We start from the raw sequence: 57,671 nt of genomic DNA, 5'->3' as shown, positions 1-57,671 counted from the left end.
CCCAGCCTGTAATCGTCAGTGCTACAATGATTGTTGTTAGACTCGGGCCCATCACAACCATTAACAAAATGACTACGAGTAAATGAGGGAGTCCGTAAAGAATTTCAATAATCCGCATCATAATGGAATCCGTGCGGCCACCCTTATATCCACTAACACCTCCGTAAATAATGCCAATGAAAAAGTCAATGAGTGCAGCCATCACACCTACGAATAACGAAATTCGAGCACCATACCACGTTCTTGTGAAGACATCTCTCCCCATTTCATCAGTTCCAAACCAATGGGCCGCACTCGGAGCCATGTTTTGGTTTCGTAAATCCGTTGCAGTTACTTCATACGGAGAAAATACTGGACCAAATATTGCAAGTAGCGTGAGGATAACTAAGAACACTAATCCACCCATTGCTAGCTTATTCTTTCGTAATCGTCTCCAAGCATCTTTCCAATAAGAGAGCGAAGGACGAACGACAGCTTCTGCCTGCTTGCGGTCTTCTCCTTTTTTCCGGAACCAATCATCTGGAATTGAGACTCTCGGGTCTTTGGTAACCATTACACTTCACCTTCCTTTTTGTGAAGCTTAATGCGAGGATCCAAGAATCCGTATACGATATCTACTAAAAACAGCATGAATACTAGGAATGCACTGTAGAATACAGTAGATCCCATAATGACGGGATAGTCGCGATTGTTAATGCTCTCGACAAAGTACTTCCCCATACCAGGGATTGCGAAGATTTTTTCAATAACAAATGTCCCTGTCAAAATCCCTGCAAGCATTGTCCCCATGATAGTAACAACCGGCATGAGCGCATTTCGTAGCGCGTGCCTCGCTACAATCCGGAAAGGGCTTAAGCCTTTTGCACGTGCCATTTTAATGTAGTCTTGCGTCAACACTTCCAACATACTGGCACGAGTAAGACGTGCAATTATGGCAGTCGGTCCGGTAGCTAGTGCAATAACCGGTAAAATCATATGCTTCGGACTGCTCCATGTAGCTGGTGGTAGTAAATGCCAGTTCACCGCAACTTGCTGAATCAGAAGTGTCGCTAGAACAAAGTTTGGGATTGATATCCCCACAACTGCGAAGGTCATGGCCATATAATCAATAATTCCATTATGACGAAGTGCAGCAAACGTACCTAGAATAATCCCTGAGATAACCGCGACGATAATTGTCGCCATTCCCAGTTCAAAGGAGATTGGGAACCCTCGTGCTAGTAGCGTATTCACGGATTCATTCGGTTTTTTTATAGACGGACCATAATCGAACGTTACAATAGATTTCAAGTAATTCAAGTATTGAATTGGCATTGGTTGATCCAACTTATAAAACTTCTCCAAGTTCGCTTGGATGGTCGGATTGGACGTGCGCTCTTCGTCAAACGGTGAACCTGGGATCGCCCGCATGAGTACAAATGTAAGCGTGGCAATAATTAGAACGGTGATAATCATCATGATGAAACGCTTCAATATGTATAGCGGCACTCTGTTTCCTCCTTAACAAAACTTCGTTTGCATCGCGAGCTCTGTCATAACGAGCATCGCACGATAGGCTTCAACAATATCTTTTGCTTCATAGCGAACAATTGTAGTTCCTTCTTCTATCACACATCCTGGCATCATTGCAGCCCACTCCGCTTCTCCATAATTCGTAAATTCGATACGCATGACGGGGTTATCAGGCGCTTTCAGCGGTTTAATTTCACCACGTTTTTCAAGCGCTTCTGCCATTTTCTCTTTCAGCAACACTTGTGCTTTTTTGGGATGTAACGTCCTTACAGATGAACGGGAAATGGACTGTTTCACTGCAGCTGTTACGACACCTGGAATGAGTTCTTCTGCCTCCTTGCATGCTCCATCATCACCGGCTACCATTAGGACTGGAACGCCGAAATGACCTGCAACATAAGCATTAAACCCGAGTTCTCCAACTACAACGTCATTGATAAAAATATTTCGAACACCAAAAATCATCGTATGGCTCATGACTCCAGGTTGTCCTGCCCGGGCATGATAACCTGCGAACACAACACCTGTATAAGTTTCATCCAACGACTGAACCATTGAAAGCGGTTTCACTTCACCGGTTATTAACTCCACATCCGGATGCATCTCTTCAACTAGCAAGTTATTCATCTTTGAATGACTATCATTCACAAGCACTTCTTGTACACCTTTTTCAAATGCTGATGACGCAATCGCATTCGCTTCTTCTGTCATAATACGTCTAGCACGTTCATAATTATGACGATGTGAATCTACAAACGTCTCATCCGGTAACCCAGTTATGCCTTCCATATCCACGGAAACAAATAATTTCATACGGTCCTCCAAACATCCAACAGAAAATAGAATCTGTCTGATTTTATTGTCAATTAACAATAACAAAATATTTTCAAAATAACAAGATAATTTAGTATAATGAAATTATGTTTACTCATTTTTTATGTTTTAGCAATACTATTGTGCCAAAAGTGAGAAGTCTAAAATCTAATAGTATACTAGATAAACTTTACGAAGGAGTTGGTATTACGTGAACAAATGGTTGTTAGTCGGGAGCACACTCGCACTTACAATTTCACTTCTATTCGCTGCTTATTTCCGGCTGGATGAAGGACAACCTACATGGGTTTATCAACTTCAAGATGCCTCCATTGAGAAAATTCCCCTGCTTCCTGTTAAATACGCAGTGATTGACGCTACAAAAGATGGGAGCGAGAGATATAGCAAGAAGGACATTGCGACTCTTCGCGAAAAGGGAATACGCCCCATTTCATATTTGAGTATCGGTGAGGCAAGCAGTTACCTCCCTTATTGGAAACCAGAGTGGGGTTCCCAACAAAAAGGAGTGTTGACCATCACCGATTCAGCTCCCAAATGGGTGGGGAACGTCGCTAATCCTGATTGGCCGGAAAGCGTAAAAGTTCGTTATTGGGATTCAGAATGGCAACAATATATGTTTGAGGAACTGAAAAAGATTCAAAACGCAGGATTTAAAGGGGTGTACTTAGACATTATTGATGCATACCTTTATTGGGGAGATTCAAATACGTATAAAGAAAATGGTGAGCAATCCTTTCCCTCCGATCCCGCGTCCAAACAAGACGCAGCTGAACGAATGATTTCTTTCGTCCGAACCCTGTCTGCCGTTGCAAAAGAAAGGGATCCCGATTTTTTTATCATCCCTCAAAATGGTGAGGAATTATTGCAGTTTGACAATGGCTCCTATCTAAAATCAGTAGACGGAATAGGGGTAGAAGACATTTGGTTCAATGGGAGTAAAAAGAACAATTCAGATGAAATCGAGGAACGTCTTAAGTGGCTTTCACAGTTTTCCAAGGCAAATAAGCCTGTATTTTCAGTAGACTATGTTAAAGGCCGCTATACAATCAATCGCTATTACCGGCTATGCAGGAACGAAAAATTTTACTGCTTGGCTGCTGATCCGGATCGGTCACTTTCTTCCATAAAATCATTTGACTAGATATGAAGAGCTATGTAACAACCTTTTTAATGTCAAACAATTGTACAATCAAATCAGAAGGTTTAATCTTAAATAATTACTATTGACACATAACTGTCGATTAAGTATGCTCGATTGGTAATTGATTTTCTCTAAGGACTCTGCTAGCGTTTATCCACACAACCGCTCTTCATAGAAACCTCCTTCGTACAGGTGGTTCTTTTAAATCGAAGAGATTCTATAGATCTTCATAAATCGTCATAACAGAGACCCTCCAGATATTGATTGCAAAAAATATAACAAGAAAAGAAGTGTGGAATAATGGCTAAGTCCAAGAAGAAAATCCACTACGCTTGGTGGACACTCGTAGCACTTTGTATTATTGTCGGTGTCGGAAAAGGTGCACTCAATAACTCTGCAGGCCTATTTATCCCAGAAGCTACATCAGATTTAGGTATTTCTACAGGTAACTTGACGATTTACTTTAGTATCGCTTCAATTGTGACAATGATTTTCCTCCCAATCGGTGGTAAAATCCTAGCAAAATATGATACTCGTGCTGTACTAATTGCTGCTATGATCTTACAAGCTGGCGCATTTGTTGCTTTCGGCTTCAGTAACTCGGTATGGGGTTGGTATATCTTCTCTATTCCATTGGCAGTTGGTGGTGTTTTCAATACAGTTATCGCAGGACCTGTTATTGTAAACCAGTGGTTTAAAAAGAAAAACGGTATGGCCCTCGGACTAATTGGAGCTTCTCAAGGACTTCTTGGAGCACTCGCACAACCACTTGTTGGTCGTACAATTGCAGAATCCGGATGGCGTACAGGTTATATTTCATTAGGTTTGGCAGCAATCATTATAGTCGTACCTACCATTCTATTCCTTATCCGTAAGTCTCCACAAGCTGTTGGAGTTATGCCTTACGGAGCTGATGAAGAACCGGAATCGGGAGCTGCAGTTGTAGACGCGGAAGCTGATAAAGGTATAACATTCGCGGTTGCTAGAAAGTCCGCTGCATTCTATTCATTATTCTTATTCTTCCTATTGATTGTATCGATTGCAAGTTTTGCTATCCACATCCCATCTTACATTGTCTCTCTCCCAGCTGGTTATGACTCTATTTTCGCTGGAAATGCAATGGCAGGATACTTAATTGGTGTGTTACTTGGGGCATTAGTACTTGGGTTCCTGGTTGATAAAATAGGTTCTCGTAACACAATCTATCTGGCATTGATCTTGGCAATTGTTTCTGTCTTCGGTCTATTGTATGGAACGAACAGTTCATTACTCATCATTCTTTCCACTACATTGTTTGGATTCACTGTATCGAACTCGGTGGGTACACTAGCTCCAGCACTGACAAGCAGTCTGTTCGGTAGCCGTGAATATAGCCAAATTTATTCAACTGCTTCTTTAGGACTTGCAATTGCAGGAATTGTTGCTTTACCTGCTTACGGATACATCTTTGATATTACAAAGAGTTATAACATTGCTCTTTATATCTTGATTGTACTGCTTTTGATAAGCATTGTTCTTGTTGCGTATGCGTTCATTGGTAAAAAGAAACTTTTACAAGAAGGTCATTGGAAGTAATTCCTTAACATAATAAAAGCTGATACAATACTAGTTTTTCTAGTGTTGTATCAGCTTTTTTGTTTTCCACAAAGTCCAATTGTCGAATAATGTCACAAATTGTTTCACATGGAACAGTTAAGAAAACGGTGCTGGGTGTACAGTTAAACCATTTCGCCCTGTCGTTTCAACCGCTTGAGACAACGAATTCAAAATCGCTTCTTCCGTTACTTCCGCAGCAGCTTGAAATAGTTGGTTCATGATAGGATGACTATCGCGAAGTAATTGTACGTTCTCTATAGCATCTGGCCTGTCATGCAGAAATTTGTGTGCAGTAGAAAATGCAATCACTATATCTCCACTGCCGTTACTGTAATGACTTCCAGTTCGAGCAAGTCCAATCCCAGAACGTTTTGCGATTCGTTTTAACTGCCGGCTATCGATTGGAGCATCCGTTGCAAGGACAATCATAATCGATCCGTCTGCAGGTTTTGGTGCATCTGGTTGTATAATGGGTTCAATTTTCATATATCGGTCGCTCGCAAACTCTTCCCGCTTCCCAAAATTACTTAAAACGAGACACCCTATTGTAAATGATTCGGTAGACATTTCAGAGTGAACAACACGCGATGATGTGCCGATTCCTCCTTTATACCCGAAGCAAACCATTCCTTTCCCAGCACCTACCGCCCCCTCGTCAGATGGTTCAGTGGTTGCTATTTCAATTGCTCGCCCGGCATGAGTAGGCGTTATCGACAGCGCTCTAATTGAGTTAAGGCGACTGTCATTGCACTCCCCTGTCACAATGTTAACAGTTCCTGTCGTGTCTCCGATTTCCGGTGTCTGGTCGAGCAACCATCGAAGGGCTCCTTCTGTTGCTGCCGGAACACCGAATGTATTCGTCAACATAATTGGTGACTCGAGAACACCTAGTTCATCTAACTGAATGAGTCCTGTCGTCTTCCCAAATCCGTTAATGACATAACTTGCCGCCGCAACCTTTTCCCTGAATGGATTGCCTAGATGAGGCAAGATTGCAGTCACACCTGTCGCTAGATGCTCCTCATTCTCTAACGGTTCATCGAGCGTTACGTGTCCGACTCGTACATTTGCAACGTCTGTAATACAGTTGTTTTTCCCGGTTAAAAGTGTGCCAATCTGAATACCTCGCGCTCTGATTTTCATTGGTTGTTGTTTTGGCATTTACATGGCTCCAGTCTATGTATAGTCTTTCACAAATGTTTCCACACTACGTTGTAAAAGGAGTGGTCTTTATGCTGACGGAATTTCCAACGATTCATACAAATATATGGGATGCCTTTTGGGCGGTCCCCGTCACATTCGTAGTCGTTCTCATTGCGAAATGGGTATTTCGAGTTCGCCCCACATGGCTTTCTACAGTTTCAACAGTCGTCGCACTCATCTTGTCCATTTTCATTAGCCATCCGCATAATCTTTCAGCGGGTATCTTCATGGGGTTTTTCTATAGTGGTGCCGCCATGGGAGTGCTCTATTCAATGAAGCAATCCTATCTAGCATTTCGGACAAAATGAAAGTCCTGTTACTCTTTCAATGGACAAAATCCACATTGCATTAATCCTGGGACGTCTTTCGAAAGACAGCATGTTTTCCTTACCGTTGTATTCAGCAAATCTGTCGGCTCACATCCGTTTAAATAGGATGAAAACCGAGAATGTGAAGAGTTTCCTTCCCAGACAGAATCGTCTTTAAGATGATTGAAAACGATTCTTGCTTCGTCTGTACAAGTTGGATCATTCAACATAACATGAAACTGCCAAAGCCAGAAACCAAATACGTTTTCCCACAAAACCTTGGAAGAGACAGAAGCCACGGATCTTAGCGCATTGATCACTGTTTGGATTTGGATAAGAAGTTTTCGAACGACATCAGCAGAATCTTCGATAGGCACTTCTATCCAACCATCGACCTTTGGATATGTACTGACAGTCATATTGCCATACTCGTGAACGGCTCCAAACTGTAATTCATCTGGTTCCCCTTGCCAAAGTTCCTCATATTGAATGAATTGAACAAGTTGCATTGCCGTAAACATTCCGTAACGCCTCATGAAAAAAGAAGCCGCGACAGTCATATTAGGGCTTTGACTCACGGTTTGAAGAACGGTTAATAGATCTTTTCCATCTGTTGGCGAAGATAAGGTTTCTAACGTAAAAAGCGGATGCTCAGGTGGGGTTGTATAGACACCATTGCTATGAAGTTGTTGGATTTGGTTCGCTGTAAGTGTTGTCATGCATTCAGTATAGCAAAGATTCCGTCTTCTTTCATGACCCACCATATCTTTAGGGAGGTTAAGGAGTCCGGTGAATAAAGTCCCCTGCTTTCGTGACAGAAACTCCTTTTAAGGAAAGATCTGTGAACATTCTTTTAGCGAATGATAGCGCACGTTCATGATCCCCATGAATGCATATCGTATCTGCTTGTATTGACGTTTCTTGATGAATACCAGTACGTACGACTCCATCAGTCACCATGCCCAATACTTGCATAATCACTAAATCATAGTCTTGGATGACTGCATTTGGATGTGTTCTCGGTGTTAGAGAAAGATCCGGTTCATACGTGCGGTCTGCGAACACTTCATTGGCCGTCAACAACCCTTGCGCTTTGCCTGCTTGAACCAGTTCGCTTCCCGACAATCCATACAGTATGGCTTCAGGTGATACTGCTGCGACTGCCCTTGCAATTGCTTCAGCGATTTTCTTGTCTTTGGCAGCCATATTATAAAGGGCTCCATGAGGCTTAACATGGTGTAGCGTCGCCCCCTCAGCTTTTATAAACCCTTGAAGCGCTCCGATTTGATAGACCATCAAATCATATACCTCCCGTTGCGTCAGTTGCATTTCCCGTCTACCGAAACCATTTAAGTCTGGCAAACCTGGGTGCGCACCAATTGCAACATTGTGCCGACAAGCGAGATCGATTGTCGTATGCATCGTCCTTGGATCCCCTGCATGAAATCCGCAAGCGATATTCGCAGAGGTGATATGCTTCATGACCTCCTCGTCGTTTCCAAGCTTGTAAGCACCAAAACTTTCGCCTAAGTCACAGTTGATATCTATATGTACAGTCATTGAATGCCTCCTTCGTATAGTTTAAGTCCAATGCCTATTCGCAGTTCACGTATGCTTCTTTCGATTTGCCTGAGTAGCTGTTGTGCAGTATATAAGGAGACTTCTTCGAACCTTAGTGAATCACCAGGTTTCGCTTGGGCTAACACCGGGAGGTCAGCCGAGATCACTTGAGCAATTTTTGGATAGCCACCTGTCGTTTGACGATCCGCCATTAATACAATTGGTTGTCCGTTTGAAGGGACTTGCACAGTACCGAATGTGACAGCTTCAGAAAGAAGTTCGTTCGGTTCAGATAGTTGAAGTTGTGGACCATGTAGTCTGTAGCCCATGCGATCTGATTGTGAACCCATTGTAAAAGAGGAGGACAAAAAATTCCTTTTGCTTTGCTCGGTGAATAGGTTCTTTTGTCTGCCAGGTAAAACTCGAATTGTATAAGACTCCCTTACAAACGGTCGTAGTTGTTTCGCAACAGACCATCTAGTCGTCCAGTAAGAGGTAGTTTTGCAATCCATAAGCTGCTTGTACATCATTTTAGACTTTTCATTAGGTTTATTAACTGAAAGTAGATCTCCTTTCAGCAGGCTTCTTCCATTGAACCCGCCAAACCCCGCTTTTAAGTACGTGGAATAACTGCCAAGCACTCGAGGTAAGTCAAACCCTCCTGCAACTGCCATCACGAGACGGCTTCCTCGTGTTGCAGTGCCAATCGTCAATAAGGAGTTTTCTTTTACTACGATAGGCTTCCACATCGGAACTGGTACCCCATCGATTTCAGGTGTAAATTCCCCACCACATAAAGCAAGGAGCATCTCTTCTTCGAATAATAACTTAGGTCCAATTAGCGTCGTTTCCAGAATGGCCGCTCCTTCTTCATTTCCCACGAGGAGGTTGGCAATTCGTCTAGATATCGAATCCATTGTTCCACTTTGAATCACTCCGAATTGTTGGTAGCCAATCCTACTGCTGTCCTGAACCGTGTCTGACAAACCAGACTTTACTACTCGAATCATACGTCCCCCTCCCTATAGGCATCATACTGTTCTTTTGTAATGGGAAAAAATTCGAGCTGATCGCCCGCACGTAACAAACTTGGAGGCGTTTCGTTCGGTAAAAACAATTCAATCGGTGTCTGCCCAATCAGCTGCCATCCACCTGGTGTTTCAATCGGATAAATACCGGTCTGTCCGCCAGCTATCCCAACAGATCGTGGCGGTATTCGAATTCTTGGATCACTTCGACGCGGTGCCGAAATCCGAGGCGACATTCCCACTAAAAATGGAAACCCGGGTGCGAATCCTATCATTTGCACGGTATAGACACCACAAGTATGTATACCGATTACTTCGTCTAATGTCAGTCCGTTTAGTTCCGCAACTTCTTGCAAATCAGGTCCTTGTTCTCCACCATAAAGTACTGGAATTCTAACCGTACGTCTTTCGCTTATCACAATCGGTTCAAGATGATCAAATAACTTCTCTACTTCCAAACGTACTGCTTCATATGGAAACTCTTCTTTCGCAAAGCAGTGGACATCATAAAAAATGGTAACCGACGTATAGGACGGGATGTATTCGACGAGCCAGACCGGTCGCTTATCATCCAATACAGTAGTGACAGTTCTAATCTTTCCCTCTGTTTCTTCATGAAAAGGTCCACCAAATTCGAGGTGAACCGCCTGATCTCCTAAAGGAGAAATGATGAATTCCATCCCACTCCTCCTCCACACGTTTTGTTTAGTATAAGGTAAGAAACACTGTTCAGACAATTCTTGACTCAATGATGTACTTACTCTCGTTAGAAACAATATTGTCGCATAACCTCACTATCGAAAGAACAGAATCTAAAAAACAGGCTGCCCCCGCTAAGAGGACAGCCTGTCTAGTTCACTTATTCAGTTACTGCTTTCGTGTCTGTTAATTTGGGTTTGTTATCTTCCTTAATCAACGATGCGGCAATTGTACCGATGACAAGTAGGAAACCTGCAAAGTAGAAGCCCATATCCAGATTACCAGTTTTATCAGCCAAGAAACCTGTGATGTATGGTGCAAGGATGGAACCACACATTCCGATGAAGTTGTAAATACCGAATGATGTACCATATGCGTTTTTAGGAGCGTTGTCTGCAACAACAGCCACCAACACAGGATTTGTACTGATTTTACCAAAGATACCGTAACCAATCAGTGCTGCATAAAGAACGTACATGTTGTCAAATGCAACGATGGAGATGAGTGATATCAATGAAAGTGGGAGCATAACGAGTAGCACTGGACGACGTTTTCCCATACGGTCAGCGACCCAGCTGAAGAAAATCGAACCTGGAATAGCTGCCCACGGTACTAGTGAAGAAACGGTCGCAACTGCACTACCTTCAATTCCACGTGCGTGCTGCAAGTAATAAGGCATCCATGTTACGACTACGAAGAATCCGTAAATCGCACAGAAGATTACAATGTAAGACATAAGCAAGTTACGATTTTTGAACAGCACGCTGATCTTGAATGGTTCTTCATTCTCAACTTCAGCTTTAGTTTTCTTGCCATATGGGTTTTCTTTAACAAGCCACCACATTAGCAAACCAATGAGGACAACTGGGATTGCAACGATATAGAATGGTGCTCTCCATGACATACCAGCTTCAATTGTCCAACTTGATAAGAAATAACCAGCAGATAGACCGAACGCCATACCACTGTTGATAATCGCTGAACCGACTGTAATGTGTTTCTTAGGGATCGCTTCAGAAGACAATCCGTACTGTGGTCCATAATAGAATCCTTGGAACACACCAACCATTAACCACATAAGTATAAATAAGAAGAATGTTGGCATCGAGCCTGCAATTGCTGCAAAGATACCGAACAAAATAATTCCTGGTACAAGTACTTTCTTTTTACCGATTTTATCTCCAAGTATACCGGACGGAATGTTTAGTCCTGCATAACCGATGAAGAAAATACTACTGATCATACCGAGTTGAGCGCCAGACAAGCTAAATTCGTTTTGAATATCGTCCATGACAGGGTTCAAGATTGCACGTGTTCCGTAAATTGCAACCCAACCCAAGAAAAATACGATAACGGCTTTGATCCAATAAGGAATGAGTTCTTTTTTCTGGCCATTATCTTGTATTTGTTTCGCCATCGTTTGTTCCTCCTCAATTTTTTATAATTTACTATTCAAGTAAATGATCATTTACCTTTCACTAGTATAATACTTTATACAGCATTGCAGACGAATAAAATCAAATCAGGTAACCTTGCCAAAACATTAAATTTCCTAGCAAAATGACTACAAGAGAACTGGTCATGGCATTTCTGTTGAATACACTGCATTGCGTTGCTTGTATTTCCCTACTTTTTTATCACTAGTTATTCATTTACACATTTTCAAAGAATTCTTTTTTTGCCTAGTCATTCTAAAGTGTAACGCTCTTCAGCATATAGCCAAGTCCAGGGTATGTAATGATGTATTCTTCAGGCTCTTTCAATCGTTCTTTAATTTTTCGACGAATTCTTGCGATACCGACACGTAAATATTCAACATCATCACGATATTGGGGTCCCCACACTTCTGACAACAACGTTTCGTGTTGGACTACCTTATCTAAATTCAGTGCTAAAATTTCGAGCAAGGAAAACTCTGTTTGCGTAAGTTTTAACTCCTCGTTATCAATCCAGATCCGCTTGCTTCCGACATCCACTTGCAATAATCCTGTCTCAATAACAGATGTGGACCCTGCTGCAGAATCCGTGAGATGTGGTTGACTTCTACGCAGTACCGCATTGACCCGAGCGAACAACTCATCTAACGAAAAAGGCTTTGTTAAGTAGTCGTCAGCTCCAAGATTCAATCCATTTACTTTGTCTTTTGGATTACTTCTTGCTGTCAGCATAATAATCGGTGTATGGGAAAACTTACGCAATTCTTCAAGTACATAAAATCCATCTTTTCCTGGCATCATAATATCTAGTAATATTAAGTCCGGAGAAATAAGATCATACTTTTCCAGCAGTTCCTCTCCTGAATCAGCGGTCACTACTTCATATCCAACCGATCGCAAATTCGCAGAGATGAAACGTAAAATCTTCGCTTCATCATCTACGACACATATCTTTTGTTTCATCCCTTAAGACCCCTCTCGTATCGGAAAGTAAAGAGTAAACATACTGCCTTCCCCTGGTTTGCTATCCACTTCGATTCTGCCTTCATGTGCTTCCATTATTCCTTCGCAAATGGATAACCCTAATCCAGTTCCACCCGAGCGACGCGTAGCTGTAACATCGACTTGGTAAAAACGATTAAAGATTTTCTGCAAATGCTCTTTCGAAATACCGATTCCATTATCCGATACCGCTATGGTTAAATAATCATCCTTTTTTTCAAGCGTGATATCAATCTGTTTTTGTGGATTATCGTTATAACGCAGAGCATTCGTAAAGAGATTGACTAGCACTTGCTGGACTCGTGTTTTGTCAGCATAGAAGAATAAGTAATCTTCCGCTTTGTTATGAAAAGTGAGCGTTGCCCCTTCTCTTAAAGAAAGTGGCACCAGTTCGATTGACTTCTCAATGACATGATCTGCACGAACCATATTGCGTTCGATATACATCGAGCCAGATTCAATCTTTGAAATATCCATCCAGTCATCCACCAGATGTTGAATACGCTCTATGTCCTCATGGACTCCTTCTAACAATTCATACTGAAAATCAGGCTCCCATTCCACATCCTCTCTTAATAACGTTTCCACGCTGCCTCGAATGTTTGTAATGGGTGTCTTAAATTCATGAGACGTCAGCGAAATCAGGTTGTTTTTCAAGGTATCAATTTCTTCCTCTTTTGTTATATCACGAATGAGCAGCCCTTCCCCGATTTTTTTCTCATCCGATATGACGGAGAATTTATGAAGCATATAAAAATCAGCATTGCCCGATTTTGTTTTGTACTCTAACTTTAGTTCACTTGCTTCATTTTCAAAAAATGAAGCGATATCTTCTGTAGAAGTCTCAAACAGGATATTAATGCGTTCGATAACGTCGGATAAGTGCACAAGCGGTCCATTCGTGCCATCTCCATCAGTCACATTCAAGAAGAATTCGTTCACATAATCGACCTGTTGATCATTATTAAGGAGCATAATCCCTTCTGACATACTTTCAAGAACGGCATCCAGTTCAGCATGCTTATTACGATACCGCTCAAATAACAACTTGTTTTGTAACATAACTGCAAGGGAACGTGAGAACGTTTGAAGAAATTCCTGTCCTCTTGGCTCAATTGTCTGCCCGTCCAGCAAATCGACAATGAGATAGCCATTTGGCAACCCATCTAGTACAATCGGTTCCATGTGTTGATTAGTGCCCTGCACATTTTTCTCTAAATAGCTCTGTAAACTTTTGTCGACGTAAATCGCTTGGCTTGTTACGGCCAACTCACGAAACCAAATGTGCACATTGAAAGGTACGGATTTTTCGATATTTTGAAGGCATAGTTGGATGAAATGCGGCAAATCCATTTTTGAAGACACCGGTGTAATCAGTTTGTTTACTGCCTGTAATTCAGCATTGCGCTGTTCCAAATTTGCAGTTCGTTCCTGAACACGACCTTCAAGTTGTGTATTCAAATCAATGAGTTCATTTCGATTTTCTTCAATTTCAGATATCATATCATTGAAGTGAGCCAGCAAATCCGTCATCTCTTGAGGGCCTTGAATTCGTTCCGATAGTTGAACAGGTTGGTTCGTCTTATAACTTACAGAATAACGCTTAATGGTATCGAGGAGATTGCGAATCGTTCGTTCAAGTCGATTCGTTAAAAATAGACTTGCTAACACAACAAATAACGCCGTAATGGGTATGAACCACAGAATTGTGTTCGCTGCACTTCTAAGTGGCTTTGTGATTAATGTGGATGGATTTGCAATCCATACCGTCCAATCAAGATTCCTAATTTTCGCATAGGTGATGAATTCTTTTTCACTGCCCTCTTCTTTGACAGTCAAGCTATTCAAAGATTGATCAGATTGATTATTGATGGTCTGAACAATTTTAGAATTCGTGAGATTCACCATGTCTGTCCTAGTATCAACATCGGGGTGCACAATTACATTATTATCTTGGTCAAGTAACACCGCATAACTTGCTTCGCCTGATATCCTTGTAGATACGTATTTCTCCAAAGCGTTTAAATCGATAGCCCCTAAAATATACCCTTGCATCTTCCCCTTACTGTCAAATATCGGTGAGACGATCGCAACCAAAAGGACATCTGTTCCCCCTCTACCATAAAAAACAGGAGACACCACTTGTTTGTTTTTATCGAGAAGATCTTTGTAATAAGACCGATCGCTATAATTCAAGTGTTCCCGTCTCACTCCATCCGTGTATACAGAAGGGTAAAATACAAGAGATTCACCATTTTTATCCCCTACGTACAAGTTTACAAATCCCGGATAGTTAATTTTAATATCACGTAGCTTTTCTTCTATCTTAGATGTTCGTCCTTCCTCTAAAAGAGGAGCAATATTAGAGGCCATGGTTTCAATGATTCTACCATGTTGGTCCATATAACTTTCAATATTATCTTCTAAAAACCCAGTTACTTTCTTTTGGCTATCCTGATTGCCTTCGATTAGCGAGGAGAGCTGGAAGAATTGAAAAATCCCGAGGACAATAATCGCAGTCAGTCCTATTGTAAGAAACGAGTATATGAGTTCCTTTTTAAAAGAACGGGATCGCCTATTTTTCATCCACACTCTCTCCTTCCTTTTGATGTCGACCAATTATGTAAACTTCTAAAACCTATGTAAATACCAAAAGGGTATTGGCAAGTGTCAAAATGACCATAGCCAATACCATTGATATACTTATTTTTTAATCTGTGTACCAGCCTTACCTTCTACTGCAAGGTCTGCTTGTCCAAGTGAACAGATTATCGCACGTCCACCGAGTTCAGCGAACTTCATGGCTGCTTCCATCTTAGGACCCATACTGCCTGCAGAAAATTGTCCTTCGTCCGCATAGCCTTGTGCTTCTTCAAGCGTAATCGTACCAAGTGCTTTTTGATCAGGCTTGCCATAGTTTACAAATACGTTGTCAACGTCAGTCAAAATCATAAGAACGTCTGCTTTTGCTTCTTCTGCAAGACGGAATGCACTACGATCTTTGTCAATAACTGCTTCAATACCTGTCAAGCTACCATCTTCTTCACGGACAACGGGAATTCCGCCGCCACCTGAAGCGATGACAATAATATCATTATCTGTAAGCATTTTTATAGTTTGAGAGCTGAGGATTGACTTCGGATTTGGAGATGCAACAACACGTCTCCATCCGCGGCCAGCGTCTTCTTTAACGTCCCAGCCTTTTTCTTTTGCTAATTGCTTTGCTTCTTCTTCTGAATAGAAGACACCGATTGGCTTGGATGGATCTTCAAATGCCGGATCGTTGCGATCTACTTCTGTTTGCGTCAGCATGCTAACTACTTGGTTGTTGAGATCCAGCTTATTGAGCTCATTCTTCAATGTTTGTTCCATCATGTACCCGATGAACCCTTGTGATTCTGCGCTACAAACGTCAAGTGGAAGTGCAGGAACAACATCTTTAGCTTCTTCGTTCTGACGAAGGATGTTGCCTACTTGTGGGCCGTTACCATGTGTAACAATGACTTCATGACCGTTTTTGACAATTTTCGCGATGATTTCAGTACTAATCCGTACGTTTTCACGCTGATTCTCATAAGTCGCTTCCTGCTTAGGTTGAAGGATTGCGTTACCCCCAAGTGCAATTACTACTTTTTCTGTCATTCTAGTTTCCTCCTTAGCGCTAGTAAGCCGAGTAACATACCAAAAACCGTATCGATTCCAGAACTATGCCCCATATCGAGCAATTCGGAAAGCAATGGTTTTAGCATATAAATATCTGTCTTCTCTGTCAATGCTGAAGCCGTTTCAGCTACAGTCGAGCTAAACTTCCCTTCCAATGCATACAACAAATACTCACGTCCAATATCTGTCGTCAGTGCCTCGTTCAGAACAAGCCCTTTTGCGGTTTCAACAAAAGGGGTAGATAATATTCCTGCCGCTGCATGGATAGCGAGTAAGCCGACCAAATGGTCATCACCTGAAGGGGTTAAGCCTTGCCCCCGTCCGATGAAAAAGCGAAGTTCTGTTTCTATTTTCTCCCGGTCAGATGATTCCAACACGGTAAGTAGTTCATAGATATGCTGCTCATTCATTCCACTTGCAGGGGAACCCTCTAAATAAGCAGTTAAAAATGATTCAATTTCTGTTTTTAATCCAGTTATACGTGGTTCAATGAGCAATATGGAGATAAGCATGGCTAGATTGTCCATCAGCTCATCATCTGTTATTGTTTTGCGAGAAATCTGCCAGTCAAACGGCACTGCGCCCGCGAGGCAAACAGCAGGTACTCCCTTTCCAAACTCCAACTCCCGCTGTGCGGAATGCCAAGACACAGAGCAATCGTCGTTGATGGTTCCTAGCAATTCTTGTAAATGCTGGTGGGTGAGGTGAATGCCAAATGGCAACTGCCCGTTTTTCGTCGTTCCGATGAAAAACAAATGCTCACCCATTTGGACATTAATACCATTCTGAAAAATGCTGTGTACTTTGCCCTCTGGGTGCTCAGAAAGCAACAGAGGAATGCGTTGTTCGTATTCCTCTGCATACAAAACTGAAACCTTAGCTGACAGCCTCTCCATTAGATCAAGCCTAGCTTCACAGCATATGCTTCTAATGCCTTTTCAAAACATTCCTTAGGAGCACGAACTGTTCCTGCACCAACTTGACCCATTCCTGCTTTTTTGTGTGCAATTCCTGTGTTGATGACTGGCTCAATACCGGTCTCGACTACTTTACGTGCATCGATTCCAAGGCAAGCACCTTGGAAGTCCCAAGTAGGAATTGTGAAGTTACTATTTTGAGAGACACAGATTTCTGTCATTTCATTGCTTGTTGCAAGTGCGTCGTCAAAGCCGCCCGCGCCAACAAAACGTGTTACGCCAGGTGCTGCAATCATTGCCATACCGCCGACACCGAATGTTTCAGTGATCGCGCTGTCCCCGATATCCGGGTTGGCATCATCTTGTGAATACCCAGTAAAGAATAGTCCTTGAGGCGTGTTTACTGGTGCTGTGAACCACTCGTCTCCCATTCCGCTAATGCGGATTCCGAAGTCTTTACCATTACGGCACATTGCTGTAACGACAGTTCCGTCTTGAATAGTGCGAGCTCCGTCCATTACGGCTTTAGCTGTTGCCATCATGATATTCAAGAAGAATTGGTCTGTATCCGCCAAGAATTGAATAACGTCCTTACGATCGCTTTCGTTCATATCCAACTGTACGATGTACGGGCTGATTTCTTTCAAGAAGATTAAGGACGCAGCAATATTACGCTGGTGGAACTCATCGCCCATTGTAATTGCTTTTGCGATGATGACGTTCAAGTTCAAGCCATCTTCAGTGAGCGCAAGAGCTTTTGCAATCGTTGGTCCAAGAATATCTTGCATCCACTTCAAACGATCGATGACTTCTTGTGAATTGGCACCAAAACGAAGCACTTTTCCGATTCCTTCGTTCATGATGCAGTAAGCTTCGTTGCCGTCTGTACGGTTTTCTACAACAAAAACAGGCATATTAGCAGATGTGATACCACCCATTGGGCCAACTGCATTCACATGGTGACATGGGATGAATTTCACTTCACCGCCTGCTAGTTGCTTTTCCGCTTCTTCTTCGTTCGATGCCCAACCTTCATAGATAGAAGCACCGATACAAGATCCTTGCATTGGACCTGTCATGTCGTTCCACTCAATAGGTGGACCTGCATGTAGCAACACTTTTCCGTCATTTAATTCTTTAATTTTTTCTTTAGCAGGAACAACATCCTCTAAAAATGGAGCAGATCCGGTAATTTTATCGATAACCGCTTTGTTTGCTTCATCCATTGACTTGTAGTTCATAACGTACACACCTCATTCGTCATATTTACAGATGTCTCCATCTGCATGAGGAAGGTCCAGTCCAGAGCGGATCTGGACCTTCTATCTTCATCAATCTGAAATTATTTCAGCAAGCTTAAGATTTTAGCCATACGTGCATTGCCGCCAGCAACGGGACGCCAGTCGTATTGGACGAACTGTGTACCTGTGTCTGAAAGTGCACCTGTAAAGCCTTTCAAACCGACGTTAATGACGCGCGGACGTTCTGAAACAAGTGACGCGATGTCTTCTGAAACAGAGAGGTCGAATTTCTTATCCGACTTAGTTCCCTCTACATGTTTCTTCTGGTTATCTTCAACTTGAAGTCCAACAATGCTAAGCGCAGTACGGACTGCTTCGTTGTTTGTTTCTTTTACGATGACGCCAGCTTCTTTCAACTGCTTTACGTGACCGTCATAGCTTTGCGGATCGTTTTTCGTACCACAAACAGTTGCGACGACGTGCAATGTACGGCCGCCTTCTTTTGCTTTTGCTACCGCTTTTTTGATAGACGGAAGTAACGCGCTTGCCATGTCGTCATGCGAACCATAGCCAAGAACGAAGTCTAGCAAAATAACAGCTGTTGTTTCATCATCCCCAGCTTGCTCGATGAACTTCGAACGAGTTTCCGGATCGATCATTGGGTGTGGCTTCCCTTGTGTATACTTATCGTCCCCAAGGTCAACGATTTCCTGACCTTCGTGTTTCAAGACGTAGCCTTCTTCGTTTTTAATGTGCGTTCCAAGACCAAGTGCGTCTGAAATGAGCACTGCTGCTTCAGAAGCGAGAGTACCACCTGAGTACAACCCTTTTAGAGTCTTCTGACCATCTTTCAAACTTGCATTCTCTACAGAGAAATCGCCTGAGTTGTAGTCTGGTTTCACTTCGTTCCCGCGTGCTAAGTCCACTGCAATATGTGCAGTTTCTGCTAGTGTGTAAGCTTGGTAGACATTACCTTCGTATTGCTCTGGCTTTTCACCAAGGAATACAGCAACGACTGGCTTCGTCAAACTTTGAAGAAGTTCCATTACTTCGTTACGAACGTGTTCTGCAGGTGGCTTAGAAATGATTGTGATGATTTCTGTCGCGCTGTGGTTTTCTAGAGCACGAATTCCATCCATCATAGTGATCGCACCAATTGGATCTTTTAGGTCACGTCCACCCGTACCGATTGCGTGGCTGACGCCTTCTCCTAAACGGTCGATAATTGTAGAAACTTCCTGGATTCCTGTTCCTGATGCACCGACAAGTCCGATACGGCCTTTGTTCACGACGTTTGCGAATGCCAAAGGTACACCGTCAAGAATTCCTGTACCGCAGTCTGGCCCCATGACAAGTAATCCTTTTTCGTGAGCTTTTTGCTTTAGTCGCAATTCGTCTTCTACAGACACATTATCACTAAACATGAACACGTGAAGACCACGGTCCAATGCTTTGTCCGCTTCATCTGCTGCATATTCACCAGGTACTGAAATCATGGCAACGTTTGCATTTGGAAGTGCATCCACTGCTTTGTCCCATGTCCGTACTGTTTCAAATCCTTGCTTTTTGTTGCTGATGGATTGGTCATTTAAGTATTGTTCTACTTTTTCAAGAACTGTGTCTATCATGTCTGCATTGTCTGTGTCGACAACAATCGCCATGTCATTCGATTCTGCTGCTTCGAGTTCTGATGTATGCAACCCTGCATCTTTAAAGATGTCTTTGTTAGCTGGTGTTGCCATCATGATTTGTACTTTGTTGAGACCTTCCATTGTTGCGATTGAGTTCGTGAGCAACATGAGGTTAATGGAGTCTTGGTACGAGTTCTTCTTGATAATCGTATGAAGCACAAAAATCACCCCTGTAAGTATTTTTTAAAATCAGCGCGCCTACCATTGCATGTGTTTCCCTAAGTGTTAAGCACAAAACAATGGTGAAGCTGTTTTTGTTTATCCAAGTTAATTGTAACGCAATTTGCATTGCAGACGAATAAAATACTGGAGCGTAACATTGCAAAAACATAAAATTGTTAATCGAAAGCTGTTTTCTTGGTGTTTCGTGTCGTAAGATAGTAGGTGAAATAGTTTTCCCGTGAGTTAATCAGTCTATTAAGAGAGTACCTGTATTGTATATAAAACTAACCATTACGTTCGTTATTTAATTAAGAAAGATAGAGAGTTAGAAAAGAGGGTGCGATTATGGCAGATGCATTTGTTTATAAACGTGTGGATGGTTGCGAGATTGGAGGGGTACTACATCCGGCATCTGTAACTCTTGCCCCTTTGATTGTCTACATACATGGAGGCGGACTGATCTGGGGGACCCGAGACGACATGAATCGGGAACAAATCCGTCTATATAATGAGTCTGGATTCAACGTGTTTTCTGTGGAATATCGGCTTGCTCCTGAAACCAAACTTCCTGAAATACGGGATGATATTAAGGATTTACTAGTTTGGATAAAGACGGAAGCACCTGCTCATTTCGATTTCGATCGAGAACAAGTGGCTGTGATTGGTAGTTCAGCAGGAGGTTATCTAGCGCTGTTATCAGGGACATTTAAAGTGAAGCCGGATGCCATTGTGTCGTTTTATGGATACGGACAGGTTACTGGTGAATGGTATCGGAATCCGAGTCCGCACTTTACATCGATGACGACTGTGCCCGAAATGTTAGCGAAGCAACTCGTTCAGCCAAATGCGATTTTCTCAGCTCCGATCGAACGACGGTATGCGATTTACTTGTATTGCCGTCAGCAAGGCACGTGGCTCGATTGGGTGGCCGGTTCGGATGCCGTGGATAAAAGTAAGCTGGCGAATTATGCACCTATTGAGTTAGCAGATACAAAATATCCGGCAACCCTTCTTATTCATGGTGACCAAGATGAGGATGTGCCATATGCAGAGTCTGTTGCGATGAAAAAAAAGCTCGATTCATTAAGTATTCCAAATGAGCTCATGACGATTTCCCAAGGGAAACATAATTTTGACTCGAACATGAAAGACCCTGATTCTGTACGTACTGTCCAGCATACGATTACTTTTTTACAACAACGATTTCATATGAAGACGAACTTATAAGTGGCTATAGCCAAAAGGAGTGTTGGAGATGAATATATCGATTGAAGAATTGAAAGAGCTGATGGCAAACAAACTCACACAAGCGGGGCTGCAACGGGATGATGCTGAGATAGTTGCAGACGTACTTGCACACGCAGACGCTCGCGGTATTTTTTCTCACGGAGCGATGCGGACTGAATACTACGCCGAACGAATTGCTAAAGGCGGCATTACCGTAAATCCGGACAAACAATTTAAGCAAACAGGCCCGGGTACTGCTGTGCTGGATGCCGATAACGGCGTCGGGCACGTGGCTGCGAAAGTTGCAATGACTCGAGCAATTGACATGGCCCGGGAAAACGGAACAGCCATTGTCGGCATTCGTCGTATGAGCCATAGCGGTGCCATGTCGTACTTTGTCCAACAAGCAGCAGAAGCTGGAATGATTGGAATCTCCATGTGCCAGTCCGATCCAATGGTCGTTCCTTTTGGCGGAGCTGAACCATATTTCGGGACAAACCCGATCGCGTTCGCGGCTCCTGGTGTAGGTGATGATAAGATCATCTTCGATATGGCAACAAGCATTCAAGCATGGGGGAAAATTTTGCACGCTCGGTCAAAAGGTGAATCCATTCCGGATACATGGGCGGTAGACAAAGACGGTGTACCGACGACAGATCCATTTAAGGTCACAGGATTGCTTCCGATTGCTGGACCAAAAGGCTATGGTCTTATGATGATGGTAGATATCTTGTCAGGTGTGTTGCTTGGACTTCCGTTCGGAAAGCACGTGTCTTCGATGTATCATGATTTGACGGCGGGACGTGAACTCGGACAACTCCATATCGTTATTGACCCAGGTGCGTTCACAAGTTCTGATCTGTTCCGTGCCAATATTTCCGGTATGATGAAGGAATTGAATGAGGTGAAGCCAGCTCCAGGGTTCGATCAAGTGCTGTATCCTGGTCAGAACACAACACTTCAAGAACAAGAGTCCTTGAAGAATGGTGTGGAGATTGTAGATGAAATCCTTGAGTACTTGCGTAGTGACGTTGTGCACAATAACCAATATGATCATAAGGATCCTTTTGCAAAATAAACTAGATGGCCCACTTTGTGTGGCCATCTTTTTTTGATGATTTTTCTCATTGTCGATTAGTTCAAGGAGGTTGTCATTCATCTGTGGAGATTTCTCCATCACTCGTGTGCGTTTCTCCGACACTTGGAGTGATTTCTCCGACACTTGCGAAAGTTTCTCGATAACGGGACACAATTCAAGTATGTTAAGGGACTTAATTGGTACCTCTTTCCTTATCTTTCGATGGGCTAACTAATCGTTGAAACTATTTTAGAGGAAATTGGCAACATCACCGTTTTCAAAGATTATCCCACAAAAAAACAGCACAGCGAGACAACTGCTGTCCCGCCACACTGCTCGGATAATCACACAATTTTGGCCTGTCTTAACATGAATGCCCGTAGCACTTCTGCACCCTCCAACAATTCTTCCATGGATGTGTACTCTGCTGGGTTATGGCTAAGCCCATCTTTGGACGGGACGAAGATCATGCCAGTCGGACAGAACGCCGCCATATTCATAGCATCGTGCCCTGCACCACTTGGCATTTCTAGCCACTTCACTCCTCGTTCTTCACAAACCGCTTTGAACCCATTCACAATGTCAACATCCATTTGAACCGGTTCTTCACTGGAGATTGCGTCCATCCAAATGTCTAAACCACGTGCTTCTGCTACTTCTTTGACCGCTATTGCAAGTGCATCCACGACACGTTGCCGCGATTCTGTGTTCGTTCCTCGGATATCGACGTCCATTTCCGTTGCACTTGGTACGACATTCATCGCTCCGGGTTTTATTGAAAAAACGCCTACCGTACCAACAGTACCATGCGCAAACTCTTCAATAGCTGCCCGTTCCACAGCTAGTGCAATTTCAGCTCCACCAAGCAGTGCATCGTGTCGATAATCCATAGGGGTCGTCCCCGAGTGATCGGCCGTTCCTCCGACGTGTACGTGGAATCGGACAGGCGCGGCAATGGCAGAGACGACCCCAATAGACGCTTGTTGCTTCTCTAGCACAGGTCCTTGCTCTATATGAAGCTCCACAAATGCTTTGAACTCATCTTGGAAACGCATGGCTAAATGGACTTCTTCCAGATCGAGTCCATTCTCTTCAAACGCTTGCATAAGAGTAATGCCATTTCTGTCTGTCAATGACCGGGTATATGCCGGATCCAATCGTCCTGACATCGCTTTACTACCTAGTGTGGAGGCTCCGAAACGCGAAGATTCCTCGCACGCGAAGATAATGACTTCCATTGGATGCTCGGTTTCAATATTGTCATCAGCAAGCGAGCGCATCACTTCAAGTGCAACGAGCACACCAGCGGTTCCGTCAAATTCTCCAGCTGCATAAACCGAGTCGATGTGTGAACCCGTTGCTACTACAGGCAATTCAGCTGCTGCGCCTTCACGTCGTGCAATGACATTTCCCGCGTAATCTGTGCGTACAGTGAGACCAGCCTCTTCGAACTGATGGATCATATACTCTCTCGCATTGCGCTCTGTTTCGGTATAAGCAAGCCGGTTGATGCCTTCTCCCTCGTCTGTAAACTTCGCAAGCTCTTCAAATGACTGACGCAATCGCTCCAGCTTCATATCAATTCCCCTTTTCATATAGGTACGTGATGCAAATGAATTTACAAAAAATTCGTTCACTCCTACTGTAAAGTATCGCAAGTTCATAGAAAAAAATCAAACCGACTTTCCCATTTAACTCTAGGGAAAGCCGGTTTTCAGTTCATGTGTTAAAACAATAAAGTTTATTAATTTCACTTTCGGACTAAGTCTATGTTTTTTTAAGTACATTTGTAAAAAAACTTATACATGATTTGATTTGCAACACAAATATTAAAATATTATTATTCATGAATTCCGTACAATCATCCTAACTCAATTCGTCGTAGTCTGAAAAAAATATTTCATTAAGGATTACTTTAGCTTTCTTTAAGTTCCTGGAATCAAGTTTATCGAGCATTTCCATAATCTCATTCATTTCTTCAGCAACAGGGTAAGAACGGCTGGCCTTGCCGGTGTCCAGCTCTTCCTTTTCATTTATCTGAGCTATCCTTGGACTATGTGTAATTTTATCCTCGTTTGTCGTAGGATTTAACCAAGACGTATGCAACGCATCGTGTAGTACATTGAGGATAGTTCCCAATTCGTCTTCGGTATATCGGTGTAAGAAACGATTGATTTCACTATCAATTTGATGATGTAATTCTTGATGTAACAGTCGTATCTCTTTGCCCAACGGAGTGGTACGGAACAGAATTTCTTTTTTGTTATCTGGAAGATATTCCACGAAGATAATTTCTTTTTCTACAAGTTTTCTCGTAATTTTGGAGACACTTCCCCTCGATATCCCGAATTGCTTCGAAATAGTTATTCCGTTTACAGGCTCAAGCCTTCCAATCGCCTCCAGAACATGAAACATCAAAACAGTCATTTCTTTCATTGACTCTGTAACAACGATATTTTGGCTATTCTGCATCAACCACTGTTTTTCTTCGTCATCCTCAGTTTGAAGTTTATGCTGCATATCTTTAGCGGTTTCCCATACTTCTATGATTAAACGATCTTTATATTGGTTTTTACTTTTATTGTCCATTGATGTTTTTCCTCCAAAGGCTAACTTGATACCATTATACCAATTGAAAATAAACAAGCAACAATAATTGTTTCTAGGAAACATTATTGACAAAGAGTAGGATATCAACTACTATTGTTCCCTGTAAACATTATGTTTCCAATCAACAATAATAAGAGAGCAAGACATGTTTCATGCAGTATGATGTTCGATTAGATAGTGCATCACTAAGCTGAAACGTCTTGTTCGCATTCAACAAGATTTTTGGAAAAATCCAGTGAGGATGCGTAGAAATTACAACCATTTTTTATACATCTCACACCAAAAATATAGGAGGTCAATTCATTTGACAGGAAAATACGACATCGATGTCCTCATAGCCGGCGCTGGACCGACCGGTTCTACACTCGCGGCAGATTTACTTCGACGCGGCCTTAGTGTCAGACTGGTAGACAAGGCACCTCATTCATTCAAGGGCTCTCGTGCAAAGGGAGTCCAACCGAGAACCCAGGAGGTACTTGAGGACCTAGGCGTCCTGAAAGAAGCTCACTCTGAAGGAGGAGCCTATCCTCTTATAGGGATTCATTTAGGACCGATTACTGTACCATTACGGATGCAGAAACGAAAAAAGGTTACTCCTGATGTGCCGTACCCGAATGTATTATTACTGCCTCAACACCGCACCGACGCTATCTTGCACCGCCTACTTGACAGTCTAGGGCTGAGTATTGAGTTTGACACTGCGATTATTGATTTTGAGCAGGATGACAACGGGGTGACTACAACACTCTCTTCTGGAGAGAAGATTCGAAGCAGGTATCTTGTAGGAACTGACGGTGGTTCTAGTACAGTCCGCAAGGCTGCTGGTATTCGTTTCATGGGAGAGACCAACGAAGCTGACCGTATGCTTATCATCGATGGGACAATAAACGGACTGTCACGCAACCGATGGCACGTATGGCCGCGAACCCATGGGAAGCAGGTCGCAGCATGCCCACTCCCTCACTCTGATCAGTTTCAAGTAATGATTCGTCTGACACCGGAGGAATCGGCTGATTTGGACGAAACTGCATTAGCCGTCAAGTTCCAATCGCTCACAGGTTTACAGCTCCAGGATATCACCTGGACCTCAGTGTTCAGACCTAATGTTCGACTTGCCGAGCAGTACCGATCTGGCAAGGTCTTTCTGGCTGGCGACGCCGCTCACGTACACACACCCGCTGGCGCTCAGGGTCTAAACACCGGTATCCAGGACGCTTACAACCTCGGCTGGAAACTTGGTCAGGTTATAAAGGGTGCACCAGAGAGCCTCCTAGAAAGCTATGAAGCCGAACGACAGCCGATTGCCGCACGCGTTCTTAAAAAATCTAATGAACTTTACTCTGAGATTGAGAAGCTGCATCTTTCCGGGCTTAAACGTGGAGATGAGGAACGACAGCTTGGAATCTCTTACTACGGCGGACCACTCGCCCCTACCAATAGCTCGGCCACTAAAACCCTACACGTTGGAGACAGAGCACCAGACGCTCCTTGCACAGGACCAAAAGGTTTAAGTCGCTTATTCGAGCTATATCAGGGGCCGCACTTCACCCTGCTAGCCTTTGGAAGTAACCCGATCAAAGGATTCTCTGAGTTTGAGTCGAACTGGCCAATTGGTGTTGGAGAATTACGTTGCTATGCCGTTGGTAACGGTCTCGAGGTTGACAACAATCGTCTCGACGACACAACCGGCAAGCTGAACAGTATTTATGGCATCACTGGTGAAACATTAGTGCTAATCCGACCAGACGGTTACATTGGAAGCATTATCACTAACGACTGGCTAGCCAACTTCAAAAATATTGTCAGCAAGTTTGCCACACATTCCAATACGATTAACTCGAACTGAGGACCACTAAGAAAATTGGTGAGTTACACAGGATGTATCGGCATTGTCCACCATTCAGCGAACAAAAATCCTTCTTTCGCTAATTTTCAAATCTAGCGAAAGAAGGATTTTTAAATGACCTTAATTTAAAATAAACAACTTTAGTATCCTTGCTCAGTTCATCCATTCCATAATCACGAGAAAAATGCCGGTTGCAAATAGCGCAACGTGTCCGATACAAAACTTAGGAAATAGCTTCCGCGTCATTTCCTTTTCCACATCTGTTTCAATAGAACACGTCATACAGCGAAACTTGTCAACAATACGCTTCACTGAGCTTCTCCACGAAGAGCATTTTGAACACCATCAGGGTCAAAACCTAGAATCCAAACGTCATTCAATTTTGTCTGGGGAACACCCATCTGTCCAGTTGTTTTTACGAGACGTTTTCCTGCTTCTTGATCCAATGAAACGTTTACAGTCTCATATGTGATTTTCTGTTCGTCCAAATAATTCGTCATCATCGTGCAATAAGGGCACGTAGAAGATACGTAAACGGTTGCTTGTGGTGTCATAACAAACACTCCTTTTGATTTAATTGCCTTCATCATATACCCCTTAAGGTATTATTTCAACCTATCTGCTCTCTTCAGAAACAATTGTCCTCCTTCTAAAAAAGATAATTCACTGCAATAGGGTGTCTAGCAGTGTTAATTGTTTCGATTGAGGATTCTTAACAATTTTCTTCCATATATCGCAAGAACTTAAGACTACCAAAAGTCCCTATTTATTCATACACGTTCTTCAGCAATCCTCCCTCAAAAAAAGCCAGCTCACAGAGAATCACATCACATCTCTGAGAGCTAGCTTTTAGAAAATCACTTTTTAAGAATGTACAGGGGTTTCTTCTCCTTCTTTTATATCCTCTTTATGTTTTTCCGTACGACTAATGAGCGTCGTACCTACGAGGTCACCCGTAACATTCAGTGCCGTCGCTCCCATTCCAATCAATGCATCAATGGACGTAAGTAAAGCCACCGCTTCAATCGGTAAACCTAGCTGTACAAAAACCGTTGCAATCATTACTATTCCTGCACCAGGGACACCTGCAGTTCCAATAGAGGCAAGCGTTCCGATCAAGACTACCATTAACATATCCGTCAACGACAGCGGGTTACCTGAAATGTTTGCAGCAAAGACGGCAGAAACAGCAATTCGAATCGCTGCGCCATCCATATTGACCGTGGCACCTAACGGCAAACTAAATCCATACAAACTGCGTGGTAATCCTAAATCATGAGCAGCAGTTAACGATAATGGCAACGCGCCCGCACTACTTTGCGTCACAAAAGCTGTTGTAATCGGAGTTCGAGCGTGCTTGAAAAACGTTAGCGGGTTCACTTTAAACAGCAGCATCGCGACAATATACAATACGATCTGCGCAAGCAATGCTGCATATAGCACGCCAATCATGCCTCCAAGCGAAAGAAGTGTGTCGGCCCCTTGGCTCCCGACCGTCTTCGCCATAATTGCAAATACACCAATCGGAACGTATTGCAAAATCCCTTTGAGGATGAATAATGAGGCTTCGTTCAGCGCACTAATCGTTCTCAACAAATGATTGCCGAGTTCATTGAATCCTTCTGAACTGCGCATAGCAGAAATTGCAATACCGAAAACGAGTGCTGTAAAAATGATTCCTAGTAAATTCATTTCTGTGAACGCAGTGACGATATTTGACGGAACAATATTCAGTAACACATTGACGATGCCGGGATTATCAGGTACATCAAACGACTCACTTCCGTCCAACTTCATGCCAGATCCAGGTTGGAACAATGTTGCAACCGCAAGTCCTACCACAATTGCAACCGCAGAACTGAGCGTGTAATAGATGAACACTTTTCCACCCATTCGACCGAGATTCGTAATTGTCGTCTGATTCACACCGACGATGAGCGTAAAAAGGATAAGAGGAATAATTAAGAATGTCAGAAGACGGATCAGTAAATCACCAAGTGGCGCAAATATACTCGCTTGCTCACCCATCAGCAATCCAACCACAATTCCGAGGATTAAAGCTATCGTTATTTTAAGAATTAAAGATGCATTCGCATATCGGTTCCAGAGTGCTTTCATGTATGTCGGCATCTCCTTTTCTCTATATTTCTGATTAATTCCTATCTGCTTACTAGGGAATATAATAGTCTACAATAATGCACAGAAAAAAGGTTGTCAATGTCTCTGCTCAATACGGCAGGGTGTATTCATTACTTCCCTATCTAATGCACATGTAACCCCACGACATGGTACAATAATCAGCAAACATTTTGATAACTAGAGGTGAACGAAATGAAAACAAAGCGATACGACATGAAAGGGAGCTCGATTTCAGGAATTACTATGAAAGACTCCAGTGCTCCTGAAGAGAATAACTTGGCGTTACACGCTTGTCTGGATCCAGCAGCTGTTCTCAAAAACCGCGAAACGCTCGCATCTTCACTCGGACATTCAACAAGTGATTTTGTCTACGCAAACCAGACGCATAGTGCCAATTTCCACAAAGTCACTCGTGCAGATCGTGGGCGTGGTGCAACTGAGCAAACTACCGCAATTCCTGATACGGATGCTCTGTATACAAATGAGCATGGCATCGTTCTCGCTGGATTCATGGCGGATTGCGTTCCCGTGCTTCTTTCAAATGAACGCGCTGGTATCGTTGGCGTTATTCACTCGGGCTGGCAAGGCACTGTCAAAGAAATCACACCAAAATTGCTCCAACATCTTATTGAACATGAAGGATGTCGTCCAGAAGACTTCGAGATACTGATTGGACCTGCACTTAGCCAAGACAAGTTCGAAGTAGACGGTGATGTCTATGAGAAATTTCATGCACTCGGCTATGCGAAACCCTGGATTTCGTTCAACGAAACAACCGGCAAATACCATATCGATAACCAGCAGACTGTAAAAACTCAATGTGAACTCGCAGGCATCCCAAGTGCTAATATTACAATCGATCCGATATGTACGTTTCAAAGCGACGATGGTTTTTCATATCGTCAAGACAAAAAGGCGGGAAGACATCTCGCATTCATCGGATTAAAGTAGCCGGGCGGAAAACGCTCGGTTTTTAGGTTTGTGCCCCTTCCTTTAGCAACAACGCATAAAACAATTGAACCGCTGAACTAAATCGGGTGGGATCCAATCCTGTTATATCTGAAATACGTTTAAGGCGGTACGCGAGAGTATGACGGTGAATCCTAAGCACATTGGACGTATTTTGGGCATGAAGTTCATGTTCCAAATACGCTTGAAGTGTTGCTATCAAATTCTCATCAAGATTGCCTAATACCCTTTCAACGTATTGCGTATGCAAGGGTTTTTGATATGCCCCCATCAAGGCACGAATTTCAATTGTTTCAAAATCACTGATGACTTCATTCACCACACCAAATTGAATTGTGTGACGGGCAGATTCGTAGGCCAATACGATGTCCTCTTCTGCAAACACCGTTTTACCAATCCCAATCTTGAGGATCGAAACACCTTTCTGTTTACAAACATGCTCCACTCTTTTTTTCACTAGTTCCCGGTCCACCCCCCATATTAGAAACGGCATGGCATGTCCATAATCTGCTCCTGACAACACAGAACGAATCCCCATAGTTTCTGCTAGCCAATCCGCAAGATGATTTGGCGTACGGGTCGCCTCGTTTTGTTGAACGATCAGTACCGTAAACGGACCTTCCAGAGAAATGGCTAGCATCTTCATCCGATCCAATGTAACTCCTGAAATAGGAAGTCCGCTTATTAGTTCTTTAAATACCAATTCCCCCGCAGTTCTCTTCCACTCCGATTCAGAAGTCAATAACGATTGATGAACCATCATTTCCGTTGTTAACTGGACAAGGGGCGCAACATCTCGTAACTCCTCTACGGATCCCGTTATCCCAATAACACCAACTAATCGAGATTTATAGTGAATCGGTAAATTCACCCCAGGTTTTGAACCTGGCCATTCCTCTAGATTATCATTGTCTATCCACAATGACTTTCCCGTTTCCGCAACATGGGCTGCTCCCTCATGAATTCTATCCACCCGTTCCCTTTCCCCAGAAGCTAAAATCATTCCATTCGTATCCATCACATTCAAATTGCGGGTCAATCTAAGCATCGTCTGTTCCACAATTTCCTCAGCAAGTCGCTTGGTCAGCATCTTTTCACCTCTACGTATAAAAAAAGTCTTTTAATTTATGCAATACATATACACCTAGTCTAATGTAATTAGATTATTCTGTACATATAATGATAGACATCAACTACTATTCGATGGGAATGATGCATGTATGAAAATACTCGTTGCACCAGACTCCTTCAAAGGAAGTTTGTCTGCACTACACGCAGCGGAAGCGATGGCTGAAGGAATCCGAGAAGCTGACCCTACTAGTATGCCCGTCTTACTACCTGCAGCTGATGGTGGTGAAGGGACGATGCAAAGCTTAGTCGACGCAACAAATGGGAGATTCGTATCTCTTCACGTTGAAGGACCACTTGGCCATCTCATTCCAGCAAAATACGGAATACTTGGGGATTGTTCGACTTGCGTAATCGAATTAGCAGAAGCTTCCGGTCTCATGCATCTTACAGATCAGGATCGAAATCCTCTCATTACGTCATCATTCGGGACAGGACAGTTACTCGTCCACGCGCTCAATGCAGGTTACCGCGATTTCATAATCGGACTCGGGGGAAGTGCTACAAATGATGGAGGTGCTGGTATCTTACAGGCACTTGGAATGAAGCTACTCGACTCAAATGGAAAGGAAATCCCTAAAGGTGGAGCTGCACTGCAGCAGTTGTACACCATTGATCCATTCTTTTTTGACCCACGAATCGCTGAAAGTACGTTTCTGATTGCAGCAGATGTCACCAATCCATTTATCGGGCCAAATGGGGCTTCAGCAGTTTTTGGACCTCAAAAAGGGGCATCTAACGTGGATGTTGAACTTCTCGATAGAAGTCTTTCCAATTTCGCAGACATTATAGAGCAACAGACAGGAGTTTCTTTACACCAGACACCAGGAGCAGGTGCCGCTGGCGGTGCGGGTGGTGTGTTTCAAGTGTTTTTCCCAAGCAACTTCCAATCCGGTATAAATATCGTGCTGGAAACACTCCATTTTGATGAACATTTGAAAACTGCAGATCTTGTCATCACAGGTGAAGGGCGTTCTGATAGTCAAACCTTTTCAGGGAAAACTCCCTATGGAATCGCACAGGCAGCACGTCAAAAAAATGTCCCTGTAATACTTGTATCAGGAACAATTACACCAGATTGTCGGTTTGCACTTACTAATTTGTTCGCAGGAGTGCACGCAATCACTTCTGATAGCGTCACGGTAGCTGATGCGATGTTGAATCCGTTTAGATTGCTGAAAGAAACTACGAAACAAGCAATTCTGCACTTTAAAAATAAGGAGGAATGTTAAATGTTGTTTGCTATGATCATTTTAAGTGTTGTTCTCATTATCTTTTTAACAGCCGTCTTGAAGGTACATCCGTTCTTATCATTACTTGCAGGGGCATTTTTCATCGGAATCACATCTGGAATGCCTCTACTAACCGTCGTAGACACTGTTAATGAAGGTTTCGGCGGATTAATGAAAGGCATTGGGATTGTCATTGTTTCCGGTACCATTATCGGCGTCATCCTTGAAAAATCCGGGGCCGCTTACCGCATGGCAGAAGTTGTCTTACGCGTAATTGGTGAAAAACGACCTCAACTCGCGATGTCACTCATCGGATACATTGTTTCCATCCCCGTATTTTGTGACTCAGGATTCGTTATTTTAACCAGTTTAAAGAAAGCGCTTGCAAAGCGGGCTGGCGTTACGATCGCATCCATGTCTGTCGCATTGGCAACTGGATTGTTCGCGACACACACACTGGTGCCGCCTACGCCTGGACCTATTGCAGCTGCAGGAAATATCGGAGCTGAAGGTTATTTAGGTGTGATTATCATAATCGGACTGATCGTCGCAATTCCAGCAACTGTGGTCGGATACTTATGGGCTGTAAAAGTCGGCTCCAAAATAACTGTTCCTGAGGATGAGGAATCCATTACATTCGACTATGATGAAATCGTCAAATCTTTTGGAGAGATGCCTTCTGCGTTTAAAGCATTCCTACCTATTGTCTTACCAATTATTTTAATCGGGGCTGGTTCAGTTGCTAAGCTAACAATGGGAGAAAGTGGATTCAGCTCATTGCTACAGTTCATCGGTTCGCCTACCGTTGCTCTACTTTTCGGAGTCCTCGCAGCGTTTTTATTACTTCCTAAATGGAACGAAGAGACACTTACAGGTTGGATTGGTGATGGCCTCAAAGAAGCGGCTCCTATTTTACTGATTACTGGAGCTGGGGGTGCATTTGGTAAAGTGATTTCTACTTCTGGTGTCGCGGAATTGATCGGGGAAATGAATTTCACTGCACTTGCAGGTGGTGCACTATTCCTACTAGTTCCGTTCCTCATATCCGCTGCTTTGAAAACCGCACAAGGGTCTTCTACTGCAGCGTTGGTCATTGCATCTACATTAGTGGCTCCGTTACTTCCTGCAATGGGAATTGAAGGAGCGATTCCACTTGCACTTGTCGTTATGGCGGTTGGAGCTGGCGCAATGACAGTGAGTCATGTGAACGACAGTTTCTTCTGGGTCGTGACAGAGTTCAGTGGCATGAAAGTTACAGATGCATATAAAGCACAAACAATGGCGACTTTATTGATGGGTCTCACTACAATTGTATTCACGATGATACTGTGGGTAATACTCGTTTAAAGTTGTTCGCCAATCCGAACAGTGATTAGAACATGATAAGAGGGTTGCTGAAGAATTCCTCGTTATCAAATCACGTATTTTCGATCTTAAAAAAAATGTGAATCGTGCGCACTGAAAAAGCAGATCCCCCTGGGAGTTACTCCTGGGGGATCTGCTTTTTTCATTATATATCCGCTTCCGCAAGTGCTGTTGCAATAGCATCTTCAATTTGGGTTACGGGTCCCGTAATGTAATTGTTTATCATAATAGAAAAAGCAAGGGGTGTTCCTTTTTTCGTCGTCACATACCCTGACAATGTGGATACACCTGTGATCGAACCTGTTTTCGCTGCTACATTCCCTTTTGTCGATTCCTCTTTCATACGATTGCGAAGTGTTCCTCCAACCATGCGATCCGCTTCACCTGCTAGTGGTAGCGATTCTCTGAAAGCCGGATACCAAGATTCTTCTTGAGCTCGAACTAGAAGTGTCGTCAACGTTTCGGAGGAGACTAGATTTTTGTGTGACATACCGGAACCATCGCGTAGCAGAACCGTATCTTTTGCGATACCGAGTCCTGCAAGTGTTTCAGACATTACCGCAAGACCAGCGTTCCAACTACCTTCTCCCTTCTCGACTCTTCCCATCTCCTTCACGAGCATTTCTGCGTGCCCGTTGTTACTCAGCTTCATGAATGGAATGTAGATTTCGTTCAGCGGCATAGACTTCTTAGTTGCAAGAATTTTCGCGTTTTCAGGTGCTACAGCGCGCTGAAGTCCTTTTTTTCCACTCACTTGAATTCCTTCTTTTTGCAGCGCACTTCGGAATACATCGAGCACAAGCTCCGATGGTTGCCAAACAGCCGTCCATGAACGTGAACTTGAGGCATCGACTGGAATGGAACCTTCTACAATTATTCGATTCGTCCCATGTTCACGATGGATGGAAATCTTCTTTTCCCCACCTTTACCAACAGTAGTCGCCTCATTTACAATGACAGACGTCTCCGTTTTGGGTGATAACGAAACGGAAGGTAGCTCGCCCGCTTTTGCCCCAGGCTTTACTTCCACAATGACTGTCCCTGTATCATAATCTTCATTCGGCGAAAGCGTAAGAGCTGATACTTGTGCTCCCACATAGTTGAATTCGTCCGACCAATTCAAGTCCTGGGAATACCGGTCATCGTCATACCAACTGTCATCTGCAAACAAATTTCCTTTGATGGTTTTGATGCCTTGTTGTTTCAACTGATCCGCAAACTTCAAGAGGTCGCTTTGAAGAAGTGTCGGATCTCCTTTCCCTACTAAATACACGTCCCCTTGAAGAGTAGATCCTTTCTGCTTACCCGTCGTTGTTACTTCCGTTTCGAATCGATAGTCTGGTCCAAGCACATCTAAAGCCGCGGCACCTGTCAGCAATTTCATATTAGAAGCAGGTCGCAATCGAATATCACTCATATGCGAATAGATCGATTCGCCAGTAGTCGCGTTTCGGACACTCACCCCCGTTATTCCCCCCTGCAATTTCGGATCCGCTAGTATCACGTCTAACTTCTTGGATAACGCAACTGATGCATTCGCAGGTGGTGTAATTAAAGCAGCCGAGGCAGCGAGTGCAGGAATCGTTTGCTCATATGCGATCGGTAGATATGCGACAGCAACTAATAGTGCAAATAAAAGAAGTTGTTTTCCCTTTTGTTTTTTTAACATTCAACACCAATCCCCTTCGATTTTTCTTTAGTATATCAATTATTTGATAGAATAAACTGTTACAATAAAGAATAATCAGAATTTAATGAGTTAGTTACAGAACACAGTCTAGGTCGCCTGTCCCATAAATCATCAACTGGTATAGTTTATGTACGTTAGTGGTGGTGTATGAGCTGGAGGACACGATACTTTCTGTAAAACATTAAGTCCCTGGTTGAGTGCAATCGGGTTCTGGCTTTAATCGGGCGCGGGCTCATCTGGAACGAGCAGGTTCCAGCTCTAAACGGGCGAGTTCTCCTCTGGAACGAGCGGGTGCTGGCTCTAATCGGGCGAGTTCTCCTTTGGAACGAGTGGGTGCTGGCTCTAATCGGGCGGGTTCTCCTCTGAAACGAGCGGGTTCCGGCTCTAATCGAGCAGCTTCTCCTCTGGAGCGAGCGGGTTCCGGCTCTAATCGTGCAGGGAATATGAAAGGGGCATTTATTATGAGAGAAACTACTCAAGACGAAACCGTCAACGAACCGAACGATGGGATTCACCTTGTCGTAATACTTGTCATCGCTGGCATCGGTGGGTGGCTGCATGTATCCAATTGGATCATTTCTGGAATCGAGACAGCCTATTTTGCAATCATCTTCCTATTTGTTGATAAAAAAGGATGGCGTATGTTAGTGAAACTTGCAGGTGCCCTACTCATTCTCTGGTTTCTTCAAAAATGGTTATTTGGTTGATTTCCTTTATCACGACACATAAAAAAGGGCAGCTGTGTCTACTAGCACACGGCTGCCCTCTCTTTATCCATCTCACGATTCCGTTTCCCACTCAGCAATTGCTTCACGTACTCTTGGAGCCACTTCTGCACCCAACAAACGGATTGCACTCATCACTTCGTCGTGTGGCATAGAACCTACCGGAACGTGAAGTAGGAACCTTGTGATCCCAACCTCTTTCCGCAACTTGATAATCTTTTTCGCCACATAATCCGGATCCCCTACATACAATGCCCCTTCCAGACTTCGTGCATCATCAAATGCTTCACGATCATAAGGCGCCCAACCACGCTCTTTGCCTATTACGTTCATGGCGTATTGAGTAGACGGGAAAAATGCATCTGCTGCACCGCGAGTCGTTTCTCCGACAAATCCATGCGAATGAGATGCAATCTTCAATTTTGATAGATCATGACCTGCTGCAGCCGCAGCTCGCTTATACAATTGGACAAGTGGCGCGAATTGCGTAGGGCGACCTCCAATAATCGCAAGGACAAGTGGTAGTCCTAACTTTCCTGCACGTACGACGGACTCCGGGTTGCCTCCACTGCCAATCCAAACTGGTAGTGGCTCTTGCACAGGGCGCGGATATATACCTCTACGATCGATTGACGGACGATGTTTTCCATCCCACGAAACCACTTCCGAGTCACGTAACTTCAATAACAAATCCAATTTTTCATTGAACAACTCATTATAGTCCGATAAATCCTGTCCAAATAACGGGAACGATTCGATGAACGATCCCCGACCCGCCATAATTTCAGCTCGTCCGTTAGAGATTCCATCGAGTGTCGCAAAGTCTTGAAATACGCGAACTGGGTCCGCAGAAGATAATACTGTAACCGCACTTGTCAGCCGAATATTAAAAGTTTGGGAAGCCGCTGCGGCAAGCAATATCGCTGGTGAAGATGCAGCGTAATCTGCCCGATGGTGCTCCCCGACACCAAATACATCAAGGCCAACCCTATCCGCCAGCACAATCTCCTCGACCACTTCCCGCAGTCGTTCTGCATGACTTTTCAACTCTCCAGTTTCCGGATCTGGCGTTGTTTCAACGAACGTACTAATTCCTATCTCCATCGTTTCTTCCTCCTAAGTGCATCGCTAGTTTCTTTATTGTACTCGTCCATGACCAGAAATGGTGAAACAAACAACTGATTATTAGCAGTTTCCAAAAATACGAAACTATATGCTCTTCTATACGTACACCTTACTATGGACTTAGTCTTAACAAGACTGTACAAAAAAAGGAGGAAACACCATGGAACCCACTCCTATCGTTGAATTGAAGAATTTATCTAAAACGATCCGTGGAAAGAAAATTATCGATGATCTAAGTTTGCAGCTTTATCCTGGACAAATCACAGGCTTTCTCGGTCCGAACGGTGCAGGTAAAACGACCACCATTCGAATGATGGTCGGGCTGATGAAAAAAAGTGGTGGAGAAGTTGTGATTGACGGACAAACGCTTTCCGCAGACTTTGAAGAAGCCCTCTCTAAAGTTGGCGTCATCGTCGAAAATCCGGAAATGTATAAATTCATGTCCGGTTACAAAAACCTGCTACACTTTGCGCGCATGCAAAAAGGGGTAACGAAAGAACGTATTGATGAAGTCGTGAAACAAGTTGGGATGCAAAATCGTATCCATGAAAAAGTTGCGACCTATTCACTCGGGATGCGTCAGCGCCTTGGTCTTGCTCAAGCCTTGTTACACAGGCCCAAATTTTTAATACTGGATGAACCGACCAACGGACTGGATCCTGCAGGGATTCGTGAGTTTAGGGAATACTTGCGACTGATCGCTAAGACAGAAAATGTTTCTGTTTTCGTATCCAGCCACATGCTGTCAGAAATTGAACTCATGTGTGATCGGATTGCCGTCATTCAAAACGGAAAACTCGTTGACCTTCGTGATATGAGTGAATCTCAAGAAGCTCATTATTACGTGGAAGCTTTTCCTGCTGATCAAACCTTTGAACTCCTTAGGTCTCTTGGATTCAAATCAGAAAGTGTCAACGAAGGGTTCGTAATTCAAGCTGAAAAAACACAAATTCCAGAACTTGTCAAAGCGTTGTCAACAGCTGGACTAGAGCTATATGCAATCCAACCACATCGAAAAACACTTGAGGACCAATTCCTCGAATTGACAGGAGGTGGCCAACTTGCTGAAACTGCTTCAAAATGAATGGATGAAACTATGGTCTAAAAAAGGCACTTGGATAATGGCCGGCCTGATGGTCGTACTCATTATCTCCATGGCGGGGATAATGAAATGGTCTGGTAGTTTAATGGATGATGAATCCGACTGGAAACTTAGCACCCAAAGTGAACTGGAAAATGACAAAAACTCATTAGCAAGCGGTGTCCTAAAAGGAGAAAGTAAACGGCTTGCAGAAGAGAACGTTCAAATCTCCGAATATCGACTTGCAAATGATGTCACGCCACTGAAAGATTTTAGCCGGGAAGGTATGATTTACAATCCATCAGTCGGCAGTATTGCACTGTTGCTCACTGTCATTGTAGCTGCGGGCATCGTCGCATCTGAGTTTTCACAAGGTACGATTAAAATGCTTCTAACGCGTCCCGTTAAACGCTGGAAAATCATGACGTCCAAGTACCTAGCAATCTTACTATTTGGCGTTTTACTGATGCTAATCGGCTTTATAACGACTATCCTAAGTGCATTCATATTCTTCCCATCAGAGGGCGGGCAAGCTCTCGCCATCTCAGGTGGCAACGTCGTGGAAGTTTCCATATGGAGTCATGGACTATACATGTTACTGCTCTCTTTTGTTAACGTAATCATTACCGCAACGTTTGCGTTTATGATTGGTAGCGTGTTCCGCTCAAGCGGAATGGCAATTGGGCTATCCTTGTTCATCTACTTCACGGGAAGTGTCATCGTCGGTCTTTTAAGCAGGTTTGAAATCGTGAAGTACTTGATATTCACACATATGGACCTGACGATGTACGAGTCCAATTACGTCTTGAATGATGACATTACACTGTCCTTCTCTCTCGTCGTCTTAGCTGTCTATCTCGTAGCATTCTTAATTGTCAGCTATACAGTATTTACCAAACGGGATATTACAGCATAATTTATATTCACCAGTTATTACGGGGGCACCCTCCATAATAACTGGTGTTTTGACTTTTCAACTACTTATCACTATATTTATTGAGAGAAGAGCCCCGAACACATCAAAGGTCACAAAGCGGGTACTGGAAAGCCGAAACATGAGCATATTATCGACTCTCGTTAAGATACATACGAGGTGAAAGTTTCGAAGTGAATAAACTTTTAAAAATCCGGCTACACTTCTAGTAAAGTGAGTCGGTTTTTTGCATGGAATAGGACTCTTTATTCCTTGAAGATGCAACAATTCATAGTATTATGTCTGAATTCACGTCGTTGACTTGTAATAAATGTCACAGAAATTTTTCTTGAATTCTTGAAAATTAGTTTATACAGAGCATCTACCGGGTAAAATTTCATAATAAGAGGAGGGACAGAATATGCAGACAGAGTGTGAAAGTTATGTGATGGTTCGTGAGTTACATCACCTAAACGAAGAATATCAACTTGCGCCCACTCAATTAAAATCGATAATCCTCACTGACATCCGCCTGATCGAAGATGCCCTCGACCTTTTGAAAGTTGATACCTCTCCACCAATGTAAGTTTTTCTTGCCCTTTAATCCCGGAAGCTAATGAAGCCATTCATATACCCCATTTACAGTTTGGGGAATGCCATAGAAAACCAGCTCTCCGGCAGTTAGGATTGCCGATTAGAAGCTGGTTTTTGTGTTTTATGAGTGAGCAATTAACGCTTGTTTTTCAGTGAGTTCGACTTCGAATCCGAGGTCTTCCAACATACGAAAGTCTGAATTGTCCTCTTGACCATCCGTCGTTAAGTAATCGCCAACAAATATACTGTTGGCAGCATACATACCCATTGGTTGAAGTGATCGTAAGTTGACTTCCCGACCGCCTGAAATCCTGATTTCCTTCGTAGGATTCATGTATCGAAATAGTGCTAATACTTTCAAGCAATAGCGTGGATTCAGTTCATTTGTCCCTTCGAGCTTCGTTCCGTCAATTGCATGCAAGAAGTTCACTGGAATAGAGTCTGCATTTAACCTGCGAAGGGCACGGGTAATATCGACGACATCCTCTTTCGTCTCTTTCATCCCGATTATTGCTCCTGAGCATGGAGAGATTCCATACTTTTTGGCAATTTCAACTGTGTCCACACGATCTTTATACGTATGCGATGTCGTGATGAAATCATGATGACGTTCAGATGTATTCAAATTGTGGTTATACCGATCGACGCCTGCTGTTTTCAGTTGCTCTGCTTGTTCTTCTTTTAAAATCCCCAAACACGCACACACAGTTAAGCCATACTTTTCCTTTATTTCCTCAACAGCTTCGCTGACAACACGTACGTCTTTTCGTGTCGGACCTCGCCCACTTGCTACGATGCAATATGTCCCGATGTTATTATCAAACGCCCGTTTTGCGCCTTCTAGAATTTCCTCTTTTGAGATGAATGGATACTTATCAATCGGCGCTGTGGATTTAGAAGATTGAGAGCAATATCCACAATCCTCCGGACAGAAGCCACTCTTTGCGTTCATAATCATATTCAGTTTTACTTTATTCCCGAAGTACTGACGTCGAATCATATAGGCCCCATCTAACAGGGATAAAACGTCATCATCATTTGTGTTCAAAATCGACAATGCCTCTTCATTTGAAAGCTCTTTTCCATCAATGACTTCTTGTGCGAGTGTTTTCCAGTTCATGACGTGCGCCCCTTTTTGTGTGAATGAACTTTTTTAATATCGGATATAATCTTGCCGCGAGTAATCCCGTACCTACAGCAAGCGCAATATCTATAACAATCGTGCTAAAGAATCCAGCCACCAAAACGTGCATGGCATTGGCCGGTGTATCCATCCAGCTATTCAATGCGACATACAAATAAGGTACTCCAATTGCATAAGTAACCGCGGTTCCCGCCAAATTTGCTACGATGAAGTGCTTTCGATTAGGAACAGGAACGCGCTCAATTATGAAGCCGATGACATACGCAGCAGCAGCAAATCCTATTAAGTAGCCAAATGTGGGTTGAAGGAGATACGTGATACCTCCACCTTTTGTGAAAACCGGAAGTCCAGCTAACCCCACGAACAAATACACAAGCTGACTTTGTAGACCACGACTACTCCCTAATAACGTTCCTGCTAAAAAAACAATAACAATTTGTAATGTAAACGGGACAACCGGTAGCGTAATTTTAATGAATGCACCTATTGCTGTTAATGATGCAAAAACTGCAATAAGGGCCATTGAATTTATGCTATTGGTTCTCTTCATACAAGTTGTCCTCGCTCATAGAAAAATTGCTCCATAACTTCTTTCGTCGTATTCACCATCCATTCGATTTCTTCTTCAGAGATTACATAAGGCGGCATGAAGTAAATGATGTTGCCTAGCGGACGTATCAAAAGACCTTTTTTAAGAGCTAGCTGATAAATTTCATAGCCGATTCTTTCATCGCTTGGAAAAGGCTCTTTCGTTTTACGATCTGCCACTAATTCTATTGCACCAACAAAACCGGTTTGACGGTACTCTCCGACATACGGTAACTCTTCAAATGCTGCATGAGCGAGTTCTTGTAATATCTGCTGTTTCGGAACCAACGTTTCCATTACCTGTTCTTCTTCAAAAATGGCGAGGACTTCTTGTGCTGCGCGAAGTGCTAGCGGGTTGCCTGTGTAACTATGTGAATGCAAGAACGCCTTCATCGTGCCATAGTCATCGTAAAATGCGCGATATACATCCTCTGTTGTCAACACTGCAGACAACGGTAAATACCCTCCCGTAATCCCTTTGGACAAACATAGAAAGTCCGGTGTGATTTGTGCTTGCTCACACGCAAAAAGTGTACCCGTTCGCCCAAAGCCAACCGCCACTTCATCCGCAATCAGATGTACGTCATATGCGTCACACAAATCTCGTAGCTTTTCCAGGAATATCGGGGGATACATTTTCATTCCAGCTGCTGCTTGAATCAGTGGTTCAATAATGGCAGCGGAAATGGTATTCGCATGTTTCTTGAATTGCTTTTCAGTATCTTGAATACATTGTGCCTGGCATGTTTCAGGAGATTCACCGAATGGACAACGGAAGCAATCAGGTCCTTGTGCGTGAACCACATTAAGAAGTAGCGGCGCATATACGTCGTTATATAATCCAACGCCTCCCATAGACAGAGCTCCAAGTGTCTCGCCATGATAGGCATTCGAAAATGCTAAAAACTGTTTTTTCTCAGGTTGACTAGTTTGGGCGCGGTATTGAAAACTCATTTTGAGTGCTACTTCAATGGCAGCAGACCCGTTATCGGCGAAAAATACTTTTTCTAGCCCTTGTGGAGTTAACTCCACAAGTTTTTCAGCAACATGAATAGCAGGTTCATGGGTAAAGTTTGCAAAAATCACATGCTCCAGCTTTTGTGCCTGATCCGCAATTGCCTGGCTAATACGAGGATTCGTATGACCGAACAAGTTGACCCACCAAGATGACACTGCGTCTAAGTATCGATTGCCTTGTTTGTCTGTCAACCAGACACCATCCCCCCGCTCAATGACAATTGGAGGGAAGGTTTCATAGTCTTTCATCTGCGCACATGGATGCCAAATATGTTCAACATCCCGTGCTTGTAATTCTTCATACATCATTGGACATCAACCCTTCCAAGACCGGCACGTCCGTAAAACTTTCAATTGTACGGTTCGCCTCAATAACAGCGGATGGTAATCCTGTAAACCGACGGATTGTATCTATGTTATTTTGCTCTAACGGGGTTTGATTGAACTGATTGAATACAATTCCTTGCACACTGATTCCACGCGCATGTAACGCTTCAATCGACAACAGTGTGTGATTGATGGTGCCTAGTTTCGTAGAAGCGACAAGGACGACCGGCAATTTCGACTGTTCCACCACGTCCAATAATGTCCGTGTCGTACTTGAATGGAGCGGTACGTATAAGCCTCCTGCACCTTCGCAAATAACCGTTTCAAATTTCGTTTTTAAATGCTCAATTGTTTGTAGCAACAGGTTTTCATCAATCTGCTGCCCGGCCAACTCCGCTGCATAATGCGGGGACGCCGCTATTGGAAATGAATATGTACTGAGTGAATCGTTGTCCAAGGAATACAAACTATAATCCTTATAACTCGACGTGTCCTGATAATGCCCCTGTTCTGTGTCAGCAACAAGACCTGTTTGGACTGGTTTGTAAGGCGTGACAGCGTGCCCGTTTTTCTGAAGTTCTCTCAAGAATAACGTTGTCACAAATGTTTTTCCGACGTCCGTGTCTGTCCCAACTACCCAAAAGTGTTTCATCGTAAATACCTTCTTCATTTATCAGAATGGATTCCATTTGCGTTAACCTTATTTATAATTAGGTTAACACAAATAGGTTATCACAATTTTATCCATTCGTAAAATAGTATTAAAAAAGCAGACCGCAAAGAGCTGATTGCTCCTTACAGTCTGCTAGTAGTCTTATTTCGAAAGAGGAATTCCATTTTGAATCTGTTCAAGACTGGAATTAAAAGTTTGTAAGTTACCTATTAATTCGTTAGCGTAATGATTTTCGAACAAGTACCATGTATAGGATGAACGCCATTAAACTACAGCTTATTATAACAATCCCCAATGGCCACGCGGTATGGTCACCTGCAATTCCGACAAGTGGTGAGACGATTGCTCCTCCGATAAATGGCAATAAACCGAGGAATGCAGAAGCACTCCCTGCTGCCTGACTTTGTCGATGCATCGCGAGTGAAAACGATGAAGTCGAAACCATTCCGACACTGGATACGACTAATAAGAATGCAGTAGCGACGATAAATAGTGGTCCTTGTTGCCATATGACGAGCAATAACAGTACACTACCTGTTAACGAAATGAGTACGCCCGTCATCATGAAATTCAGTTCAGATATTTTATGTGATAAACGGCCAGTAATTTGTGCTGCTACAATAATCCCAATGCCGTTCAACGCGAAGAAAAAAGAAAACTGTTGTGGTGAAACGCCATACATGTTTTGCAGGACAAAAGGAGAACCTGCGATATAGGCAAACATGGAAGCCATAACAAACGCTTGTGTAAGCGCAATTCCCATGAATTGACGATCACCAAGTAACCTGCCGAACGTCTTGAATACCGATAGGATTCCCTTTTCTGCACGGTTCTCAATTGGAAGTGTATCCGGTAAAAAACCCGCAGTTCCAACAAACATCAGTAATCCAATTCCACCAAGTACGAAAAACACAACTGGCCACGAGGCAAAACTTAAAATGGCGCCACCCGCGATGGGTGCAAGTATGGGTGCAGCCCCATTGACTATCGAGAGCAATGCCATGAATTTTGTGAGTTCGTGTCCTGAGTACAGATCCCGCGCACAGGCTCTCGCGATCACGATACCCGCAGCACCTGTTAACCCTTGAACAAAACGAAGGAGGATGAACGGCCAAATGGACGTCGTGAACGCACAAAGTACTGAGGCAATTGCATAGACCACGAGCGTCAAAACGAGTGGGCGACGTCTCCCGTAAATATCACTTAGCGGACCAAATATGAGTTGTCCCACGCCAAGTCCAATCAGACAAGCCGTCAAGCTTAACTGAACAAGCGAAGTGGATGCGCTCATATCCACTGCAACCGCTGGCAGTCCAGGCAAGTACATATCCATTGATAGCGGGCCAAACGCTGTCAATGAACCGAGTAGCACGACGAGCCAAAGTGTTGGCAGTGGTTTCTTTATGGTAATTGCTTTTGTCATTTCCCCAAATCCTTTTCTATCAAATTCTACGGTGGAGTATACCACACTGCATGTGGTATATGTTGTCGGATAGAAATTGTAATGGGAACGGGCGGGTTCTCCGCCGGAACGAGCGGGTTCTCTGCCGGAACGAGCGGGTTCTCCACCAGAACGGGCAGGTTCTCCACCAGAACGAGCGGGTCCGGACGCGGAACGAGCGGGTTTCATTTAGCGGATTCAGCTGGACATCAAAACACCAGCCCCATCCTTTCTTAGGATGGGGCTGGTACAAAGAATCGCTTATAGTTCTCCAGCTTCAAAGTTCTCGGCATTGATGTCCGGGTCGTTTACATTACTAATGACGAACTCGATATAAGTTTCAGAGTCCTCTGCGAGCAAGTTAAATTTATCAGTTTTTACGAAATGATAATCCTCCGTACTTTCAGTTTCAGGATCAGAAAAGTGAAGTTCTTCCATCCAGCCGTCCACTTCCTCTTCAGAAGCAGCTGGATCAGCGCCACGAATAATGGAACGTACGACACCAAACGCTTCTTTCCGGTCCCCAAACATACTGAACATAACAGAACGCACTTCTTCTTCGCCTTTTTTGGCAAGCAGTTGCATACGTCGGTCTTCATCGTATTTCATGTCTATAATTTCGTGATCTCCTTCAGAACCTGATTCTCTCCAATCTAAATTATCGACGCGCTCAGGGATCCCCACTTCTTCAGCAAACTTATTGAAGTTGGTTTGGAAGTCCTTAGCAGTCACCCCTATTTGCATATCCGATGCTTCCCCATTTTCAGCTTCTTCAGTTGAATCCCCGGACCCTGTTCCTTCTTCAGCAGAGACTTCAGGCTTTTCCACATCCGATTTGCTTGTCTGATTTGCTTTATCTTCACCACATGCAGCGAGTGCAAGCACTAATAGTGCACCTAGAAATACCCCAGTCCATCTCTTTAACATATGTTTCCAACCCCTGTCTATAAATTTCCAACTCCCTCACTATAGCGACTACTCAAATTATAATCAATTTAATGTACTGTGATTTCAATAAAATAATTACTTTCTACCAGATTACTAGAAATTGTTTAGAACTTAGTAACTGGATTAAACACTACAAGCATAGGGTAAACCACTTTCCTAGCTTAATAGTAAACACAAAAAAGACGAACGCCGCATAAGCGTTCGCATTTTCCATAGCATCATTATGTTCCACAATACGTTCGATAAGGTGCTGACGAATCTGTTGGTTTCGTATAGTCAACCTGCTCTTCGGAATAAGAATATGGGGAAGCAAGAACTTGATTTAACTTGTGCAACACACTGAAATCGCCGTTTTCCGCTGCCTCGATCGCCTCTTCCACTCGATGATTGCGCGGAATCACTGAAGGGTTGCTTAGTCGCATTATTTCATAAGATTCTTCAATAGTAGCAGTCTGTTGCTTTCGTCGTGTCTCCCACTTCTTCTTCCATTCGCAAAAGGCGTCTTCACTGAACCAAACTGGTTGTTCTACGTTTTCATCTGTTAATGCCCTGAACGTATTCGTGAAGTCTGCTTGAGCGTCTTTCATGATAAGCAATAACTCCTTCGAAAGCGCTTCGTCTAACGGTTGTTCATCCAACAAGCCTAGCTTGGCTCGCATCCCGTTCAGCCATTCTCGCTCAAAAACATTACCAAATCGAGCAAGTTGCTTCTCCGCAATCTGAATTGCCTCATCCTGATTCTCATCTAGTAACGGCAGTAAGGTTTCCGCAAACCGTGCCAAATTCCACGATGCAATTCCCGGCTGATTGCCGTATTTATACCGTCCATTCACATCAATGGAGCTGAACACGGTCGCTGGATCGTATACGTCCATAAACGCACATGGCCCATAATCAATCGTTTCCCCGCTAATCGTCATATTATCGGTGTTCATGACTCCGTGGATGAATCCGACAAGCTGCCACTTGGCAAGCAATGCTGCCTGTCGCTCGATCACATTTCCGAGCAACAGTTCATATGAATTGTCCTGTGAAGCAATGTCTGGAAAATGCCGCTCTATGGCGTAATCTGCTAGCTCCTTCAAGTCTTCAGGTACTTGACGAGCGGCTGCGTATTGGAACGTACCCACTCGTAAATAACTGCTTGCTGTCCGGACAAGTACCGCTCCTGGCAATATGTTTTCGCGATGTACGTCATTTCCAGTCAATGTAACAGAAAGGCTTCGCGACGTAGGAATGCCTAATGCGTGCATCGCTTCGCTAATGATATACTCACGTAACATGGGACCAAGTGCTGCAAGACCATCGCCTCCACGTGAAAATGCCGTTGGACCCGATCCTTTTAAGCCGATATCCACACGATCTCCTGACGGGGTCAATTGCTCGCCCAAAAGAATCGCTCTCCCATCGCCAAGCATCGTAAAATTCCCAAACTGATGCCCAGCATACGCTTGTGCAATTGGCGCAGCACCTTCTGGTAGTTCATTACCACAAAGAACTTCCGGATTCAGCTCCTCAACTTCCAGGCCAAGCGATTCAGCAAGACCTTTATTCAGCAAGACCACTTTTGGAGAAGTTGCCTCTTCAGGAGTCGCTTCTGCAAAAAACACTTCCGGCAATTGACTGTAGCTATTATTCAAATTCCACCCTGCTTCTGAACACACGTGATCACTCCCTTTACCTGTATACTACCCCTAGATTCACGAAAAACGATAGAGAAATGAATTCTTTAGTTGATAAATGAAACGGTCGTGCTTTTTCACTCGTCTTTAAGGTACACCAGGGTGGAACGCAATGAGAAAGGATGGGTTGGCATGCCTCGCGAGAACAAGTTCATTCCAGATTGGAAACAGGATGAATGGCTTGAGCAATTGATGAATCAGTACGGAAACCAGTTAACGAATCTTGCGTTCAGTTACCTCAAAGACTGGGGAAGGGCGCAAGAAGTTGTTCAAGATGTTTTTGTGACATGTTTTCATCGAGCTCATCAGCTAGAGGAAATTCGTTCTGTAGAAGCATGGCTATATCGGATTACGATTAACAAATGTAAAGATGTATTGAAAAGTTCATGGTTCAAGCGTGTGATTGTTGGGAGTCCACTCTTTCAGTTTCTTCGATCTAAAGAGCCGACTCCACATGAGCACATGCTTCAGAACAGTGAGGATGAACAGTTGGCACAATGTGTGTTGCAACTCCCGCTCACTTATCGAGAAGTCATTTTGCTCTATTATTATGAAAACCTGACAATACCTGAAATCAGTGAACTGCTAGACGTAAACCAAAATACACTTCGGACTCGACTCAAAAGAGGACGGGAAAAATTAGCACAACTGCTGGAAGGCGGGGATCATGATGAAAGATGAGAAAACAAAAATTCGTTCCGCTTTTGACAAAACTGTTTTTCATAAAGAGTCATTTACAAAACAAAACAAACAAGCTGTCAGACGAGAAATTCGACGTACACAACGCCCAGCCCGATTCGTTCCTGCGATTGTTGGAACAATTGTTGCGATATCCTTGTTATTCATAGGTATCTTTTTAATAAAAGGAGATCTGTTGAATTCTTCAAAACCGGATGGTCTGTCAGGTAAAGGAACGAGTAGCTCCGGGGCATTTACTATTGAGGATATTTCAGATGGCCCCTTCCTCGCTAACGAAACCTACTACATTGTCCTGCCAATTACATGGAACGGGAACAGCACAGCGACCATTAATTCCATTGAATTAATCAAAGAGAATCAGCAACCCCTTCACACAACCGATGGATTTTCATATTCATTCTATCTTGCTGATGCGAAGAAAAAGCCCGGTGTTTATGGACGGGATCAGGTTGGAGAGATTTCTGATATTCATGGATTTCAAATTGAGGATGAAAGCAGTTTAATAATAGAAGTCTCATTAAAAAACGCTGTGCCCGACAAATCTCGTTCGATTAAAATCGGATATTCTGTAAATGAAGAAGAAATGGAGCAACTACTTGTGGTAGGTGTGCTACAAGGCTTAGCGACATTACCTGAAAACACAACTACCGAAAGTGTTCCCATTGAATTGAATACTGCAGAACAAAATGTATATAGTGCATTTAAGAAAGATTTGGATACTCAACATTTAGTAGGCTTGTCCCCCATGAGCGTGGCAAAGCTTTATATTCACGCATCATACTTAGGTGATCGCAAAGTCGAATATGCACTCTATACCGATCAAGAAGAGTTCATCCAATGGAGCCAGGAGGAAGATCAAGCAATTCCTGAATCCGACCGCGGTATACCTGAACAATTGACAAAGCAGTATCGAAACTTTGAAGAGGGTCGATTTCTTCAGACGAGTAAAATTGAAGGGTACATTGAATATTATCCAAATAGCAAAAACGAACCACCTTCCGGATTTCAACTGATAAAAAATGAAGACGGCATTTGGCAAGTGGCATTCATGCCGATTCAGTAAATAAAGAAAACCTGTGGATCGATACGGAAGAGCCATTCTCTCTCCGTTCAATCCACTGGTTTTTAGTTATCTATTAGCTATTCAGTTCCCGTAACTGTCGAGACAGATCAAAAAATTGCTGATCTAGTTTGCTGTATTCTGGATTTTCAGGGGTCAGAAGGCTCAACTTTCCTAATACCGCCTGCAATTCCGTTTCAAGCCGAAGTTTTTCTTGTTCGGAAGATGGGACTGGAGCAGAAGATTTCCGACTTTCCCATTCCACCAAACTATACGGTACTTTACGAACAGTCCCTTTTTCAAACAACAGCAATCCATCTGCCATGCGCTCTGTAAAATATCGATCGTGGGAGGCAAACAGCAACGTTCCTGGATACGTATCCAACGTGCGCTCTAGCTCTTCACGCGATGGAAGATCTAGGTGATTCGTTGGTTCATCCAGTAATAACACATCCGTTTTCCTGCGGATGAAATCGAGCAGTTTCACTTTCAAACGCTCCCCCTGACTAAGGACACCGAGCGGCAGCTGCCATTGTTCAGCTGTAAATCCTAAATTCGTCAATTGGATGCGGAGGAAACCTTGTTCTTCGTAAGACGGAGAATAAAAATATTCGGCCATCGTCTGTTCATCCGGTAAATCGAATGCGGTCTGACGCAAGTATCCCAGCGTCATGCCTTCAGATAGCCAGACGTCCCCATCGTAATCAAGTTCGCCTAAAAGCATGCGGAACAGCGTCGTTTTTCCAGAACCATTCGGTCCGAGAAGAGCAAGTCGCTCGCCTGCCTGCACAGTAAATGCAGCATGCTGAAATAGTTGTCTGTCTTCGAATGCTTTGCCTGCATCTTTCAGTTCCAGAACACGCTTGCCTTTCTTCCGTAGTCCTTCCAGTTCAAACGAAACCGATGTTTCTGCAATTGGCGCCTCTTTTCGGTTTTTCTTAAGCTCTGCTTCTAATCGATTTTTCTTCGAACGAATTTGCACGTTCCGTTTCTTTACCTTTTTCCGGTAGTATTCTTTAGCGCCACCTTTTTTCGTGGACTCCGCGTGCCCTTTCGCAGACCACTTATCCAGCTGCTCGATTTGCCCTTCAATTTCAGCGATGTACTGTTGCTGTTCTTCATAATGCTTTTGCTGTACGAATCGCTCATGCTCTTTCTGCTTGCGATAATCCGTGTAATTGCCTTCATAGACCGTCAATTTCCCGTTCTCAATTTCAAACACAAGATCCGCCAAGTGGTCGATGAAATATCGATCGTGGGAGACGAACAGTAAAGTACCCTCACGTTCTTGAAGCGTTTCAATGAGCCGTTCCACACTTGATGCATCCAAGTGATTAGTCGGTTCATCCAATAGTAAGATTTCACGGTTTTCAGCTAGCGTAGCTGTAAGCCGCAGTTTGACTCTCTCTCCACCGCTTGCATAAGCATATTCTGCCTCTTTCGGAACGTGCCAATGACTGCGCTTTTGAAAGAGCTCTTCTTGTGTCCAATCTACTGGCTCTTCTGTTTCAGCCTCTTGTTTGTAATACGATATAGAAGGGCTTCGACCAATCCAATCAATTCCTCCAGAAGAAGGTTCTCGTTCACCTGCCAGAATTGACAAAAGAGTGGTTTTTCCTGCTCTGTTCGGCCCAACAATTGCTATTTTGGCACCTTGCGGGATTTCTGCGCTGAGTTCTTTGAAAATATTCACATCCCCATATCCCGCTGATACCTTGTTCACTATTCCTCGTAACATCTACATTCCTCCAGTTGGAAGGGAACACAAAAAAGATCCCTCCGTAAAATAATCGGAAGGATCGGTTCTGTCAGCATCTCAAAAAAGCCTCAACTCTATTGATGAGCATCGTAATATCGACTCAGCAAAGGTTGAAAGTGGCAGTTTAAAATGGACAGACCAATCCCGTTTTTCCACACAACGAATCATTCGTTTTGAGAAATTAGGAATTAGTTATCCATCAGCCACACTCAACCCTTTCTGTCAGTTAGTCTATCTAGTATATCAAATTTAGAATTGTTCGCAAGTTTAAAGTTGTATATCCTTTATTTCCAACGTTCGATTATTTCCGGGGAAATAAACTTCAAACCGACACTTTGTAGCATTTATTTACCTAAGCAGAACATCCCATTACAACAATTGTCGATTTGTGTTGGGTTTACATCTTTCTTCTGTTACTGCCAAGCGCTCATTCCGCCTTTGACATTAATGACATCGGTAAATCCTGCTTTTTTCAGCATTCCTGCTGCACGGGCGCTACGCATTCCACTTTGGCAGATCACGTACGTTTCTTTGCTTTTGTCCAGCTCACTCATACGCTTTCCTAAATCGTTAAGAGGAATATTTTTAAATTCTTTGAAATGTCGACCTTTGTATTCTCCAGGTGTTCGAACATCTACAAATTGCTTCGATTTATCTTTCATTAAAGCCTTAACTTCAGTTGTGGATATTGTACGAATTCCTTTTGCTGGTTTCATACGCCATACAAAGAAAGCCACAATTAGTAAGATTATAATCCAACTCATCGGTAATTCCTCCATTTGTTTTCTATTTCTTCAAATATACCTATAAGGGTATTTTAAAGCAATAAATTTGCCCATAAAAAAAACGCAGCACCCGATGGCCTACGTTTGGTATAGGTTATCTCTTCTCTGACAGTGCTAAAAAGAATGTCGCAACTGGTCCCAGTAATAGCGAGAGCAAGAACCAGTTGAAACCAGTTCGGTTCTTCCCTTGTGCCAATACAGCATTGATTAACGCGAGCGTTCCCCATCCAACAAAATAACCCTCATCCATATTGAAAACCTCCCGATCCGTTCTTTACTTCTATCTATACTACGGATTGCGAGTCTATTCGGTTTCGTTTCCATCAAGAAGTCCCTTCATTTTTCCGAGCTAGCCATTGACTCAGTAATAACATCACAAAGCCTACTAATAAAGAAGCTAGCCAAGGAAATTCAATGGCAGGACCTCTCCCTTTAAAAAAGAATGCAATCCCCATAAAGAGTCCGAATACCAGGACTCCAGATATTCCTCCAATAATTGCAAATTTCCAAGTGCTTTTCTTCTCTTCAAATGCCGTTTTGTTCACCATGTTCATTAGAAGTAGCACACCAAACACGGTCATCATGAGTACCGCTACGACCATAGCTGCTGTTGAAGCAAGATATAGATGCTCATCCACTGGTTTGATAAACGATAGTACGCCTAAAATAGCACCACGAGCGATGACCATCCAGCCTAATACGCTGAATATCAGCTGGATTCCAAACAACAGTTGGTTTTTCTTCTTCTCTTTTGGCATTTGTGCAATCACTTCGTCTGCATACGCTCTTGGATCTCCACCAAATATTTTTTCTGCGCTCTTACCGTCATTTTGACCCTCCAATAGATGCTCAAGCATTTCCATCAGTAACTCTTCCGTTGCCCGTTCTGACAGTAAGAACTTAGATCGGATGTATACGAGCATATTGGTATAGTACTGTTCGTTTTCCTCGGTCAACTGTTCCCGCTTTTCATTGTTTTCTCGAATCAATTCCTTAGTTGTCACCATCACCAGTCTCTCCTTTCAATAATACGTTTACTGGAACCGCAAGTCTCCCCCACTCACTTCGAATGAACGCCAATGCCTCTTTGCCCTCTTCCGTCAGTGTGTAGTATTTTCTGCGCGGACCTGACTCAGATGCACGCATTTCCCCTGTGATCCATTTATTTTTCTGTAGTCTCAACAACACGGGATAAATGGTTCCTTCACTCACATCATCTAGTCCGACTTGTTGCAACTTGGCAGAGAGCTCGTAGCCATATACCGTCTCTTTTTCAATGACGGCAAGCATACAACCATCTAGAATTCCTTTTAATAACTCACTTCTCACTGACACGCGACCACTCTCCATCCAGTATGTTGCCTTACAAGGTAGCTTTATAAAAAACAACTACCTTGCAACGCAAAGTAGTGATAGTGCTAGTATATTCTCGTCTAATAAATATGTCAATCCCAATGTTCAGAAAAGTGAATCCCACCTCTGAAATATATGATAGGATTGCAGAAGGAGGGGTTACCTATGAATCGTGTTACATTCGAAGACATTTATAACGCTGGGGTTGTAGCGACAATCACTGATACATATAGCCATTTTCATCTACCTGATATGCCACTTTATTATGACAGTAACTTCATGGAATTTAAAAAGATGCCCACTGTCAGTGAGTTTAAAAAAGCAGAACATGAATTGAAAATCTATCACACAGCACGCGGTCAGCACCATCTGAAATTCACATTTCCTCAGGATGAAACCATTTCAAAAGAATTGACGGCCTATTTAAACCGTCAAGACTATGAAATCGGTTTTCTAGAATTATATGCACTCTATCCAAAGGATTTTCCGGAGACGTCTCCATCTTCAGCTATTGAGGTTCTTCCGGTGACTGCATCTCATCTCGAAGAATTCCTTCACTTACAGAGAACAATTGATGAGCAATTCGGGAGAGAATTTGCAACACAAAAACAACTGCAACATAAAAAGAACTTCTCAAATCCTGATTTTCTGCAGCTTATTGCATACTACGATGAGGAAGTAGCTGGTACAGTTGATTTGATCATTCAGGCACGGACTGTGGAGATAGATGGGCTGCACGTGTTAGAAAGAATGAGACATAAAGGTGTAGGAAGTCAGTTGCAGCGATGGTTAATGGAGCAGTTTCCTGACAGACTAATTATTTTGGTCGCTGACGGTGAGGATACCCCAAGAGAAATGTACCAACAGCAAAACTACAAGTATATGGGTTGCCAATACGAAGCGGTGAAAGCCTGAATTTTTATTGGTAAATTACTTCTTATCTCGTGCTAAACTAATGATAGACAGACTTCTAATAAGTCCTGACTTGCAGTAGATGAAAAATCTCGCTCAATCTGCACAGATTCCTCTATTGGAAGCCGTGTTAGATGGCAGTCGAGTGGCTACTGTAGTTACAGACCCTCTCAACCAAGCAATCCAATCCTGATAATTCAGGACAATCTTGCTGCCGTTTCCCTTATTGGGGAAACGAGTCCCCATCGATTCAACTTATTAACACAAAAACTTAGTGAATTTGTTCAACACCATGAAGTAGATCATATCATCATTGATATTACAGGATTGTTCTAGAATCACGAGTCCCGATTAACAAGCTTGTTTGCCATTCAGGATGCCTTGAAACTAATGGGCGTTCAGTTATGTGTCACTGGTATATCTCCGAAAGTGGCCCAGTCATTAGTAAGTGATCGACTGTCAGATCAACAACTTCTAGCATTCGGCAAGCGATTGAGAAGATTCAATAATCCCCACAGTAAAAATATTTGTTAAGATAATCTAGAACTCGTTGTCTGTCTCAGTATCCAATCAGGGAGGACTCATCATGTTAGCAAGAAAAATCCTTTCCGCTACTATATCAGGAGTGCTGTTTTTCATATTACTTGGCTTCTTCATTCCCAATCCTTTCGGGGAACCCATCACGTCATTCTCTAATTACTTCGGATCGGTTTTGCTAAGTATTTCGGCCTATCTCCTCTACGGCACCCCGATCATACTTTTTTATGGAATTATATGTTCAATTATCAGCGATAAAATATCCGTTTTAATTAGTGAAAAAGTAAAATTCAATAATGCTGAAATTATTCTTTCCGGATTACTTCACGCAAGTTTCGGATTAGTATTTGCAGCATATGGACTAGTCGCATCGTTGCTGTATTTTGCTGTAGACCGAGTGATTAGAAAAAGAAAAATGCACGTTACAGGAAAGCAAATCATAACAGCGTTAGTTCTTCCAATCGCAGTATATGTCCTCTGTCTTGGATCCCTTGCAGCAGCAGATTTCTTCTCTGGCGGGTGGAAAGACTTGCTCGTTTAAAATTGAACATTCAGGTTGCAAGCTTACTAATAGCTGTGCTAGACTTTGAGACAACCGAATAATATTCCTTCGGGGCAGGGTGAAATTCCCTACCGGCGGTGATGAGCTTTTATGGCTCTTAGTCCGTGACCCGGCTGCATTTTTTGTAGACGGTGGATTTGGTGAAACTCCAAGGCCGACAGTTAAAGTCTGGATGGGAGAAGGAATGGTGCGTTTTTCAAATTTTTCATTTGACTGACGCTTATTTTGTCATGCTTACCCAGCCCCGCACATCTGTTGCGGGGCTTTTTTTGTTACATGAGGAATCTATGATTCAGGAGTGTTGTTATCTTTGGAAATTGAACACTATATGCAAATCGCTTTATCACTTGCGCAAGGTGCGGCAGGTCAAACTTCTCCGAATCCACCAGTCGGTTCCATTGTTGTGAACCATGGCAGGATTGTCGGAATGGGTGCTCATTTGCGCGCTGGCGAACGTCATGCAGAGCGGGTTGCTCTGGATATGGCAGGCAAAGAATCTGTTGGCGCTGATTTGTACGTCACTCTTGAACCTTGTTCGCATACCGGAAAAACACCGCCATGCACAGAAGCGATTTTGCAAGCAGGCATCTCTCGTGTCTACGTTTCGGCTTTAGATCCAAATCCGTTAGTTGCAGGGTCTGGAATACAGCGACTTCGAGATTCAGGTGTCGAGGTACAAATCGGAGTCTGTACAGATTTAGCACGCGAATTGTATCAACCTTTTTTTCATTTCATTCAGACCAAACAACCTCATGTAACGTTAAAAACAGCTATGACATTAGACGGTAAAATCGCAGCATTTTCAGGACACAGCAAATGGGTGACAAGCGAGCAATCTCGGCTTGACGTCCATCGTCTTCGCCATGTCCATGATGCCATTTTGACCGGCAGCAAAACGATTCTTCACGACAATCCCCTTCTTACCACCAGATTGCCCCAAGGTGGACTTCACCCTATTCGAGTTATTTTAGATACACACTTATCTACACCAGTTGCGAGTCAGGTTATTCAAAACACGGACGCTCCAACTTGGATTTTTTGTGGCAGCGCGGCGTCAAAAGAACACGAATTGAATTTCTTGCCGTATGATCACATCGAAGTTTTTCGTATGAATGAGCCTGCCATTTCAGTGTCTGACGTACTAGATAAGCTTGGCGCCCGTGGCATCATGACCCTTCTTGTAGAAGGAGGATCCTCTGTAAATGCATCTTTTTTACAAGCGGATGCTGTCGATCGGATCATTACGTACATCGCCCCAAGATTACTTGGAGGTACAGATTCTCTCACTCCAATCGGCGGGGAAAGTCCTGCCTTGATGAGTGACGCAAAAGATTTTGTTTTTGTAAAAACGGAACAGCTCGGTCCAGATTTAAAGGTAACGGCTGTACCAAAAGGAAGTGATTCTTATGTTCACAGGGATCATTGAGGAAATTGGGACTGTAAGAACAGTCCGTTCGTCAGGTCAATCAATGGAACTCACTGTGGCAGCTGTAGAAATACTGAAAGATGTCCGTTTAGGAGACAGTATCGCCGTTAACGGAACTTGTCTGACTGTGACATCATTTACGAATGGTCAGTTTACCGTGGACGTGATGCCTGAAACGTTTCGAACGACGTCGTTACATAACGCGAAAGCTGGTACTTCAGTAAATTTAGAACGTGCTCTTCGCGCGGATAGTCGTTTGGGCGGTCATTTTGTTTCCGGTCACGTTGACGGAACTGCGATTGTCCAAAAGTGTCAGCACATCGAGAATTCGCTTGTCATGCATTTATCACTCCCGCCTGGAGGATTGAACTATGTGCTTCCAAAAGGCTCGATTGCTCTTGACGGGACGTCTTTAACAATTTTTGATGTGGATGATGAAAGCATTTCGATTTCGCTCATCCCACATACTCAAAAAACAACGGTTCTTGCGCAGCGTAAACCGGGAGAACGTGTCAATGTGGAGTTTGATATGCTCGCAAAATACATGTTTAACATGCTACAGAAACAAACTCCTTCTGCTAAACGACCTTTGAACGAGGAATTTTTACAGCAAAACGGATTTTTATAAGGAAAGGGTGTTTCCTCATGTTTGATACGATCGAAGAAGCGATTCAAGACTTAAAACTCGGGAAACCGATTATTGTTGTGGATGATGAAAACCGTGAAAACGAAGGCGACTTCATCTGCTTAGCAGAACACGCAACCCCTGAGATGATCAATTTCATGGCAACGAAAGGACGCGGACTCATCTGTACGCCGATCACTGAATCGAAAGCGGCTCAACTCGGGCTACCGATGATGACCGCGAACAATACGGATGCACATGGAACAGCATTCACAGTGAGCATAGATCACGCTGAGTCTCATACAGGTATTAGTGCCTTCGAACGTTCGGAAACAATTTTAAAAATGCTTGAGCTACAGGCAACACCAAGTGACTTTAAACAACCCGGTCACGTCTTTCCGCTGATTGCACAAAATAA

Annotated in this window: 55 protein-coding genes and 1 riboswitch (2 of these 56 running past the window's edge); of the genes, 20 read left to right on the top strand and 35 right to left on the bottom strand. The window is 43.3% G+C overall.

What is annotated here, in order from left to right; translation table 11 throughout:
* The 3 genes in view from ACR65F_RS09300 to dppA are tightly spaced (at most 12 nt apart) and all read right to left on the bottom strand, a layout consistent with a single transcriptional unit that may run on beyond the window.
* Positions 1-553, bottom strand: the 5' portion of a protein-coding gene (locus tag ACR65F_RS09300) for an ABC transporter permease (protein ID WP_039043249.1). It extends 386 nt beyond the left edge of the window; only the first 553 of its 939 coding nucleotides appear in the window; its start codon is at positions 551-553; its stop codon lies off the left edge, out of view.
* Positions 553-1,488, bottom strand: a complete 936-nt coding sequence (locus ACR65F_RS09295) for an ABC transporter permease (RefSeq protein ID WP_125101015.1) — start codon at positions 1,486-1,488, stop codon at positions 553-555. The genes ACR65F_RS09300 and ACR65F_RS09295 overlap by 1 nt, the downstream gene beginning before the upstream one ends.
* A 12-nt stretch (positions 1,489-1,500) precedes the next feature.
* Entirely contained in the window at positions 1,501-2,325 is an 825-nt protein-coding gene (dppA, locus tag ACR65F_RS09290; protein WP_440504225.1) for a D-aminopeptidase DppA, read from the bottom strand.
* A 211-nt stretch (positions 2,326-2,536) separates the two neighbouring features.
* On the opposite strand from dppA, the gene ACR65F_RS09285 reads away from it, so the two are divergent.
* Both ACR65F_RS09285 and ACR65F_RS09280 read left to right on the top strand, forming a co-directional pair.
* On the top strand, positions 2,537-3,487 hold the full coding sequence (locus tag ACR65F_RS09285; protein ID WP_440504223.1) for an MJ1477/TM1410 family putative glycoside hydrolase: 951 nt from the start codon (positions 2,537-2,539) through the stop codon (positions 3,485-3,487).
* 300 nt (positions 3,488-3,787) lie between these two features.
* Positions 3,788-5,062 carry an MFS transporter gene (locus ACR65F_RS09280; protein WP_039043247.1) on the top strand — a complete coding sequence of 425 codons (1,275 nt, stop codon included), beginning with the start codon at positions 3,788-3,790 and terminating at the stop codon, positions 5,060-5,062.
* A 117-nt stretch (positions 5,063-5,179) separates the two neighbouring features.
* Here ACR65F_RS09280 and ACR65F_RS09275 read toward each other — a convergent pair whose 3' ends face one another.
* On the bottom strand, positions 5,180-6,226 hold the full coding sequence (locus tag ACR65F_RS09275) for a DmpA family aminopeptidase (protein WP_440504241.1): 1,047 nt from the start codon (positions 6,224-6,226) through the stop codon (positions 5,180-5,182).
* Positions 6,227-6,315: 89 nt separating this feature from the next.
* Here ACR65F_RS09275 and ACR65F_RS09270 point away from each other — a divergent pair, with 89 nt between their 5' ends.
* Entirely contained in the window at positions 6,316-6,594 is a 279-nt protein-coding gene (locus tag ACR65F_RS09270) for a hypothetical protein (RefSeq protein ID WP_440504221.1), read from the top strand.
* 8 nt (positions 6,595-6,602) lie between these two features.
* Here the strand turns inward: ACR65F_RS09270 and ACR65F_RS09265 are convergent, their stop codons facing one another.
* The 11 genes from ACR65F_RS09265 to fdrA form a co-directional block, all read right to left on the bottom strand.
* Positions 6,603-7,313: a hypothetical protein gene (locus tag ACR65F_RS09265; protein ID WP_440504219.1), complete on the bottom strand. Its 711-nt coding sequence runs from the start codon at positions 7,311-7,313 to the stop codon at positions 6,603-6,605.
* A gap of 58 nt (positions 7,314-7,371) precedes the next feature.
* On the bottom strand, positions 7,372-8,154 hold the full coding sequence (locus tag ACR65F_RS09260; protein WP_440504218.1) for a 5-oxoprolinase subunit PxpA: 783 nt from the start codon (positions 8,152-8,154) through the stop codon (positions 7,372-7,374).
* Entirely contained in the window at positions 8,151-9,164 is a 1,014-nt protein-coding gene (locus ACR65F_RS09255) for a 5-oxoprolinase subunit C family protein (protein WP_440504216.1), read from the bottom strand. The genes ACR65F_RS09260 and ACR65F_RS09255 overlap by 4 nt, the downstream gene beginning before the upstream one ends.
* Complete coding sequence (gene pxpB, locus ACR65F_RS09250) at positions 9,161-9,862, bottom strand: 5-oxoprolinase subunit PxpB (protein ID WP_440504214.1); 702 nt, start codon at positions 9,860-9,862, stop codon at positions 9,161-9,163. Before pxpB ends, ACR65F_RS09255 begins: the two co-directional genes overlap by 4 nt.
* A gap of 179 nt (positions 9,863-10,041) precedes the next feature.
* Positions 10,042-11,298: an MFS transporter gene (locus ACR65F_RS09245; RefSeq protein ID WP_440504213.1), complete on the bottom strand. Its 1,257-nt coding sequence runs from the start codon at positions 11,296-11,298 to the stop codon at positions 10,042-10,044.
* A gap of 274 nt (positions 11,299-11,572) precedes the next feature.
* Positions 11,573-12,280, bottom strand: a complete 708-nt coding sequence (locus tag ACR65F_RS09240; RefSeq protein ID WP_039043240.1) for a response regulator transcription factor — start codon at positions 12,278-12,280, stop codon at positions 11,573-11,575.
* Between the two features lie 3 nt (positions 12,281-12,283).
* Positions 12,284-14,905, bottom strand: a complete 2,622-nt coding sequence (locus ACR65F_RS09235; RefSeq protein WP_440504212.1) for a sensor histidine kinase — start codon at positions 14,903-14,905, stop codon at positions 12,284-12,286.
* Positions 14,906-15,022: 117 nt separating this feature from the next.
* A complete protein-coding gene (gene arcC, locus ACR65F_RS09230) occupies positions 15,023-15,961 on the bottom strand; it encodes a carbamate kinase (RefSeq protein ID WP_039043238.1) in 939 nt (312 codons plus the stop codon).
* Entirely contained in the window at positions 15,958-16,878 is a 921-nt protein-coding gene (locus ACR65F_RS09225; protein WP_440504211.1) for an oxamate carbamoyltransferase subunit AllH family protein, read from the bottom strand. The genes arcC and ACR65F_RS09225 overlap by 4 nt, the downstream gene beginning before the upstream one ends.
* Entirely contained in the window at positions 16,878-18,140 is a 1,263-nt protein-coding gene (locus ACR65F_RS09220) for a YlbE family protein (protein WP_440504209.1), read from the bottom strand. The genes ACR65F_RS09225 and ACR65F_RS09220 overlap by 1 nt, the downstream gene beginning before the upstream one ends.
* 101 nt (positions 18,141-18,241) lie before the next feature.
* The gene (fdrA, locus tag ACR65F_RS09215; RefSeq protein ID WP_039043236.1) at positions 18,242-19,990 is read right to left on the bottom strand and encodes an acyl-CoA synthetase FdrA; all 1,749 of its coding nucleotides are present in this window, start codon (positions 19,988-19,990) and stop codon (positions 18,242-18,244) included.
* 348 nt (positions 19,991-20,338) lie between these two features.
* Here fdrA and ACR65F_RS09210 point away from each other — a divergent pair, with 348 nt between their 5' ends.
* A complete protein-coding gene (locus ACR65F_RS09210) occupies positions 20,339-21,220 on the top strand; it encodes an alpha/beta hydrolase (RefSeq protein WP_440504207.1) in 882 nt (293 codons plus the stop codon).
* A 28-nt stretch (positions 21,221-21,248) separates the two neighbouring features.
* Positions 21,249-22,298 carry an ureidoglycolate dehydrogenase gene (gene allD, locus ACR65F_RS09205; protein ID WP_440504205.1) on the top strand — a complete coding sequence of 350 codons (1,050 nt, stop codon included), beginning with the start codon at positions 21,249-21,251 and terminating at the stop codon, positions 22,296-22,298.
* Between the two features lie 344 nt (positions 22,299-22,642).
* Here the strand turns inward: allD and ACR65F_RS09200 are convergent, their stop codons facing one another.
* Positions 22,643-23,875, bottom strand: a complete 1,233-nt coding sequence (locus tag ACR65F_RS09200; protein WP_440504204.1) for a Zn-dependent hydrolase — start codon at positions 23,873-23,875, stop codon at positions 22,643-22,645.
* Between the two features lie 289 nt (positions 23,876-24,164).
* Positions 24,165-24,887 carry a MarR family transcriptional regulator gene (locus ACR65F_RS09195; protein WP_440504202.1) on the bottom strand — a complete coding sequence of 241 codons (723 nt, stop codon included), beginning with the start codon at positions 24,885-24,887 and terminating at the stop codon, positions 24,165-24,167.
* A 325-nt stretch (positions 24,888-25,212) separates the two neighbouring features.
* Here ACR65F_RS09195 and ACR65F_RS09190 point away from each other — a divergent pair, with 325 nt between their 5' ends.
* Entirely contained in the window at positions 25,213-26,754 is a 1,542-nt protein-coding gene (locus ACR65F_RS09190) for an FAD-dependent monooxygenase (protein ID WP_440504200.1), read from the top strand.
* A gap of 153 nt (positions 26,755-26,907) precedes the next feature.
* Here the strand turns inward: ACR65F_RS09190 and ACR65F_RS09185 are convergent, their stop codons facing one another.
* From ACR65F_RS09185 to ACR65F_RS09175, 3 genes are all read right to left on the bottom strand, one after another.
* Positions 26,908-27,066, bottom strand: coding sequence for a hypothetical protein (locus ACR65F_RS09185; protein WP_156137960.1), 159 nt, complete (start codon positions 27,064-27,066; stop codon positions 26,908-26,910).
* Entirely contained in the window at positions 27,063-27,308 is a 246-nt protein-coding gene (locus ACR65F_RS09180) for a glutaredoxin family protein (RefSeq protein ID WP_025784147.1), read from the bottom strand. Before ACR65F_RS09180 ends, ACR65F_RS09185 begins: the two co-directional genes overlap by 4 nt.
* 310 nt (positions 27,309-27,618) lie before the next feature.
* Entirely contained in the window at positions 27,619-28,872 is a 1,254-nt protein-coding gene (locus tag ACR65F_RS09175; protein ID WP_440504197.1) for a dicarboxylate/amino acid:cation symporter, read from the bottom strand.
* A gap of 213 nt (positions 28,873-29,085) precedes the next feature.
* Between ACR65F_RS09175 and pgeF the strand changes: the two genes are divergently transcribed.
* Positions 29,086-29,844, top strand: coding sequence for a peptidoglycan editing factor PgeF (gene pgeF, locus ACR65F_RS09170; protein ID WP_440504195.1), 759 nt, complete (start codon positions 29,086-29,088; stop codon positions 29,842-29,844).
* A gap of 22 nt (positions 29,845-29,866) precedes the next feature.
* Here the strand turns inward: pgeF and ACR65F_RS09165 are convergent, their stop codons facing one another.
* Positions 29,867-30,952 carry a CdaR family transcriptional regulator gene (locus ACR65F_RS09165; protein WP_440504193.1) on the bottom strand — a complete coding sequence of 362 codons (1,086 nt, stop codon included), beginning with the start codon at positions 30,950-30,952 and terminating at the stop codon, positions 29,867-29,869.
* Between the two features lie 130 nt (positions 30,953-31,082).
* Between ACR65F_RS09165 and ACR65F_RS09160 the strand changes: the two genes are divergently transcribed.
* The gene (locus tag ACR65F_RS09160) at positions 31,083-32,222 is read left to right on the top strand and encodes a glycerate kinase (RefSeq protein WP_440504191.1); all 1,140 of its coding nucleotides are present in this window, start codon (positions 31,083-31,085) and stop codon (positions 32,220-32,222) included.
* Positions 32,223-33,569: a GntP family permease gene (locus ACR65F_RS09155; RefSeq protein WP_440504189.1), complete on the top strand. Its 1,347-nt coding sequence runs from the start codon at positions 32,223-32,225 to the stop codon at positions 33,567-33,569.
* A gap of 163 nt (positions 33,570-33,732) precedes the next feature.
* On the opposite strand, the gene dacB is transcribed toward ACR65F_RS09155, so the two are convergent.
* On the bottom strand, positions 33,733-35,256 hold the full coding sequence (dacB, locus tag ACR65F_RS09150) for a D-alanyl-D-alanine carboxypeptidase/D-alanyl-D-alanine endopeptidase (RefSeq protein WP_440504187.1): 1,524 nt from the start codon (positions 35,254-35,256) through the stop codon (positions 33,733-33,735).
* Positions 35,257-35,738: 482 nt separating this feature from the next.
* Between dacB and ACR65F_RS09145 the strand changes: the two genes are divergently transcribed.
* Complete coding sequence (locus ACR65F_RS09145; protein WP_440504185.1) at positions 35,739-35,984, top strand: hypothetical protein; 246 nt, start codon at positions 35,739-35,741, stop codon at positions 35,982-35,984.
* A 72-nt stretch (positions 35,985-36,056) separates the two neighbouring features.
* Here ACR65F_RS09145 and ACR65F_RS09140 read toward each other — a convergent pair whose 3' ends face one another.
* On the bottom strand, positions 36,057-37,106 hold the full coding sequence (locus ACR65F_RS09140) for an LLM class flavin-dependent oxidoreductase (RefSeq protein WP_440504183.1): 1,050 nt from the start codon (positions 37,104-37,106) through the stop codon (positions 36,057-36,059).
* Positions 37,107-37,287: 181 nt separating this feature from the next.
* Between ACR65F_RS09140 and ACR65F_RS09135 the strand changes: the two genes are divergently transcribed.
* The 3 genes from ACR65F_RS09135 to ACR65F_RS09125 all read left to right on the top strand — a co-directional run bounded on the left by ACR65F_RS09135 (position 37,288) and on the right by ACR65F_RS09125 (position 39,707).
* Positions 37,288-38,211, top strand: a complete 924-nt coding sequence (locus tag ACR65F_RS09135; protein ID WP_039043224.1) for an ABC transporter ATP-binding protein — start codon at positions 37,288-37,290, stop codon at positions 38,209-38,211.
* Positions 38,189-39,124, top strand: coding sequence for an ABC transporter permease (locus ACR65F_RS09130; protein ID WP_440504181.1), 936 nt, complete (start codon positions 38,189-38,191; stop codon positions 39,122-39,124). The genes ACR65F_RS09135 and ACR65F_RS09130 overlap by 23 nt, the downstream gene beginning before the upstream one ends.
* A gap of 418 nt (positions 39,125-39,542) precedes the next feature.
* Positions 39,543-39,707 carry a hypothetical protein gene (locus ACR65F_RS09125; RefSeq protein WP_156137959.1) on the top strand — a complete coding sequence of 55 codons (165 nt, stop codon included), beginning with the start codon at positions 39,543-39,545 and terminating at the stop codon, positions 39,705-39,707.
* Between the two features lie 129 nt (positions 39,708-39,836).
* Here ACR65F_RS09125 and bioB read toward each other — a convergent pair whose 3' ends face one another.
* The 7 genes from bioB to ACR65F_RS09090 form a co-directional block, all read right to left on the bottom strand.
* A complete protein-coding gene (gene bioB, locus ACR65F_RS09120; protein ID WP_039043222.1) occupies positions 39,837-40,835 on the bottom strand; it encodes a biotin synthase BioB in 999 nt (332 codons plus the stop codon).
* Positions 40,801-41,409, bottom strand: coding sequence for a biotin transporter BioY (locus ACR65F_RS09115; protein ID WP_440504179.1), 609 nt, complete (start codon positions 41,407-41,409; stop codon positions 40,801-40,803). The genes bioB and ACR65F_RS09115 overlap by 35 nt, the downstream gene beginning before the upstream one ends.
* A complete protein-coding gene (gene bioA, locus ACR65F_RS09110) occupies positions 41,406-42,773 on the bottom strand; it encodes an adenosylmethionine--8-amino-7-oxononanoate transaminase (RefSeq protein ID WP_440504177.1) in 1,368 nt (455 codons plus the stop codon). The genes ACR65F_RS09115 and bioA overlap by 4 nt, the downstream gene beginning before the upstream one ends.
* Positions 42,763-43,443, bottom strand: a complete 681-nt coding sequence (gene bioD, locus ACR65F_RS09105) for a dethiobiotin synthase (RefSeq protein ID WP_440504175.1) — start codon at positions 43,441-43,443, stop codon at positions 42,763-42,765. The genes bioA and bioD overlap by 11 nt, the downstream gene beginning before the upstream one ends.
* A 238-nt stretch (positions 43,444-43,681) precedes the next feature.
* Positions 43,682-44,887: a multidrug effflux MFS transporter gene (locus tag ACR65F_RS09100; RefSeq protein WP_440504240.1), complete on the bottom strand. Its 1,206-nt coding sequence runs from the start codon at positions 44,885-44,887 to the stop codon at positions 43,682-43,684.
* 279 nt (positions 44,888-45,166) lie between these two features.
* The gene (locus tag ACR65F_RS09095) at positions 45,167-45,832 is read right to left on the bottom strand and encodes a hypothetical protein (protein WP_440504174.1); all 666 of its coding nucleotides are present in this window, start codon (positions 45,830-45,832) and stop codon (positions 45,167-45,169) included.
* A gap of 242 nt (positions 45,833-46,074) precedes the next feature.
* On the bottom strand, positions 46,075-47,493 hold the full coding sequence (locus ACR65F_RS09090; RefSeq protein WP_440504172.1) for a protein adenylyltransferase SelO: 1,419 nt from the start codon (positions 47,491-47,493) through the stop codon (positions 46,075-46,077).
* 174 nt (positions 47,494-47,667) lie between these two features.
* Here ACR65F_RS09090 and ACR65F_RS09085 point away from each other — a divergent pair, with 174 nt between their 5' ends.
* Positions 47,668-48,216 (top strand): sigma-70 family RNA polymerase sigma factor, encoded by a 549-nt coding sequence (locus ACR65F_RS09085; protein ID WP_440504171.1) that lies wholly within the window; start codon positions 47,668-47,670, stop codon positions 48,214-48,216.
* Positions 48,203-49,297, top strand: coding sequence for a hypothetical protein (locus tag ACR65F_RS09080; protein WP_440504170.1), 1,095 nt, complete (start codon positions 48,203-48,205; stop codon positions 49,295-49,297). Before ACR65F_RS09085 ends, ACR65F_RS09080 begins: the two co-directional genes overlap by 14 nt.
* Before the next feature lie 73 nt (positions 49,298-49,370).
* On the opposite strand, the gene abc-f is transcribed toward ACR65F_RS09080, so the two are convergent.
* The 5 genes from abc-f to ACR65F_RS09055 all read right to left on the bottom strand — a co-directional run bounded on the left by abc-f (position 49,371) and on the right by ACR65F_RS09055 (position 53,173).
* Positions 49,371-51,032: a ribosomal protection-like ABC-F family protein gene (gene abc-f, locus ACR65F_RS09075; RefSeq protein ID WP_440504169.1), complete on the bottom strand. Its 1,662-nt coding sequence runs from the start codon at positions 51,030-51,032 to the stop codon at positions 49,371-49,373.
* A 434-nt stretch (positions 51,033-51,466) separates the two neighbouring features.
* Complete coding sequence (locus tag ACR65F_RS09070; RefSeq protein ID WP_440504167.1) at positions 51,467-51,817, bottom strand: rhodanese-like domain-containing protein; 351 nt, start codon at positions 51,815-51,817, stop codon at positions 51,467-51,469.
* 115 nt (positions 51,818-51,932) lie between these two features.
* Positions 51,933-52,088: a hypothetical protein gene (locus tag ACR65F_RS09065; RefSeq protein ID WP_185736842.1), complete on the bottom strand. Its 156-nt coding sequence runs from the start codon at positions 52,086-52,088 to the stop codon at positions 51,933-51,935.
* A gap of 73 nt (positions 52,089-52,161) precedes the next feature.
* A complete protein-coding gene (locus ACR65F_RS09060; protein WP_039041448.1) occupies positions 52,162-52,845 on the bottom strand; it encodes a DUF1129 family protein in 684 nt (227 codons plus the stop codon).
* A complete protein-coding gene (locus tag ACR65F_RS09055; RefSeq protein ID WP_440504164.1) occupies positions 52,832-53,173 on the bottom strand; it encodes a PadR family transcriptional regulator in 342 nt (113 codons plus the stop codon). Before ACR65F_RS09055 ends, ACR65F_RS09060 begins: the two co-directional genes overlap by 14 nt.
* A 183-nt stretch (positions 53,174-53,356) precedes the next feature.
* Here ACR65F_RS09055 and ACR65F_RS09050 point away from each other — a divergent pair, with 183 nt between their 5' ends.
* The 5 genes from ACR65F_RS09050 to ACR65F_RS09030 all read left to right on the top strand — a co-directional run.
* The gene (locus ACR65F_RS09050; RefSeq protein ID WP_440504162.1) at positions 53,357-54,106 is read left to right on the top strand and encodes a GNAT family N-acetyltransferase; all 750 of its coding nucleotides are present in this window, start codon (positions 53,357-53,359) and stop codon (positions 54,104-54,106) included.
* Positions 54,107-54,689: 583 nt separating this feature from the next.
* Positions 54,690-55,181 (top strand): hypothetical protein, encoded by a 492-nt coding sequence (locus tag ACR65F_RS09045; RefSeq protein WP_440504161.1) that lies wholly within the window; start codon positions 54,690-54,692, stop codon positions 55,179-55,181.
* Between the two features lie 61 nt (positions 55,182-55,242).
* A riboswitch (FMN riboswitch) is annotated at positions 55,243-55,390 on the top strand.
* A gap of 122 nt (positions 55,391-55,512) precedes the next feature.
* On the top strand, positions 55,513-56,628 hold the full coding sequence (ribD, locus tag ACR65F_RS09040) for a bifunctional diaminohydroxyphosphoribosylaminopyrimidine deaminase/5-amino-6-(5-phosphoribosylamino)uracil reductase RibD (protein ID WP_440504159.1): 1,116 nt from the start codon (positions 55,513-55,515) through the stop codon (positions 56,626-56,628).
* Positions 56,609-57,256: a riboflavin synthase gene (gene ribE / locus ACR65F_RS09035; RefSeq protein WP_440504157.1), complete on the top strand. Its 648-nt coding sequence runs from the start codon at positions 56,609-56,611 to the stop codon at positions 57,254-57,256. Before ribD ends, ribE begins: the two co-directional genes overlap by 20 nt.
* Before the next feature lie 17 nt (positions 57,257-57,273).
* On the top strand, positions 57,274-57,671 hold the start of the coding sequence (locus tag ACR65F_RS09030; protein WP_440504156.1) for a bifunctional 3,4-dihydroxy-2-butanone-4-phosphate synthase/GTP cyclohydrolase II. Its footprint extends 796 nt past the window's final position; the window shows 398 of its 1,194 coding nt (coding positions 1-398); it begins with the start codon at positions 57,274-57,276; its stop codon lies off the right edge, out of view.

The sequence above is a fragment of the Sporosarcina sp. SAFN-010 genome, assembly GCF_059415065.1.
The sequence above is the reverse complement of the archived record's forward strand: the minus strand, read 5'-3'. Positions and strand labels throughout refer to the sequence as shown.

Bases quoted from the DNA above. Each gene is read 5' to 3' on its own strand.
- dppA (WP_440504225.1), bottom strand. From the start codon at position 2,325: ATGAAATTATTTGTTTCCGTGGATATGGAAGGCATAACTGGGTTACCG.
- ACR65F_RS09280 (WP_039043247.1), top strand. From the start codon at position 3,788: ATGGCTAAGTCCAAGAAGAAAATCCACTACGCTTGGTGGACACTCGTA.
- ACR65F_RS09275 (WP_440504241.1), bottom strand. From the start codon at position 6,226: ATGAAAATCAGAGCGCGAGGTATTCAGATTGGCACACTTTTAACCGGG.
- ACR65F_RS09270 (WP_440504221.1), top strand. From the start codon at position 6,316: ATGCTGACGGAATTTCCAACGATTCATACAAATATATGGGATGCCTTT.
- ACR65F_RS09265 (WP_440504219.1), bottom strand. From the start codon at position 7,313: ATGACAACACTTACAGCGAACCAAATCCAACAACTTCATAGCAATGGT.
- ACR65F_RS09260 (WP_440504218.1), bottom strand. From the start codon at position 8,154: ATGACTGTACATATAGATATCAACTGTGACTTAGGCGAAAGTTTTGGT.
- ACR65F_RS09255 (WP_440504216.1), bottom strand. From the start codon at position 9,164: ATGATTCGAGTAGTAAAGTCTGGTTTGTCAGACACGGTTCAGGACAGC.
- pxpB (WP_440504214.1), bottom strand. From the start codon at position 9,862: ATGGAATTCATCATTTCTCCTTTAGGAGATCAGGCGGTTCACCTCGAA.
- ACR65F_RS09245 (WP_440504213.1), bottom strand. From the start codon at position 11,298: ATGGCGAAACAAATACAAGATAATGGCCAGAAAAAAGAACTCATTCCT.
- ACR65F_RS09240 (WP_039043240.1), bottom strand. From the start codon at position 12,280: ATGAAACAAAAGATATGTGTCGTAGATGATGAAGCGAAGATTTTACGT.
- ACR65F_RS09235 (WP_440504212.1), bottom strand. From the start codon at position 14,905: ATGAAAAATAGGCGATCCCGTTCTTTTAAAAAGGAACTCATATACTCG.
- arcC (WP_039043238.1), bottom strand. From the start codon at position 15,961: ATGACAGAAAAAGTAGTAATTGCACTTGGGGGTAACGCAATCCTTCAA.
- ACR65F_RS09225 (WP_440504211.1), bottom strand. From the start codon at position 16,878: ATGGAGAGGCTGTCAGCTAAGGTTTCAGTTTTGTATGCAGAGGAATAC.
- ACR65F_RS09220 (WP_440504209.1), bottom strand. From the start codon at position 18,140: ATGAACTACAAGTCAATGGATGAAGCAAACAAAGCGGTTATCGATAAA.
- ACR65F_RS09210 (WP_440504207.1), top strand. From the start codon at position 20,339: ATGGCAGATGCATTTGTTTATAAACGTGTGGATGGTTGCGAGATTGGA.
- allD (WP_440504205.1), top strand. From the start codon at position 21,249: ATGAATATATCGATTGAAGAATTGAAAGAGCTGATGGCAAACAAACTC.
- ACR65F_RS09200 (WP_440504204.1), bottom strand. From the start codon at position 23,875: ATGAAGCTGGAGCGATTGCGTCAGTCATTTGAAGAGCTTGCGAAGTTT.
- ACR65F_RS09195 (WP_440504202.1), bottom strand. From the start codon at position 24,887: ATGGACAATAAAAGTAAAAACCAATATAAAGATCGTTTAATCATAGAA.
- ACR65F_RS09180 (WP_025784147.1), bottom strand. From the start codon at position 27,308: ATGACACCACAAGCAACCGTTTACGTATCTTCTACGTGCCCTTATTGC.
- ACR65F_RS09175 (WP_440504197.1), bottom strand. From the start codon at position 28,872: ATGAAAGCACTCTGGAACCGATATGCGAATGCATCTTTAATTCTTAAA.
- pgeF (WP_440504195.1), top strand. From the start codon at position 29,086: ATGAAAACAAAGCGATACGACATGAAAGGGAGCTCGATTTCAGGAATT.
- ACR65F_RS09165 (WP_440504193.1), bottom strand. From the start codon at position 30,952: ATGCTGACCAAGCGACTTGCTGAGGAAATTGTGGAACAGACGATGCTT.
- ACR65F_RS09160 (WP_440504191.1), top strand. From the start codon at position 31,083: ATGAAAATACTCGTTGCACCAGACTCCTTCAAAGGAAGTTTGTCTGCA.
- ACR65F_RS09155 (WP_440504189.1), top strand. From the start codon at position 32,223: ATGTTGTTTGCTATGATCATTTTAAGTGTTGTTCTCATTATCTTTTTA.
- dacB (WP_440504187.1), bottom strand. From the start codon at position 35,256: ATGTTAAAAAAACAAAAGGGAAAACAACTTCTTTTATTTGCACTATTA.
- ACR65F_RS09145 (WP_440504185.1), top strand. From the start codon at position 35,739: ATGAGAGAAACTACTCAAGACGAAACCGTCAACGAACCGAACGATGGG.
- ACR65F_RS09140 (WP_440504183.1), bottom strand. From the start codon at position 37,106: ATGGAGATAGGAATTAGTACGTTCGTTGAAACAACGCCAGATCCGGAA.
- ACR65F_RS09135 (WP_039043224.1), top strand. From the start codon at position 37,288: ATGGAACCCACTCCTATCGTTGAATTGAAGAATTTATCTAAAACGATC.
- ACR65F_RS09125 (WP_156137959.1), top strand. From the start codon at position 39,543: ATGCAGACAGAGTGTGAAAGTTATGTGATGGTTCGTGAGTTACATCAC.
- bioB (WP_039043222.1), bottom strand. From the start codon at position 40,835: ATGAACTGGAAAACACTCGCACAAGAAGTCATTGATGGAAAAGAGCTT.
- ACR65F_RS09115 (WP_440504179.1), bottom strand. From the start codon at position 41,409: ATGAAGAGAACCAATAGCATAAATTCAATGGCCCTTATTGCAGTTTTT.
- bioA (WP_440504177.1), bottom strand. From the start codon at position 42,773: ATGATGTATGAAGAATTACAAGCACGGGATGTTGAACATATTTGGCAT.
- bioD (WP_440504175.1), bottom strand. From the start codon at position 43,443: ATGAAACACTTTTGGGTAGTTGGGACAGACACGGACGTCGGAAAAACA.
- ACR65F_RS09100 (WP_440504240.1), bottom strand. From the start codon at position 44,887: ATGACAAAAGCAATTACCATAAAGAAACCACTGCCAACACTTTGGCTC.
- ACR65F_RS09095 (WP_440504174.1), bottom strand. From the start codon at position 45,832: ATGTTAAAGAGATGGACTGGGGTATTTCTAGGTGCACTATTAGTGCTT.
- ACR65F_RS09085 (WP_440504171.1), top strand. From the start codon at position 47,668: ATGCCTCGCGAGAACAAGTTCATTCCAGATTGGAAACAGGATGAATGG.
- ACR65F_RS09080 (WP_440504170.1), top strand. From the start codon at position 48,203: ATGATGAAAGATGAGAAAACAAAAATTCGTTCCGCTTTTGACAAAACT.
- abc-f (WP_440504169.1), bottom strand. From the start codon at position 51,032: ATGTTACGAGGAATAGTGAACAAGGTATCAGCGGGATATGGGGATGTG.
- ACR65F_RS09070 (WP_440504167.1), bottom strand. From the start codon at position 51,817: ATGAGTTGGATTATAATCTTACTAATTGTGGCTTTCTTTGTATGGCGT.
- ACR65F_RS09065 (WP_185736842.1), bottom strand. From the start codon at position 52,088: ATGGATGAGGGTTATTTTGTTGGATGGGGAACGCTCGCGTTAATCAAT.
- ACR65F_RS09060 (WP_039041448.1), bottom strand. From the start codon at position 52,845: ATGGTGACAACTAAGGAATTGATTCGAGAAAACAATGAAAAGCGGGAA.
- ACR65F_RS09050 (WP_440504162.1), top strand. From the start codon at position 53,357: ATGAATCGTGTTACATTCGAAGACATTTATAACGCTGGGGTTGTAGCG.
- ACR65F_RS09045 (WP_440504161.1), top strand. From the start codon at position 54,690: ATGTTAGCAAGAAAAATCCTTTCCGCTACTATATCAGGAGTGCTGTTT.
- ribE (WP_440504157.1), top strand. From the start codon at position 56,609: ATGTTCACAGGGATCATTGAGGAAATTGGGACTGTAAGAACAGTCCGT.